Source organism: Arthrobacter koreensis (assembly GCF_035792275.1).
Lineage (GTDB): Bacteria > Actinomycetota > Actinomycetes > Actinomycetales > Micrococcaceae > Arthrobacter_B > Arthrobacter_B koreensis_A.
In genome coordinates this window covers 1-55,153 of record NZ_JAMWKK010000015.1, presented here as the reverse complement: position 1 = coordinate 55,153, position 55,153 = coordinate 1, and the positions used below count along the sequence as shown (strand labels likewise).

Sequence of the window (55,153 nt, the reverse complement as noted above, 5' to 3'; positions counted from 1 at the left end):
AAAGTGGACCAGCCCGGCACGGACCAGCGCTGCGAGCTGCTCGATCCGCTCGGGCGGCGGCCCGGAGGCCAAGCCCTCCACCAGGGGTTCAAACCAGCCGCGCAGTTCGGTAAGCCAGGATTCCTCGGCCAGTCCGCCGTCGGCCACTACCGCCTTCAGCACGGAACGCCCTGCGTTCAGCGCGCCGATCGCCATCTTCAGCGGATCGTCCTCGCCCTTCGCCGAGCCGGCAGCGTCGTCCTCCAGATAGCGCAGGATCTCCGCGTCCAGGTCCTCGGGTCCGGCAAAAGGACGCCGTCCCAGCGGCTGGGCCAGGGCTTCCAGGCTGGTCCGGTGGGCAGCCGGAACACAGCGCGCCAGCACGGCTTCCTTCGCGGCGTCCCAGTCCGGGCCCTCCACGCTGAGCGCGGCCTCCAGGTCCGCCAGGAAGTCAGCGGCCGGAACGGTGAGGCATGCCGGGTTGGTGCGGGCCAGCGTTGAGTAATACGCCCACACCGCATCACGGTGCAGCAGCGGCCAGAGGTCGTGGTCGAAACCGGGCTGGATGCCCTCCGCGGCAAACCTGCCCGCCGTTTCCTCGGTGAACCAGCGCAGTTTCACGCTGCGCGGCACATAGCTGTCCAGCTTCGCCTTGGCACGGTACGGAGTTCCGCGGCGCGACGCGGCAACCAGCACCGGCTCGCGGCCGGACGGTTCGTAGCGCAGGGAACGCCCCGCGGGTTTCCCGGTGGGCACAAACGCACCGCCGCGGCCCAGCGTCACGTGCGCCATGATGTCGAAGAAGTTCAGTCCCAGGCCGCGGACCAGCACCGGTTCCCCGGCTGGCAGCACGGAAAAATCCGCGTCCGACGGTACAGCTGGCGGAAGGTAGCGCAGTCCCAGCCGGGAGGCGGCGTCGCTGAGGCGGTTCTGCTCGGGCGTGAGGGCGGCCGGCAGATGGCCCATGGCCAGGACGACGGCGTCCGCGGCCAGCGGTTCCTCGCCGGCAAGTTCAATGCTGAATCCGGTGCCGCCGCGGTGCAGGGCGAGCGCTTCGGCCCGGTAATGGACGACGGCGGCCCCGGCCTGGCGGGCTGCCTCCACAAGGCGGGCGTAGGTCCACTCCAAATACCGGCCGTACAGGGCGCGGCTGGGGAAGTCGGCAGCACCGAGCCGGGCGATTTCCTCCCGGTCCCCGGCGTTCAGTGAGGGGGCGGGATCCCGTGCCATGAGCCGGATCCACTGTCCCAGGGAGAGACCGGCCGGGGAGGGCAGCAGTTCCTCCGCAGTTTCCCCGGCAGGCACCACGGTGGGGAAGAGGCAGGGTGTGTTCATGAGGAACTGGCGGGACTGTGCCGTGCGCCAGACATGCCCGGGGCCGGGGTTGAACGGATCAACCATGCACACTTCCAGCGCCGGACGGTCTTCGGCGGGCAGATCCAGATAGCGGCTGAGCAGCCGGTCAAGGACGGAAACGCCGCGTGGACCGGCACCAATCACGGCAACGCGGAGATCCTGGCCTTTGTCCATGCTTCTAGGGTATCCGCCAACCCGCCCTGACCTGCGCGGTCCCGTTCCTGCCCCGGGCCAGGCCGGCCTAGGTGAACGAGAGGTAGAAGAACACCGCCGCCACAAAGATCCCCAGGATCCAGAACCAGCGGTTCACCCGCTTCCGGCGCACAACGTCCTCCACCGGAATCCGGGACCCGCGGAAAATCAGCACGATCAGAATCACTGAGGCGATGATGCCGGCCAGTGAAAGCACCGGAGCCAGGAGCGACACGGCAGGGTTCCTCTCGCGGGGGGCTGCGTGCCCAAAACACTACGCGCAGGGCCGGGGACGGCGGAACGGTGCAGGCTTCGGAGGCACCGGGAATGGCCCAACTGCAGGGTTTCCGTTATGGTCCGCCCGTCCCGCGTTAGGAATCCGTGAGGATTCCCGAATTGTCCCCGCGGCAGGTTTTTACTCGACACGGCACCTGCTGATGCCCTCCTGCCGGACCGGCGGGAGAAGAGACGAGTTTCCTGGGGGATCCCCTTGCTGGATGTAGTAGTTCTCGCGGGCACGGCGGCGTTCTTCGCCGGGCTTGCCCTGCTGGCCCGGGCGGTGGAGAAGCTGTGACCTTCTTCGATTACGCTGCCCTGATCCTGGCGGCCGCTTCAGCGGTCTATGTCCTGGCTGCCCTGCTGCGGCCGGAGAAATTCTGATGGCGGGCTGGCTGGCGCTGGGCCAGTTCCTCGCCGTCGCACTCGTGCTGGCCCTGGTGCACCGCCCCCTCGGCGACTACATGGCACGCACCTACACGTCTGATAAGGATCTGGCCGTGGAACGCGGGGCTTACCGGCTGCTTGGTGTGGCTCCCCGCTCCGGACAGACCTGGCAGAGCTACTTCCGGGCTGTCCTGGCGTTCTCCGCCCTGGGCGTGCTCCTCCTGTACCTGCTGCAGCGCCTGCAGCCCCTGCTTCCGGCAGCACTCGGCCTGCCGGCAGTCCCCGAAGCCCTGTCCTTCAATACGGCCGTGTCCTTCGTGACCAACACCAACTGGCAGTCCTATTCCCCCGAGGCCACGCTCGGCTACGCGGTGCAGGCCGCCGGACTGGCGGTGCAGAACTTCCTGTCCGCCGCCGTCGGGCTCTGCGTTGCCGTTGCCCTGGTGCGTGGATTCGCTGCCCGCGGCGCGGCGGCCATCGGGAACTTCTGGGTGGACCTCACCCGTTCCCTGACCCGCATCCTGCTGCCAGGAGCGGCGCTGGCGGCGCTGGTGCTGCTGCTGGGCGGAGTGATCCAGAACTTCAGCGGATTCACCGAAGTCTCCACGCTGGCCGGCGGAACCCAGTCCATTCCCGGCGGGCCGGTGGCCACGCAGGAAGCCATCAAGCTGCTCGGCACCAACGGCGGCGGGTTCTTCAATGCGAACTCCTCACATCCGTTCGAAAACCCGACGGCGTTTACCAACCTGTTCTCGGTGCTGCTGATGCTCATTCTTCCGTTTTCGCTGCCGCGGACCTTCGGCACCATGATCGGCGACCGCCGGCAGGGCTACGCCATCCTGGCTGCCATGGCCGGAATCTTCGTGCTCTCTCTGGCTGCCATGACGGCGCTGGAGTTCGCTGCGGCGGACGGACCGGCCGGCTCGATGGAGGGCAAGGAAACCCGCTTCGGCATTGCCGGGTCCACCCTGTTCGGCAGCACCAGCACCCTCACCTCTACCGGAGCCGTGAATTCAATGCATGACAGCTTCTCGCCGCTGGGCGGAATGATGACCATGCTGAACATGATGCTGGGCGAAATCGCCCCGGGCGGCGTGGGATCCGGCCTGTACGGCATGCTGGTCCTGGCCGTCGTCGCAGCCTTCATCTCCGGGCTGCTGGTGGGCCGTACCCCGGAATTCCTCGGCAAGAAGATCGGGCCGCGGGAGATCAAGCTCGCCAGCCTGTACGTGCTCACCATGCCTGCCCTGGTCCTGGCCGGAACCTCGCTGAGCTTCGCGCTGCCCGGCATCAGCGCCGAAATCCAGGACACCTCCATGCTGAACTCCGGCCCGCACGGATTCAGTGAAGTGCTGTACGCGTTCACCTCGGCGGCCAACAACAACGGGTCGGCGTTCGCGGGGCTGACCGCGAACACACCCTGGCTGAACACAGCCCTGGGCCTGGCCATGCTGGCCGGCCGCTTCCCGCCGATCCTCTTTGTCCTTGCCCTGGCCGGGACCCTCGCGGCGCAGGGCAAGGTGCCGGTCACGGCAGGAACCCTGCCCACGCACCGGCCGCAGTCCGTGGCCGTCCTGGGCGGCGTCACCGTGCTCGTCACAGCTCTTACGTTCTTTCCCGTACTCGCGCTGGGTCCCCTGGCAGAAGGACTGATCTGACATGTCCACCCTCACCGAACACCGCCCCGAACCGGGCAGCGTCCCGGCACCGTCCGCGCCCCGCCCGGCAGCTGCAGCCGGCTTCGGCTGGCAGCAGGCGGCCAAGGCCTTCCCTGTTGCTGTAGCCAAACTCGATCCGCGCCGGATGTGGCACACGCCGGTCATGTTCGTGGTCGAGGCCGGCGCCGTGCTCATCACCGCCGTCGCCGTCGCCGAGTCCTTCAGCGGCGGTTCCCAGTCCTCCGGCGGCAGCCCGGTGCCGGCCGGGTTTACCTGGCTGATCGCCGGATGGCTCTGGCTGACCGTGCTCTTCGCCAACCTGGCCGAAGCGGTCGCGGAAGGCCGCGGCAAGGCGCAGGCCGCCACCCTGCGCGCCACCCGCACCACCACCGCCGCCCGGCGGATCCGCGGCTACGACGCGGCGTCGGATCCGGCGGCCCTGCAGGCGCCCGTCGAGTCCGTAGCCTCCGCGGACCTGTTGCTGGACGACGTCGTGGTGGTCACCGCCGGAGAAGTCATCCCAGGTGACGGGGAGATCATTGACGGCATCGCCTCAGTGGACGAATCTGCCATCACCGGCGAATCCGCTCCGGTGGTGCGTGAATCCGGCGGCGACCGGTCAGCCGTCACGGGCGGCACCCGCGTCCTCTCGGACCGGATCGTGGTGCGCATTACCAGCCGGCCGGGAGAGACGTTCGTGGACCGGATGATCGGCCTGGTGGAAGGCGCATCGCGCCGCAAGACCCCGAACGAGGTGGCACTGGACATCCTGTTGTCCACCCTGACCCTGGTCTTCCTGCTGGTGGTCCTCACCCTGAACCCGATGGCGGGGTACGCCGGTGCCACCATCAGCGTGCCCGTCCTCACCGCCCTGCTGGTCTGCCTGATTCCGACGACGATCGGCGCCCTGCTCTCCGCTATCGGCATCGCCGGGATGGACCGGCTGGTGCAGCACAATGTGCTGGCCATGTCCGGCCGTGCCGTGGAGGCAGCCGGGGACGTCACCACCCTGCTGCTGGATAAGACCGGCACCATTACCTACGGCAACCGGCAGGCCGCGGAGTTCCATCCCGTGGCCGGCGCGGAGAAGGAGGAGCTGGTCCCGGCCGCGGTCCTGGCGTCGTTGCTGGACCCCACGCCGGAGGGCCGGTCCATTGTTGACCTGGCCGCTTCCCGGGGCATAGTTCCGGCTCCGGCTCCGGAGGCCGGGGACGTTCCCTTTACCGCGCAGACCCGGATGAGCGGCCTGGATTACCCGGATGGTTCGAGCATCCGCAAGGGCGCCGGATCCGCTGTCCTGGACTGGGCCTCGGAAAGCGGGGGCATCGACGTTTCGGTGCTCGCGGACCTGACCTACCGGGTGGACACCATCTCTTCCTCCGGCGGCACCCCGCTGGTGGTGGCGGTCCGGGATGCGGGCGGCACCGCCCGGATCCTCGGCGTCGTCCATCTCAAGGACGTGGTCAAGGAGGGCTTGAAGGAGCGGTTCGCCGAGCTGCGCCGGATGGGAATCCGCACCGTCATGGTCACCGGGGACAATCCCCGCACCGCCAAGGCCATCGCCGCGGAAGCCGGCGTTGATCACTACCTCGCCGAGGCCACCCCGGAAGACAAGATCGCACTGATCCGCAGGGAGCAGGAGGGCGGCCGGCTGGTCGCCATGACCGGGGACGGCACGAACGACGCCCCGGCGCTGGCGCAGGCGGACGTCGGCGTCGCCATGAACACCGGCACCTCCGCGGCCAAGGAGGCCGGGAACATGGTGGACCTGGACTCCGATCCGACCAAACTGATCGACATTGTCCGGATCGGCAAACAGCTTCTGATCCCCCGCGGTGCACTGACCACGTTCTCCATCGCGAACGACGTCGCCAAGTACTTCGCGATCATCCCGGCCATGTTCACGGGCCTCTTCCCCGGCCTGGCAGTCCTGAACGTCATGGGCCTGCACTCCCCCGCCTCGGCCATCCTCTCGGCGGTCATTTTCAACGCCGTCGTCATCCTGGCGCTGATCCCGCTGGCCCTGCGCGGGGTGAAGTACCGTGCCGCCGGTGCCTCCGGGATCCTCAGCCGGAACCTGCTCGTATTCGGGGCCGGCGGTGTGGCCGCGCCCTTCATCGGCATCAAGCTCATCGATCTGGCCGTTTCCCTGCTCCCTGGTTTCTAGACCCTCAAGGACCCCTCATGACTGCGTTTCGCTCCACCGCCCGGCAGCTCACCGTTGCTGCCCGGGCACTGGCCCTCTTTACCCTCGTGCTGGGCATCGCGTATCCGCTGCTGGCCACCGCGGTGGCACAGGCACTGCCCCGCCAGGCCGGCGGCTCCCCCGCCGTCGTGAACGGCACCGTCACCGGTTCCACGCTGATCGGCCAGTCCTTCACGGACAGTTCCGGGGCCGCGCTGCCGGAATTCTTCCAGTCCCGTCCGGGGGCGTACGACGGCGCTGCCTCCGGAGGCAGCAACCTCGGCCCTGCGAGCACTGAGCTGGCGGACATCGTGGCCGAACGCCGCCGGAACGTTGCCGCGCTCGAGTCAGTGCCCGCTGACCAGGTCCCGGCCGATGCCGTGACCGCCTCCGCCTCCGGGCTGGATCCGCACATCAGCCCGAACTACGCCTACCTGCAGGTTCCGCGCGTGGCACAGGCCCGGGAGCTGCCCGAGGACGCGGTCCGTGCCCTGGTGGATGCCGCCGTCGCAGGGCGCACCGCCGGATTCCTGGGTGAACCAACCGTAAACGTGTTGGAACTGAACATGGCGCTGGCGGAGCTGGACACTTAACGGATGACGCGAGGAGAGCTCAGGGTGTTCCTGGGCGCAGCACCGGGGGTCGGGAAGACCTACAGCATGCTGGAAGAAGGCCACCGGCTGCACGATGAGGGGCAGGACGTGGTGGTGGCCGTGGTCCAGACCCACGGCCGGGCCGCCACGGCAGCTGCCGCCGAGGGACTGGAACAGGTGCCGCAGCTGCGGCTGGAGCACCGGGGCATGCCGCTGGAGGAGCTGGACCTGGATACCGTGCTGGCCCGCCGCCCGGGCTACGCCCTGGTGGACGAACTGGCGCACACCAACGCGCCCGGGATGCGGCATGCGAAGCGCTGGCAGGATGTCGAGGCGCTGCTCGAGGCCGGGATCAATGTGCTCTCCACCGTGAACATCCAGCACATCGACTCGCTGAACGATGTAGTGGAGGGCATCACCGGCACCGTGCAGCGCGAAACCGTGCCGGATGATGTGCTCCGGTCCGCGAACCAGATCGAGCTGGTGGATCTGGCCCCGGAACTGCTGCGCCGCCGGCTCGCCGAAGGGCTGGTCTATCCGGCAGCGAGGGTGGACGCCGCGCTCTCCAACTACTTCCGGGTGGGCAACCTGACCGCGCTGCGGGAACTGGCACTGCTCTGGCTGGCCGATGAGGTGGACAGCGCCCTGAACCGGTACCGCACCGAGAAGGGAATCCGCAGCAAATGGGAAGCCCGCGAGCGCGTGGTCGTGGCGCTGACCGGCGGGCCGGAAGGGCAGACGCTGCTGCGCCGCGGTGCCCGGATAGCCGCCCGCACTGCGGGCGGTGAGCTGCTGGCCGTGCACGTCACCAACCCCGATGGGCTGCGCGAAAGCCATCCCGGGGAGCTGGCCGTGCAGCGGGCCCTGGTGGAAAAGCTGGGCGGAACCTTCCACCAGGTGGTCGGAGCGGACATTCCGGGCTCGCTCGTGGACTTCGCCCGCTCCGCGAACGCCACCCAGCTGGTGATCGGCGTCAGCCGCCGCCCGCGCCTTCGGGCCCTGCTTGGCGGTCCGGGGATCGGTGCCACCGTCATCCGGCTCTCCGGGGACATTGACGTGCACATCGTGAACCACGGTGCCGCCGGCGGCCAGCGGAGCCTGCCGCGGCTGGGCGGCGCACTCAGTGCCCGACGGCGGCTGGCCGGCTTCGCGCTGGCGCTGGCCGGCGGTCCGCTGCTCACCTGGCTGCTGGTGGGCGTCAGCACCCCGGAGTCAATAACCAGCGACGTCCTGGCCTACCAGCTGCTGGTCATCCTCGTAGCACTCGCCGGCGGCATCTGGCCGGCTCTTTTCGCCGCCCTGCTCTCCGGGGTGACCCTGGACTACTTCTTCATCCAGCCCCTGCACACGGTGACAGTATCAGAGCCGCTGCACCTGTTCGCGCTGGTGCTCTACTCGGCGAATGCCATGCTGGTCAGCTTTGTGGTGGACCGCGCCGCCCGGCGCTCGCGGGCAGCCCGGCGGGCGGCGTCGGAATCCGATCTGCTGGCCGCCGTGGCCGGCAACGTCCTGCGCGGGGAAGACGCGGTTCAGGCCCTGGTCGGCCGGGTGCGGGAAGCCTTCAATCTCGACGCCGCCCGGCTGCGGTCCGGAGACACAGACCTGGCAGTGGCAGGCAGCGTTTCCGGCCAGCCGAGCCACCGGGTACCCGTCGGAGCTGCTTCCCTGGAGCTGTACGGCAGCGTTCCGGCTGCAGCGGACCGGCGGCTGCTCGAAGTCATCGCGGCCCAGCTCGGCGCGGCACTGGACTACCGTGACCTCTCCGCCCGGGCCGAAGGCCTGGTCCCGCTCGCAGCCGCCGACCGCGTCCGCACGGCGCTGCTTGCCGCCGTCGGGCACGACCTGCGCCGTCCCCTGACCGCTGCAACCGCCGCCGTCACCAGCCTGCGGGCCGACGACGTGGACTGGAGCGAACGGGACACCGAGGAACTGCTGGCCACCGCCGAGGAATCGCTGGAGACCCTCTCCGCCCTGGTGACCAGCCTGCTGGACGTCAGCAGGCTCCAGGCCGGCGCCCTCGCCGTTTCGCTTGCTCCGCTGGAAGCAGCGGATGCCGTGCTGCCCGCCCTGGAGGAACTGCGGCTGGGCCCGGCGCAGGTTCAGCTGGATCTGCCGCCCGGCCTTCCTCCGGTCCTGGGTGATTCCGTGCTGCTGCAGCGGGTGCTGGTGAACGTGCTCGCCAACGCGGTGCGGTTCTCCCCTCCGCAGGAGAAAGTCGTGCTGGCCGCCAGCGAGTTCGGCGGAAAGGTCGAAATCCGCGTCATAGACTGCGGACCGGGGATTTCCCCGGAGCGCGGCGAGGAAATGTTCGTTCCCTTCCAGCGGCTCGGGGACACCGACAACCAGACCGGACTGGGGCTGGGCCTGGCAGTTGCGAAGGGATTCATGGAAGGCATGGGCGGAACGCTGGAAACGGAGAAAACACCCGGCGGCGGACTCACCATGGTGCTGGGCCTGCCGGCTGCACCGGCGGAGCAGCCGGCAGGCGCTGCGGCGGCTGCACTGTGAAGATCCTGCTGGCCGACGACGACGTCCAGATCCTCCGTGCCCTCAAAATCACCCTGGCAGCGTACGGCTATGAAGTAGTGGCGGCGTCCGACGGCGCCGCGGCCGTGCGCCGGGCGGTGGACTGCCACCCGGACCTGATGGTCCTGGACCTGGGGATGCCCGGGCTCAGCGGCATGGAGGTCATCGAAGCCGTCCGGGGCTGGAGCACCATGCCAATCCTGGTCATCTCCGGCCGGTCCGACTCCGCGGAGAAGGTCCGCGCACTGGATCTGGGTGCCGATGACTACGTGACCAAGCCCTTCTCCGCCGAAGAGCTGCTGGCACGGATCCGTGCCCTGAAACGGCGGACGGGTTCCGCACCGGACAGCCCGGCGGTTCTCTTCGGGGACATGTCGGTGGACCTGGCTGCACGCCGGGTCTCCCGGATCAGCGACGGAAGCTCGATCCGCCTCACCCCCACGGAATGGCATCTGCTGGCGGCGCTGCTCAGGAGCCCGGGCCATCTGCTGACCCAGGCCCAGCTCCTGAACGACGTGTGGGGACCGGGCACCACGGATTCCGGATACCTGCGCCTGTACATGGCGCAGCTGCGGCGGAAGCTGGAGCCGGATCCCTCGCATCCGGTCCACTTCCTCACCGAGCACGGCATGGGCTACCGGTTCCAGCCCTAGGCCCGGCTCTGTGCCTGGGCCGCTGCCTCCGTCTGGGCCGCGGATCCGCGGCGGGGTGCGCTGAGGCAGCTAGGCACCGGTCCCGCGGCTGGTCCGCCGCCGGTACACCGCGGCGGAAACGGCGCAGGCAGCAACCAGGATGCCCAGGCACCAGGCGAGCGCGGCCCAGATCTCCGGTCCAGCCGGCTGCCCGGCAAAGATGTTCCGGATGGTGTTGACGATCGCGGTCACCGGCTGGTTTTCTGCGAACCAGCGCACCGGTCCGGGCATCGTGTCCGTTGGAACGAATGCGGAGCTGACAAAAGGCAGGAAGACCAGCGGATAGGAGAATGCGCTGGCTCCCTCCACTGACTTGGCGCTCAGGCCGGCGACCACTGCCACCCAGGTGAGTGCCAGCGTCACCAGGATCATCATGCCCGCCACAGCCAGCCAGCCGCCCACGCCCGCCCCGGTACGGAACCCCATCGCCAGGGCCACACCGGTCACCAGCGCCAGTGACAACAGGTTGGCCGCCAGCGAAGTCAGCACGTGCGCCCACAGTGCGCTTGACCGGGCGATCGGCATCGACTGGAAGCGCTCAAAGACACCGCTCTGCAGGTCGGTGAACAGCCGGAACGCCGTGTAGGCGACCCCGGAAGCCACGGTGATCAGCAGGATCCCGGGCAGCATGTAGTCGATGTACGCAGTGGAGCCGGTGTTGATGGCCCCGCCAAAAACGTAGACGAACAGCACCATAATGGCCACGGGCATGACGGCTGTGGTGATGATGGTGTCCGGGCTGCGCAGGATGTGGCGCAGCGAGCGCCCAGTCAGCACGGTTGTATTGCCGGAGAAGTGGGTTGCCGCTGTCATCTTGCTGTCCCTTCAGGTGTTCCCCCGCCTGTGATTGCCAGGAAAATGTCCTCCAGGGTTGGCTGTTTCTCCACGTATTCGATCCGCGGCGCGGGAATCAGCTGCCGGAGTTCGGCCAGGGTGCCGCTGACAATGATCTGCCCGCCGTGCAGGACGGCGATGCGGTCCGCCAGCTGCTCGGCTTCTTCGAGGTACTGCGTGGTGAGCAGTACGGTGGTTCCCTCCCGTGCCAGCTGCCGCACCGTTTCCCACACCTCCAGGCGGCCCTCCGGATCCAGTCCGGTTGTCGGTTCGTCAAGAAACACCACCTCCGGACTGCCAATCAGGCTCATGGCGATGTCCAGCCGCCGGCGCATGCCGCCCGAATAGGTGGAGACTCTCCGCTTCCCGGCCTCAGTTAGCGAGAACCGGCCCAGAAGGCCGTCCGCCACGAGTCCCGGTTCCGGCACCTGCCGCAGCCTGGCGACCAGAACCAGGTTCTCCCTGCCCGTGAGCACGTCGTCTACCGCGGCGAACTGGCCGGCGAGGCTGATTGCTCCGCGGACCTCTGCCGCCTCGGCAACGACGTCGGATCCGGCTACAACCGCGGTGCCCGAATCCGGCCGGAGCAGCGTGGACAGGATCCGGATCAGCGTCGTTTTGCCTGCGCCGTTCGAGCCGAGCAGGGCGAAGACGCTCCCGGGCTCTACTTCGAACTCCACCCCTCGCAGGACCTGCAGGTCCTTGAAGCTCTTATAGAGATCCCGAACCTCCACAGCCCGCTCCGCAGGCTGCGCGGTCATGGCCGCCCTCCCCCGTTGCTGCCCCCGCCCTCCCGTTCAGCTTCCTCGATGGCTGCGTTGAGCCGCTGCCGTTCCTTGTTGATCCACTGGGCATCGGAGTAATTGCGCAGGAAGTCCTCCGCGAACTCCACGGGGTCCCCGCCCACAATGGCGCGAACGGGTGTTCCGTCTGCCGCGCCGCGCTCGAATAGGTCGGCCAGGTCCTCGTACATGGAAACCAGGGCGTCTCCCCTGGTCAGGGCTCCGGCATACATCAGGTAGCGTTCAACGGCCTCGGCTGCCGCACGATAACCGGGTGGCAGTGCCTTAACCCGGTTTTTGTATTCCCGCCAGCGGCGCTTGTCGCCGAAGTCCCCAAGAATCTTCTCAACCCACATGGTTGTTTCCCTCCTCGCGGAGCTGTTCCAGCCGGTCCGAGAGGAAGCTCCAGGTCCTCCAGAACTCATTGAGGTAGTCCTGTCCCGCCCGGGTGAGCGAGTACATTTTGCGCGGCGGTCCCTTTTCGGACGGGACCTTCACCACGTCCACCAGCCCGCGCTGTTCCACTCGAATGAGAAGCGCATAGACGGTTCCCTCGGCAATGTCCGAAAACCCCTCTTCCCGCAGCCAGGCAGTGATTTCATACCCGTAGGCGGAGCGGCCGGAGAGGAAAGCGAGCACGATGCCCTCCAGCACTCCCTTCAGCATCTCGGTCGCTTGCCTGCCCATCGCACTCCTCGCTACCTAGCGTCATTGACTACCAGTACCTAGTAAAGATGAGTAGCTGTGGGGATGCAAGCGGTGTGGGAAGGTTTTCCAAACCGCGTCATTGCAGCACGGGACGCGCGGGCCCGGACGAAACGCCGCTCGAGCACCGGACGGTGCCACCGAACAAGCCGGACACAACGAAACCGATGCCACCCTCAACCCCAGTAGGCGGACTCACAGAACATTTACCGTGTAGAACATCTAGGCGGCCGCATGGCAGGACTAGGATGATCGACATGACCAAAGGCAGCACCACCGCAGAGAGGCCTGCAGTCAGGCCGGGGAGCCTCGGCTGGGACCTGGGTGTGGTAGCAGGGAGCTACCACGCACGCATGGAAGCAGCCCTGGACGGAACGGCCGGGGGACTGCGCGGATTCCTTGTTCTTTCCACCGTCGTCCACTGCGATCCTCCCAACCAGCAGGCGCTGGGTGCGCATCTCGGAATCGACCGGACGGTCCTGACCTACCTGATCGATGCCCTGGCAGAGGCCGGGGAAGCGGAACGCATTCCGGACCCCGGGGACCGCCGGGCACGCAAGGTAGTGGCCACAGATGCCGGCCGCGCCCGGCTGGCTTCCTGCGAGGAGCGCATAGCCGCCGAAGAAGCAGCACTCCTCTCCGGACTAGGGTCCGCAGACGCGGACCAGCTGCGCTCCCTGCTGCACCGGCTGGCCGCCCAGGCCCACCAGCCGGCGTCGGGCAGCAATCCCTGCGTCTCCATGGACGTTCCGTAGCCGGAACACACCGACTGGCCATTTGCCCGCCGACTTCGTAGAGTCGGCTGTAGTGACACGGGGTGCCGCAAGGCTGAGATGAGACCCGTCGAACCTGATCTAGTTAGAACTAGCGAAGGGATGTCGCCGATGACTATTGGCCTGACACCGTTAACCGTTTCAACCCTCCTCTCCCGTGTGCGCAGCGAACCGCCGCTGGTGCAGTGCCTGACCAACACCGTGGTCACCAACTTCACCGCCAACGTCCTGCTTGCACTGGGCGCCGCCCCGGCCATGACGGACATTCCCGGTGAAGCCGGCCCCTTTGCCCGCATCGCCTCCGGGGTGCTGATCAACCTGGGCACCCCGCACGCGGAGCAGCGCACCGCCATGCTGGAGGCAGCCGCCGCGGCGAACGACGCCGGCACCCCCTGGGTCCTGGATCCCGTGGCAGTGGGCAGCCTCCCCGTCCGCACTGCACTGGCTGCCGAGCTGCTGGCCCTGCGTCCCACCGCGGTGCGGGCCAACGCGTCCGAAATCATGGCGCTGGCCGGACTCGGCGCGGGCGGCCGCGGCGTCGATGCCACGGATAACCCCGAAGACGCCCTGCCCGCGGCTGAACTGCTCGCCGCAAAGTACGGCTGCGTCGTGGCGGTTTCCGGAGCGACGGACGTCATCACCGACGGGGAATCCACCGTGCGGATCAGCAATGGCGATGTCCTGCTGACCAAGGTGACCGGAGGCGGCTGCGCCCTCGGTGCGGTGACGGCGGCGTTCCTTGCCGCTGCGGACGACGGCGGCAGCCTCGCCGCCGCTGCGGCAGCCACAGCTGCCTACACTGTTGCCGCCCAGCAGGCCTCCGCCGCGGCGGCCGGGCCGGGTTCCTTCGCCCCGGCGTTCCTGGATGCCCTGGCGGCCCTCTCTGCTGAAGATATCAACACCCTGCTGGTGGCAGCATGAGCGCCGGCCTGCAGTCCGAACTGTTCCGCCGGCCCCGCGCCCTGGCCCGGAACTCCGGAATCTACCTGGTCACGGATACCGTTCAGTGCGGGGACCGGGGCGTTGCCGCCGTGGCGGCGGCTGCCGTGGCCGGCGGAGTGCGCACGGTCCAGGTCCGGGAGAAGCATGCCTCCGCGTCCGAGTTCCATGCGCTGGTGCTGGCCGTCGCTGACGCAGTTGGCGACCGTGCCCTCGTGCTGGTGGATGACCGGGTGGACATTTACCTCGCCGCCCGTGCAGCCGGCGCCCGGGTGCACGGCGTCCATGTGGGCCAGAGCGACCTTCCGGTTACGTCCGTGCGCTCGCTCGTGGGCCCGGACGCCGTCGTCGGCCTGACCGCCAATACACCCGCGCACCTCGAGGCGGTGCGGAAGCTGGCGCCCGGGACGGTGGATTACCTTGGCGCCGGAGTCATTCATCCCACCAGCACCAAACCGGACCATCCTGCCCCGCTGGGCGTGGACGGGTTCCGGGCTTTCGCATCCGCTGCTCCTCTCCCGTGCGTGGCCATCGGCGGGATCGGACTGCCTGACATCCGGGACCTGCGTTCCGCCGGCGCGTCCGGAGCGGCCGTCGTCTCCGCCATCTGCACCGCTGCCGACCCGCAGCGCAGCGCCGAGGAACTGGTGGCGGCGTGGGAGAGCTGAGCAGCAGGGAAATCCCGCGGATCCTGAGCATCGCCGGAACAGACCCCACCGGCGGTGCCGGTATCCAGGCCGACTTGAAGTCCATCGCGGCTAACGGCGGGTACGGCATGGCCGTCACCACGGCGCTGGTTGCACAGAACACGCACGGCGTCCGCTCGGTGCACACCCCGCCGGTTGAGTTCCTGCGCGAACAGCTGGACGCGGTGAGCGACGACGTCGTTATCGACGCAGTGAAGATCGGCATGCTGGGCAGCACTGCCGTCGCCCGGACGGTGGGCGCCTGGCTGGCGGACGTCCGGCCTCCGGCCGTGGTGCTGGACCCGGTCATGGTGGCCAGCAGCGGGGACCGCCTGCTCAGCGCCGATGCGGAAGACGCACTGCGCGGGCTCCTGCACCGGGTGGATCTGGTGACCCCGAATCTTCCCGAGCTGGGTGCGCTGCTGCAGGAAGAAGCTGCCCGGACCTGGGAGCAGGCGCTGGATCAGGGACGCCGGCTTGCCGCCGGTTATGACACGGCGGTGCTGGTCAAGGGCGGGCATCTGGCCGGAGCGGCGGCACCCGATGCGCTGGTAATGCCCGACGGCGCCGGCGGATTCACGGTTTCCGAGTTCAGTTCCGTGCGGGTCGGCACGAAGAACACCCACGGGACAGGCTGCTCACTCTCCTCCGCGGTGGCCACCCTCTTTGCGCGGACCGGGAACTGGGTGCTCGCACTGGAGGGCGCAAAGGCCTGGCTGCAGGAAGCGCTGGAGACTGCGGATGACCTGGAGGTGGGAACCGGACATGGGCCGGTGAACCACTTTGCCGGGATCTGGCAGCGCGGGCTTGCTCCGCTGCCCGCTTCGGCCGGGTCCGGTGTTCCTCCCGCCGGGGAACGCACGGCTGAGCTCTGGTCCCGGACTGCAGGCGTGCGCTCGCGGATAGATGCCCTGGACTTCGTCCGCGGGCTCGGAGACGGCACCCTGGACCGGGCAGTCTTTGCCGGCTATCTCCTCCAGGACGCGATCTACCTCCGTGGCTACGCCCGTGCCCTTGCCCGGGCCAGCGAACTGGCACCCACGCTCCAGGAGCAGATTTTCTGGGCAGAAAGTGCCAGCGGCGCCCTGGAAGCCGAACTGGACCTGCACCGGAACTGGCTCGCCGGCGGTTCAGCGGCGGGCGGCAGCACCGGCGTCGGACAGCTTCCCGCGGATCCCGCAGCGGGCCTGCCCGCCGGGCCGGTGACCCGGGGCTATCTGGAGCATCTGCTGGAGCGGCATGCCGATGACCGGGTGGAGTACGCCCGGCTGGTAGGGGCGGTGCTTCCGTGCTTCTGGGTCTACGCCGACGCGGGCGCCGTGCTGGCCGCCGGAAACCACTCGCTGCACCCTTACCGGGAGTGGCTGGATACCTACGCTGACCCTGGTTTTGCGGCGGCCACCGTCCGAGCAGTCGGAATCCTGGAAGGCGTGCTTGCCGGGGACGATCTCCAGCGGAGGGCGGCCGAGGAAGCGTTCACCGCTTCGGTGCAGTGGGAGCACGACTTCTTCGCGGCCGACAGTGTGCCTGCTCAGTCACCCGCGGATGCAACCGTGCGGCCGGCCAGTGGAATCCGCCAGCCGTAGCGCAGGGACAGGATGCGGAGGGCGAAGACCAGGACCGCCACCCCGATGCCCACGGCCGGGTTGAACAGACCGGTTACCGAGAGCCCGGAGGCCAGGCCGGCTCCGAGCATCGCCGGAACTGCGTAGACGCCGCGCGGGTTGAACAGCTGCGGCACCTCATTGGCGACGACGTCGCGCAGCAGACCGCCGCCGACCGCCGTCGTCACGCCGAGCAGGGCTGCGGGCACCGGGTGCAGGCCCGCCTGCAGCGCGGTGAGGGTTCCGGTGACACAGAACAGGGCAAGGCCGGCGGCGTCGAACACCAGCAGGGTCCGCCGGTAGCGCTGCACGCCCAGGGCATGCGTGAACACCAGTCCTGCCGCCAGCAGCGGAGGGAGCAGGTAGACCGGATCGGCGAACGCCTTGGGCACACCCTGGTCGATGATCAGGTCCCGTGCCACGCCTCCCCCAAGCCCTGCCAGGGAACCGAGCAGCAGGGACCCGACAATGTCGAAGTTCCGCCGGGCAGCGAGCAGCGAACCGGAGACGGCGAAGAAGAAGATGCCGATGAGGTCGAGGATCATCAGTGTCATGGCAGGTCTCCGGCGGTTAGTGGTTACAGCGTCCTATCCTGCCAGTCCCGCGGCCCTGCCCTGGTGCGCGCCGGCCACATCCGTGTCCCGGCACATCATGTCCATCTCCTGTGGCCCGCTTCACAAGCCAATGTCACCGGGCACCCCTAGGATTGGCTCATGACTTCCGCGAGCGCAGAAACCCCGCAGGACACCGAGGACGAGTTCCTCTGGCTCGAAGATATCTATGGGGACAGGCAGCTGAACTGGGTCCGGACGCAGAACGCCGAGACCGAGGCGCTGCTCTCCGCCACGGACTTTGAGCAGACCGAAGAGCGGCTGCTCGAAGTCCTGGACTCCACGGACAGAATCCCCATGGTGGCCAAGCGCGGAGACTGGTATTACAACTTCTGGCGGGATGCCGAGCACCCCAAGGGACTCTGGCGGCGCACTACGTGGGAGAGCTACGCCGGTGACGGCACCGAATGGGAAATCCTGCTGGACGTGGACGCCCTGGGCGCTGCCGAAGGCACCGAATGGGTCTGGGGCGGGGCCCGGTTCCTGCGCCCGGAAGACGGCACTTCCTACCGGCGCGCCCTGGTGATCCTCTCTCCCGACGGCGGCGATGCCTCCCGGTACCGGGAGTACGACGTCGTCGACCGCGCCTTTGTGCCCGGCGGCTTCGACCTTCCGGTTGCCAAGACCCAGGTCTCCTGGGCCGGACCGGACACCCTGTACGTGGCCACGGATTTTGGCCCGGGCAGCATGACTGCGTCCTCTTATCCCCGCACCGTCCGCACGCTGCACCGCGGAGCGGAACCGGCTTCTGCCCCGCTGTACTTCGAGGTGCCCGAGGACCACATGATGGGCTATGTCCATCATGACCAGACGCCCGGCTTCGAGCGGGACCTGGCCGTGGACATCATCGACTTCTACGACAGCATCACCTACCTGCGGCAGGACGGGGACTGGACCCGGATCGACGTGCCGCTGGACGTGAACGTGGACCTGCACCGGCAGTGGCTGGTCATGCGGCCGCGCACCGACTGGCTGGTCGGTGACACGCTGCACAAGGCCGGTTCGCTCCTGGCCGCGGATCTGGCGGATTTCCTGGCCGGCGGCCGCAACCTGCGCACCCTGTTCACGCCCGAACCCACAGTCTCACTCCAGTCCTGGAGCTGGACCCGCGACTACCTGCTGCTGAACCTGCTGCGGGATGTCTCCTCCGAGATCCAGGTGCTTGATCCTGCTGCGGACTGGTCCGCGGCAGAACTCGATGCCTGCCCGCCCCTGCACTCCGTGGACGCCTATGCGGTGGACGACGAGGACGAAGCAGCCGGGAACGATTACTGGCTGGTCAGCACCGGTTTCACCACTCCGTCCACGCTGTCCCGCGGAACCCTGGGCAAACCGGGAGAACCGGCAGCCCCGGTCAAGGCCTCCCCTGCGTTCTTCGATGCCTCCGACTGCACGGTAGAGCAGCACTTCGCGGTGTCCGAGGACGGCACCCGCGTGCCGTACTTCCAGGTGGGACACAAGGACATGGTGCTCGACGGCGGGAATCCAACAGTCCTCTCCGGTTACGGCGGGTTCGAACAGGCCCTCACTCCTGCCTACTCCGGCGTTGTGGGGCGCGGCTGGCTGGAGCGCAGCTACACGGACGGTTCAGGGACCCTCCGGCGCGGCGTCTATGTGCTGGCCAACATCCGCGGCGGCGGCGAATACGGACCGGACTGGCACCGGGCAGCCCTGCAGCAGAACCGGCACCGCGCGTATGAAGACTTCGCCGCCGTCGCCCGGGACCTGACGGAACGCGGCGTCACATCCCGCGATCATCTGGGCTGCACCGGGCGCAGCAACGGCGGCCTGCTGGTGGGCAACATGCTCACGCTTTACCCGGAGCTCTTCGGCGCGGTCTCCTGCGGAGTTCCGCTGCTGGACATGCGCCGGTACACCAAGCTCTCCGCGGGCGCGTCCTGGATTGCCGAATACGGCGATCCGGATGACCCGGAGCAGTGGGAGTTCATCAAGACCTTCTCCCCGTACCACCTCCTGCGCGAAGACGTGCAGTACCCGCCGGCGCTGATCTGGACTGCCACCAGCGATGACCGTGTGGGTCCGGTCCAGGCCCGGAAAATGGCGGCCCGGATGAAGGCACTGGGCGTGGACCGGGTCTGGTTCCATGAAGCACTGGAAGGCGGCCACGCGGGCGCTGCGGACAACCGCCAGTCCGCGCGGATGCACGCGATGTCCTATGAGTTCCTCTGGGAAGCTCTGACCGGCCGCCTGTCCTGAACCTGTTTTGCCGAAAGCACCCCGTTGTGGGTAGTCTTGACAGGCTGGCAGCGTGAGTTTGCCAGGGCAAATGGAGACGTGCCAGAGCGGCCGAATGGGCTTCACTGCTAATGAAGTGTGGGCCTAAAGCCCACCGGGGGTTCAAATCCCCCCGTCTCCGCCAACGTGTTGACACCCCGGTCTTCCAGACCGGGGTGTCTTCATATCCGATCAATTGCAGGAAGGGCAGGTGAACCGCACACATGGACGACGGAAATAGTCGATCTACCGAACCGCGCGGGCCTCGCCTACGCCCTGGGAACCTAACCACCGCGCCTTCCCGGCCCTAAGATTCCCGCTGCAAAGCGGCAGTCTCCGGGATTGCCCCGCAGCCCTGCTGCGACTCCCCGATTCCCTCCGGCCTGAGCCCGTGCGGTTGCGGTAACGCTCCGAGCCAGCACACTCAATCCCTGCGCACTCCGCGGCCTGCCCGCGGTTCTGCTGTGCGCCCCTCAGGAGGGAACCTGACCGTGATCAAATCACCCACCCTTTCATTCGACGCAAGCGCCGAGCTGCTCGCCGAGGCGCTTAGCCAGAACAGCGTGCCCCTGGTGGCCAGGGCCCTTGAACCGCTGGACGTTGCCGGAACCCTGGAACAGCTCGAACGGCTGAATACCATCGACCGGGCACTGGCTTACCGTACGCTGCCAAAGGAACGTGCGGTCGAGGTGTTCGAGCGGCTGGATGCGCGGCTGCAGGCTGACCTCGTGTCCGGGCTGCAGGATACTCAGGTGGCTGAGGTCTTTGCCGCCCTGAGCCCTGATGACCGGGTGGCACTGCTTGACGAGCTGCCGGCGTCGGTGGCCAACCGCCTGATCCTGGGACTCAGCGAAAAGGACCGGGCCCTCACCGGCACGGTTCTCGGCTACCCCCAGGGGGCCGTGGGCCGCTACATGAGCCCGCAGTTCGTCACCGCGCATCCGGATATGACGGCTGCCCAGGCCCTGGACCGGGTGCGTGCCCGGCTCGACGACGCCGAGAGCGTCTATACACTCCCCGTCACTGACGGCAGCCGCCACCTGGTCGGCGTGGTCTCGCTGCGGGATGTGCTGCGCGCCGCCGGGTCAGACCTGGTCTCGGAGCTGATGAAGGAACCGCTGTCTGCCCCCGCTGCGATGGATGCGGAGGAAGCGGCCCGGTACTGCGCTGATGCCAAGGTCCTGGTCCTGCCGATCGTTGATGCGGAAAACCGGCTTGTAGGGATCCTGACCGTGGACGATGCATTGAGGATCCTCGAGGACGCCGAAAGCGAGGATGCCGCCCGGACCGGCGGGGCCGAGCCGCTGCGCCGGCCGTATCTTGCCACCCCGGTGCGCAGCATCGTCCGGGCCCGGGTGGTATGGCTGCTGGTCCTGGCGCTGGGCGCCACGCTGACAGTCAAGGTCATGGGCACCTTCGAAGCCACCCTCGCCGAGCAGGTGGTCCTCTCCCTCTTCATTCCGCTGCTCATCGGCACCGGAGGGAACACCGGCAACCAGGCGGCCACGACCATTACCCGCGCTTTGGCACTGGGCGATGTCCGGCCCGGGGACGTCCTCAAAGTCGTGGCCCGCGAGGTCCAGGTGGGTGCCTGGCTTGGCCTGCTCCTCGGCGGGCTGGGGTTTGCCGTCGCTGCCGCCATCTTCACAGTGCCCCTCGGACTGGTCATCGGACTGACGCTGCTGGGCGTCTGCACCATGGCGGCCACCGTCGGCGGACTCATGCCGCTGCTGGGCAAGGCCCTGCGCGTGGACCCTGCGGTGTTCTCCAATCCGTTCATTTCCACCTTCGTCGATGCCACCGGACTGATCATCTACTTCCTGATCGCATCAGCCATCCTGGGCCTCTAACAGGGGATTTACTCCCGCGGGCGGCCCCGCCGCAGCGCCGCTGCCCTCTACACTCACCTCAGGACCAGCGGAAGGACACCCGGGTGGGCGAACAGAAGATCGGCATCATCGGCGGCGGCATCGTAGGCATAGCCCTTGCCCGGGCGCTAACCCTTCGCGGGCTCGGGGAAGTCACCGTCTTCGAGAAGGAAGCCCGGCTGGCCGCCCACCAGACCGGCCACAACTCCGGAGTGGTCCACGCCGGGCTGTATTACAAACCGGGTTCGCTGAAGGCCCGGCTCTGCGCTGAGGGCAGGCAGCGGATCCGGGACTACTGCCGGAAGAAATCCCTGCCCTACCGCGAAGTGGGCAAACTCGTGGTGGCTGTGGACGAGGCGGACCTGCCTGCCCTGGCGGACATCGAGTCCCGTTCCCTTGCCAGCGGCGTTCCCGGCCTGACCCGCATCGACGACCCCGCGAAGCTGCGCGAGATTGAACCCCATGTCGCCGGCATCGCTGCCGTCCACTCGCCTCGCACCGCCGTCGTCGATTACGCCGCCATCACCGAAGCCATGGCGCAGGACGTGCGTGCCGCCGGCGGCACCATCCGGCTGGGCCAGAAGGTCACCGGGCTTCAGGCCGAAGGTGCCGGGGTCCGCATCCGGACGGCAGTCTCAGAGCAGGTCTTCGACCAGGTGATCGCCTGCGCGGGCCTGCAGTCCGACGTCGTGGCGCGGCTGGCCGGAGCGGATCCGTCACCCAAGATCCTGCCGTTCCGCGGTGAATACTGGGAACTCAGCCCCGCACGGAACCATCTGGTCAACGGGATGATCTATCCGGTACCGGATCCTGCTTTCCCCTTCCTGGGCGTGCACTTCACCCGCGGGGTCTACGACGACATCCATGTGGGACCCAATGCCGTCCCCGCGCTGGCCCGGGAAGGCTACAGCTGGGGGAAAGTCTCCGTCCGGGACACGCTTGAGTCGCTGCGCTGGCCCGGCGCCCTGCCGCTGGCAAAGAGGTACTGGAAAATGGGGCTGGATTCGGTAGGCGAATCATTGCTGAAGCCCGTCTACTACTCCCGTGCCCGCCGGTTCATTCCGGAGCTCATGCCCTCCGATCTCACGGCCAAGACCGCAGCCGGAGTCCGCGCCCAGGCATGGGACCGGGACGGCTCCCTGGTCGATGATTTCGCGGTGGACCGGCGCGGACCGGTCACGCTGCTGCGCAACGCCCCTTCGCCTGCGGCGACGTCGTCCCTCGCCATCGCCGACTACCTCATCGCGAGCTACCTGTTCCCGGAAGCCTGAACCCCGGCCGCCGCAGGCACGCCACCTGTTCCGCGCCGCGGGAGGGGGCTTAGGCTGGAGCGCACCACCACCAACCGGCTCGGAAGGAAACTACCCATGGAGATGCGCCTGCTGGGCAACAGCGGAACTGCTGTCAGCAACTACGCCCTAGGCACCATGACGTTCGGCAATGAAACCGATGAAAAGACCTCGCACCGGATGCTGGAGGATTACCTGGCAGCCGGCGGCAACTTCATCGACACTGCGGACATCTACAACGAGGGCGCCTCTGAAGAGATCGTGGGCAAGTGGCTGCACGCGAACCAGACCGCCCGCAACACCATGGTGCTGGCTACCAAGGCACGCTTCCCCACCGGCGGCGACATAAACGACGCCGGGAATTCCCGTCGGCATCTGCGCCTCGCCCTGGAGGCGTCACTGCGCCGGCTCGGCGTTGACCACATCGACCTGTACCAGCTGCATTCCTGGGATCCGCTGACCCCGCTGGAAGAGAGCCTAGGCTTCCTCCAGGACGCGGTCACCTCCGGGCAGATCAGCTACTACGGGTTCTCCAACTTCACCGGCTGGCAGCTGACTAAGGCCGTCTGGACAGCGAAACTGCACAACTGGCGGGCCCCGGTCACCCTGCAGCCGCAGTACAACCTGCTGGAGCGTGAGATCGAATCGGAGATAGTGCCGGCAGCGCTCGACGCCGGACTGGGCCTGCTCCCCTGGTCACCGCTGGCGGGCGGCTGGCTGACGGGCAAATACCACCGTGAGACTGTGCCGTCCGGCAACACCCGAGTGGGCGAGAATCCGGCCCGGCAGTTCCAGGGCTGGGATCTGCGCAGCTCCAACCCGCAGACGTGGGAAGTCCTGGACGCCGTCCATGAGATTGCCTCCGCCCACGGCGCATCTCCGGCGCAGGTGTCCCTGGCCTGGCTTGCCGGGCGTCCCGGGGTGACATCCGTGATTCTCGGAGCCCGCACACCCGACCAGCTCGAGGGCAACCTGCAGGCAGCGCAGCTCGAACTGGCGCCGGCTGAGATCCGGCGGCTCAATGATGCCAGTGCACCGGCCGTGGGCAACTATCCCTACGGCCACGACGGGCGGAACCAGCGCGCCCGGAAGCTCTAGAAGTCCTCGGGGCGCAGGTTCTGCGCCCAGCGGCTGATCTCGGCGTCGTCGGGAGCTGCCGCGTCCTTGTCCTTCGGCTTTTCCTCCGGCTTGTCCTTTCCGGCAGCCCCGGATCCGGACGCAGCGGGTGAGGCCGCAGCGCTGCGGGCAGCGGCGTCGCGGGCGGCTGTTTCCCGTCCGGCAGCGGTCTGGTCCTCTGGAGTTTCCGGCGCTTCGGGCGCTTCTGCCGGTTCCACGGGACCGGAGGCGTCAGCGGGCGGGGTCGCGGCAGCTTCCTGGACGGGAGGCTGCTCCTGCCGCGGACGGGTAAAGGGAACCGGATGTGAGGCCATGGAGGCTACCGCGGCGCTGGCGGCACGCAGCCCGCACCCTGTGTTCTGGGCATAGAGCTGAATGGCGCGGATCGGCTGGCCCTGGGCGATCGCTGCGTAGACCTGCTGGTGGCCCTTTTCGTCCAGCTGGGCCACGGCTTCCCGCGCCGCCTCCAGCGAGGTTCCGGCAGGGGTGCGGAGCGGTTTCGCGGAGCTCCCGCTCCCGGACTGCTTCGGTTTCTCAGCGGCCGGACGGCCGGCCCGCTTTCGCTGGGCGCGTCCGACCAGAAAGTTCACGAGCACGATCGCAGCGACGAACAGGACAATGACCACAAACTCCATACCTTGATCCTAGCTTTTTCCCGGCGGCCCACGGGGCGCCGCCGGTATATTGGCGCCCAGGACACACCCGCGCCTCCCGGCCTACCACGTAAGGACGCCATGAAAACCGAATCCGACCTGCGGTCCCTGCACGTCACATACGACGGTCCGGTGGCTGAGGTGCAGCTGCTCGGCCCGTCGAAGGGCAACGCCATGGGTCCTGATTTCTGGTCCGAGCTTCCCCGGGTCTTCGCCGAACTGGATGCGAACGAGGATGTTCGGGCCGTCCTGCTCTACGGGTCCGGTGAGAACTTCAGCTACGGACTGGACCTGCCGGGCATGGAGCCGGTGTTCCGCCCGCTCCTTGAATCCCGCGGAACGGACGCCCGCCTGCGTGCGGATTTCCGGCAGCAGATCAAGGCACTGCAGGATGCCGTGAGTTCCGTGGCGCGCTGCAGCAAACCCGTAGTGGCCGCTGTGCAGGGCTGGTGCATTGGCGGCGGCGTGGACGTCATCACGGCTGCGGACATCCGCATCGCAGCCCCCGGCGCCCGCTTCAGCATCCGGGAGGTCCGAGTGGGCATCGTCGCCGACCTCGGGTCGCTGCAGCGGCTCCCGGCCCTCATCGGTGCCGGTACCACCCGGCACCTCGCGCTCACCGGCGAAGACTTCGACGCCGTCCGCGCCCGTGAACTGGGCCTGGTCACCGAACTGGCGGACGACGTCGTCGGGCGCGGCCGTGAACTGGCGGCGCAGATCGCGGCGAATCCACCGCTGGTGGTCCAGGGTGTGAAACAGGTCCTGAACCAGGGCAGCGAGCCGGCTGCGCAGGCCGGACTGGACTACGTCCAGGTGTGGAACACAGCGTTCCTCCCCAGCCGAGACTTCGCCGAAGCCGGCCGGGCATTCGCCGAACGCCGCCCCGCTGTCTTTACCGGGGACTAGCGTCCACCGGCCGGCAGCGGTGCATCCGGCAAACATCCGACCATTAGGATGTAGGCATGGCTGTTACGGACGAAGCGATCACCAAGATCAAGGACATGCTCATCTCAGGTGAGCTCAAGGCAGGTGACCGGCTTCCTCCGGAGAAGGACCTCAGCGAGCGCCTGGGGCTTTCACGCAGCTCCATGCGGGAAGCCGTCAAGGCACTGGAACTGATCCGGGTGCTTGATGTCCGTCGGGGGGACGGCACCTACGTCACCAGCCTGGAGCCGCAGCTGCTGACCGAGGCCATGGCCTTTGTGGTGGACCTGCACCAGGACAAATCAGTGCTTGAGCTGTTCGAGGTCCGGCGCATCCTCGAACCCGGCTCTGCCTCGCTGGCCGCCCAGCGGATCACTGAGCCGCAGCTGGCAGAACTGAACGCGATGATCGACACCGTGCAGGAAGACACCTCGGTGGAGGACCTGGTGGCCCATGACCTCGCCTTCCACAGCCTCATCGCCAAGGCGTCCGGCAACTCCTACCTCGAGAGCCTCCTGGACGGGCTCTCCAGCAGCACCGTCCGTGCCCGGGTGTGGCGCGGACTCACCCAGGACAAGGCCGTCACAGCCACGCTGGCCGAACATAACGCCATCGCCGCCGCCCTCTCGCGCGGAGACGCCGAACTCGCCCGCGCACTCATGACCGTCCATGTCAGCGGCGTGGAAAACTGGCTCCGCCAGTCCCTCTAGCCGTTCGCCCGCCATACAGAAGATGCCCCGCCGGTCCAAAACCGGCGGGGCATCTTCCGTATGGGCCAACTGGTTTACTCGTAGAGGTTCGGCTTGATCTCGTCCGAGTCGATGTTCTTGGCGTCATACCAGTAGAAGCCGGTGTCGATGACCTTTTCCACGCTCTCACCCTTGGCTGCGGCAACGGCCGCCTTGACCGTTTCGTAGCCGATTCCCACCGGGTTCTGCGTCACGGCGCCGGCCATGGTGCCGTCCTTGATCGCGTCGATCTGTGCCTTGCCGGAGTCGAAGCCCACAATGGTGAGCTTGCCCTTCAGGTTCAGTTCCTTCACGGCGTTCACGACGCCGATGGCCGAGCCTTCATTGGTTCCGTACATTCCAGCCAGGTCAGGGTTGGCCGCAATGATCGCCTTGGCCGCGTCGGTGGACTTCAGCTGGTCGCCGTCGCCGTACTGGACGTCGACCACTTCAATGTCCGGAGCATTCTCTTCCATCCATTCCAGGAATCCGTCGCGGCGGTCCGTTCCGGACTTGGAGGTCTGGTCGTGGGCGATGACGGCGATCTTCCCCTTGCCGCCAATCAGGTCTGCCAGCTGCTTGGCAGCCTCGGCTGCGGCAGCCTTGTTATCAGTGGTGGCGGTGGCTACCGGAATGTCGCTGTCCACGCCCGAGTCAAAGGCCACCACGGGGATGTCCTTGGACTTGGCTTCTTCCAGCAGCGGGGTGGCTGCCTGGCTGTCCAGGGCCGCGAAACCGATGGCGGAAGGATTCTTGCCCAGCGCCGTCGTCAGCATCTGGATCTGCTGGTCCACGTTGGTTTCCTTGTCCGGGCCCTCGAAGGTGATTTCGACGCCGAACTCCTCCGCCGCCTGGTCAGCACCCTGCTTCACCGCCTGCCAGAACTGGTGCTGGAAACCCTTGGAAACGATGGCGATGTACGGCGTGCCGCCGTTGTCATCCGCGCTGCTTTCGGTGCTTTCGCAGGCGGTCATGCTGAGCATCAGTGCTGCGGCGGCCGTGACTGCCGCGAGCTTTTTCCGGATCATGTCTAAAACTCCTTTGTTGAAGAACCAGTGAAGTGCCAGGTGCTTGAGTGGTTGATAAACGCTGCTGAGGGGAATATGCGGGCGGAGTCCGCGGCGCCGGATCTACGTGGTGTTCTCCTTCCGGCGGAGCATGTCCAGGTACACGGCAATCAGGATCACGACGCCGATCGCCACGTTCTGCCATTCCTGCGGCACCGAGATGACGCGGAGCCCATTGGTCATCACCGACATGATCAGGGCTCCGATGACGGTGCCGATGATCGATCCCTTGCCGCCCACCAGTGAGGTTCCGCCAATAACGACGGCGGCAATTGCCTGGAGCTCGTATCCCATGCCCTGTCCGGGCTGGGCCGAGTTAAGCCGGGCCGCGATCATCACGCCGGCCAGTCCGGTGAAGGACCCGGCGAGCGTGTAGATGAGCATCTTCCATTTGCGCACGTTGATGCCGGAGAGCGCTGTGGCTTCTTCGTTGCTGCCGATGGAGAAGGTGTACCGGCCGATCAGGGTCCGGCTCAGAACAATCCCTGCGATGACGGCGGCGGCGAAGAAGATGAACACGGCGTTGGGGATAACCAGTCCGGCGATCGGTTTGCCCAGGGCGATAGAGCTGAAGCCCGGGGTGTCGTTGAAGTAGATCGGTTTGGTTCCCGAGATCACCAGCGCCAGCCCCTGAGCCACCATCATCATGGCCAGCGTGGCGATGAAGGGCGGGATCTTCAGGTAGGAGACGAAGAATCCGTTGACTGCCCCCATGAGCGCTCCGGCCAGGATGCCGCCTAGGACACCCAAGATCAGGGGCATGCCGAGGTTGGTCAGCACAACACCGGTCATGACCGAGCACAGGCTCATGCCCGTTCCGACGGAGAGGTCGATGCCTCCGGTGACGATCACGAAGGTTGCGCCCAGGGCCAGCAGCCCGATGACCACGGTGGAAAGGAGGATGTCCGAGAGGTTTGTGGGCTGCAGGAACCGCGGGTTCAGGATGCCGAAGAGAATAACCAGGACAATCAGGGAACCGAATGCCATCAGCTGCTGCAGAGAGGTCTGGAACCTGACGCGCAGTCCCGGGCTGGTCACCGCCAGGGCACTGCGGAGCCGTCCCGGACCTCCCGCGGACTGCGGGCTGCCGGTGGGAGCCTCTGGTGCTTTGTTTACCGTGCTCATGCTGCTGGGGCTCCTTTGCCTTGTGTGGCCAGTTCCATGATGTTTTCCTGCGTGGCCCCGGAATTCTCCAGGACACCGGTGATGCGGCCTTCGCTCATGACCGCTATGCGGTGGGACATGCGCAGCACTTCGGGAAGGTCGGAGGAGATCATGATGATTGATTTCCCGGCCGCGGCGAGTTCGTTCAGCAGCGCGTAAATCTCGTCCTTCGCTCCGACGTCGATTCCGCGGGTTGGTTCATCGAAGATGAGGATGTCGCAGTCGCGGAAGAGCCATTTGGCGATCACGACTTTCTGCTGGTTGCCGCCGGAGAGGTTCTTGGCGCTCTGCCGGATGCCGGGGGTCTTGATGCGCAGCTGCTGGATTGATGCAGTGGCCTGTTCGCGGATGGCCTTTGCCTTCACGAAGCCGGCGGTGCTCAACTTGGGCAGGGACGTTACCACGATGTTCTCGGCTACGCTCCGCTCCAGCATCAGGCCCAGGTGCTTGCGGTCTTCGGACAGGTAGCCGATGCCAAGCGCGGCGGCGGCTGCCGGCGTCGTGATCTTTACGTCGCGGCCGCGGAGCTGGATGGTTCCGCCGGTGATCCGGTCCGCCCCGACGATGGCCCGGGCCACTTCGGTGCGGCCGGCCCCCATAAGCCCGGCGAAGCCCAGGATTTCACCGGGGTGCAGGTCGAAGCTCACGTCGTTGAGCAGTGACTTGGTGCTGAGTCCGCGCACTCGCAGCACCGGTTCTCCGCTGACTTCGCTACGGACCGGACGCTGGTCGGTCCTGACCTGCCGTCCGACCATCAGGGAAATGACTTCGCGCATGGTGGTGGCGGCCGTATCGACTGTGTCCACATACTCGCCGTCACGGATGACGGTGACCCGGGAAGAGATGGCTTTGAGCTCATCCATTCGGTGCGAAATGTAGATGACGCCGGTTTCCGGGGTGGTGAACTGGCGGATGAGCCCGTGCAGGGACGCTACTTCGGCGTCGTTAAGGGCCGCTGTCGGTTCGTCCATAATCAGCACGCGCACCGATTCCCAGGACAGGGCCTTGGCAATCTCCACCATTTGCTGGCGTGCGACGGTCAGCTGGGCCACGGGCTGCCTGGGGTCCAGGTCGATTCCGATGCGGTCGAAGAGCTCCTGCGCCTTCTTGTTGAGCGCACGTTCATTCAAAAACGGTCCGGTACGCGGTTCGCGGCCGATGTAGATGTTCTGTGCAACGGTCAGGTCCCTCATCAGGTGGAATTCCTGGTGAATGATGCTGATGCCCAGTTCCTGCGCATGGCGGGGGCTGTCCACCGTGATCTTCCTGCCGTTCAGCGTGATGGTGCCGGCGTCCGCCGTCTCGATCCCCGAAAGCAGTTTCATCAGCGTGGACTTCCCGGCACCGTTCTCTCCCACCAGCGCCAGGACCTCGTTGTGCCGCAGGTTCAGGCGCATGTCGTCGAGCGCCTGGACACCGGGGAATGCTTTGCTGATCCCCTCTACTTCCAGAAGGTACTCACTCATAACTGCCTGCTTTCATGTCATCCGCTGTTTCCCGCCCGGTTCCCGCCGCCGTCAGTCGGTAGATCCGCTCGGCATTTCCACCCATGACTGCTGCGTGGCCTCCCGGGCCCAGGCCGGCGGCCAGCGAGTCGATGACGCTGAGCGTCTCTCCGTACTGCTTCGGTCCGCTGACGGGCCAGTCGCCGCCGTAAAGCAGCCTCCGGGGTCCGAAGGCGTCCAGGGCGATGTCCCACGTCCGGCGAAGGGCCTCAGTGGTGTAGCCGGTGCCCTCGACCCGCAGTCCGGAAACCTTGGCGGAGACGTTGGGATAATCGGCTGCCTCCCGCAGCTGCCGCTCCCAGCGGAGGAACTCCGCCTTCCCGGCGTTCCGCGGCGGTTTGCCCAAATGGTCGACGACGATCCTCAGGTCCGGGAGGGCGGCGGCCAGGCCCGCAACCTGGTCAAGGTGGCCGGGGTAGGCATCCGGAATGTCGAACGTGAGTCCGGCCTCGGCAACCAGTGAGAGAGAAGCCCGCACCTCGGGCAGGCGCAGGAAATCCGGGCGCGGGTCGTCGTGGACCAAATGGCGGACACCCACAAAGACCGGTTCCCGCAGCCAGCCGGCCAGTTGTCCGGCGGCGTCTGCCGGTGAGTCCAGCTGGACCCAGCCCACCACGCCCCGCACAAAGGCGTGCCGGGCCGCGGCCAGCATGAACGCCGTGTCCCGGGTACTGTCCTCCGCCTGAACCAGGATGGCACCGTCGATTCCGCCGATGTCCAGCAGGGCTCCGGCCTCCTCGGGCAGGAAGCTGCGGCGCAGCTCGGACGCGGCCTGCAGCAGCCAGCTGTATCCGCCGGACGTGAGGTCCCAGAGATGCAGGTGGGAGTCGATCCGCTGCGCCGGATGCCGGCCCTCCCCTGCCGGAGAGATGGACTGCCCTTCAGACGGCATCAGGGATCAGCTCCTCTGCGGCGAGCGCATCCCACAGCTCTTCGGGCACACGTGCCTGCATGCGGGCGGCGTTCTGCGCTGCCTGTGCAGCGCTGGAAGCTCCCGCGACCACGGCGGCAACGGCGGGATGCCGCAGGCTGAAGTGCAGCGCCGCTGTGGGCAGGTCGGTGCCGAACCTTTCGCAGACAGCGGCAATGCGTTCGGCCTTGGCCTGCAGCTCCCCCGAGGCGGGGGCGTAGTTGTAATGGGAGTCTGCGCTGACCCGGGGCCGGGCGAGGATCCCCGAGTTGTAGACGCCCACGTTGATGACCTGCACGCCTTTCTCCAGGCAGCGTGGAAGGAGCTGCTGCGCGGCGGGCTGGTCCAGCAGGGTGTAGCGTCCGGCGAGCATGATGTAGTCCAGGTCGGCGGCTTCGACACAGGCCAGCAGTGTCTTGGCGGAGTTGGCGCCGACACCGATCGCGCCCACAGTTTTTTCGGCACGCAGTTTCTCCAGGGCGGGCAGTCCCTGCTCGATTCCGGCGGCAAGGTCATACGCGTCGGGGTCGTGCAGGTAGAGGATGTCGGTCCGGTCCAGCCCCATCCTGTCCAGGGACTCTTCCAGCGACCGCCGGATGCCCGCTTCGCTGGGATCCCACTGGCGGCGGCAGCGGGCAGGCACGGCGAAGCCTTCATCGTCCATCATGCCCGGGGTGAAGCGGGGGTTTTCGACCAGCAGCCGCCCTGCCTTGGTGGAGACCGTGAACTCATCCCGGGGGCGTCCTGACAGGAATGCGCCCAGGCGTTTCTCGGATAGACCCAGTCCGTAGTGCGGGGCGGTGTCAAAGTACCGGCTGCCGCCGTCCCAGGCAGCCTGCAGGGTGGCGGCGGCATCGGCGTCGGACATCCCGCGGTACATATTGCCGATTCCGGCGCACCCAAACCCGAGCGGGCCCAGCCCGGCGCCGGTCATGGCAGTTCCCAGACCTGGCTGATGCCGCGGTCGGTTCCGGAGTAGTCGTCCTCGACGTCGAGAAGCTCAGCCATTTGTGCCTGCCACGGGATGTTGGCGGGATGGGCGGCCAGGAACCGGCGCATGGCCGCGTAGTCCTGGGCTTCCACTACATGGAAGAGATCCAGTCCGCTCCGCCAGATCCGCCAGCTGGCTACCCCGGCCTCCCGCATCGCTGCGTCGAGGTCGGCGGGAATAGTGGCATGAACTGCGTCGTACTCTGCTTCCCGTCCTGGCTTCAGCCGCGTATGCAGCGCGATGCGTTCCATTGTCAGTGCACCAATTCCGATTCGCTCCCGGCGGCCCAGGCCGGTCCGTCCGGAAAAGCGTACGTTTCCAGCGTTGCCGCAAGCATCTGGGAGCCGCCGCCGGGTGCAAGAGGCGCCCAGTACCTGCCCTGGCGCACATCCACAGGCGTAACAAAGTGTTCATGAAGGTGGTCCACGAACTCGATGACGCGGTCCTCCTTCGCGCCGGAGACCGCGATGAAGTCGAACATGGAGAGGTGCTGCACGGCCTCGCAGAGCCCAACCCCGCCGGCGTGAGGGCACACGGGCACCCCAAACTTCGCGGCCAGCAGCAGGATCGCAATGTTCTCGTTGACCCCGGCCACGCGGGCAGCGTCAATCTGCAGGACCTGCAGCGATCCGGCCTGGAGCATCTGCTTGAACACCACGCGGTTGGCGACGTGCTCGCCCGTGGCTACCGGAACCGGAGCGATGGCCCGGGCGATGGCCGCGTGACCCAGGACGTCGTCGGGGCTGGTGGGTTCCTCGACCCAGGCAAGGTCGAACGGGGCGAGCTGCCGGATCCATTCGACTGCGGTGTCCACGTCCCAGCGCTGGTTGGCGTCTACGGCGATGCGAACGTCGGGGCCGACGGTTTCCCGCGCGGTGCGCAGGCGGCGGATGTCGTCGTCGAGGTCCGCGCCGACCTTCAGCTTGATCTGGGTGAAGCCGTCCCGCACTGCCTCGCCGGAGAGACGGATCAGGCGTTCGTCCGAATATCCCAGCCAGCCCGGCGTGGTGGTGTACCCGGGATAACCCTCCGCAAGGAGCGCGGTTTCACGGTCCTGCCGTCCGGGCAGCGCTTCCCGGAGGATGGCCAGCGCTTCTTCCGGGGTGAGGGCGTCACTGAGGTAGCGGAAATCCACCAGGGCCACGATCTCCTCGGGACTCATCCGGGCCAGGAGCTGCCAGAGCGGCAGACCCGCACGCTTTGCCTTGAGATCCCAGAGGGCATTGACTACCGCACCGATGGCCATGTGCATGACGCCTTTTTCGGGTCCGAGCCAGCGCAGCTGTGAATCGTGGACCATCATCTTCCAGGTACTGCCCATGTCCTCCAGCAGGTCCTCGCAGTTCTTACCAAGCAGGTGGCCGGCTAGGGCCTGGATGGCAGCTGCCTCCACCTCGTTTCCCCGCCCGATGGTGAACACGAAACCGTGGCCTTCGTGGCCGTCGGTGCTGTCCGTGCGGATGACCAGGTAGGCCGCTGAGTAGTCGGGATCGGGATTCATGGCGTCCGATCCGTCCAGTTCCCTGGAAGTCGGAAAGCGTACGTCGCAGGTCTCGACGGCGGTAATGGTGCTCACGTTCGGCTCTCCCGTAATTGATGGTTTCTGGTTGACGCTTCACCGACCCTAAACATCGGATGTATGTGTTGTCAATCACAAGATTTCACGTAGACTCGGGACCCATAACCTCAGATAGCTCGGATGTTCACCGCGTCAAGGGACGGTTTTGCGGCCGCTCGAAGGTGGCTCCGCAGCGCACGATGCGGCAAGGACGGAACAATGAAGTTTGTACGGTTAGGCCCTGCCGGCAGCGAGCATCCGGCGGTCCAGGCAGCTGATGCCGGCGGCGTCGAGCGGACCTACAGCCTGGAATCCCTCACTCATGACCTCGACGGCGCTTTCCTCGCCTCCGGCGGAGTGGAAGCTGCCCGCCGGGCCCTGGCGGCAGGCACCCTTCCGCAGCTTGCGGACGCGGAACAGCTGCGGATTGGAGCACCGGTTGCCCGGCCCGGATCAATCATCTGCATCGGCATGAACTACGCGGCCCACGCCGCTGAATCCGGCGCCGCACCGCCGCGGATTCCGGTGGTGTTCCTCAAGCCCGCCAATACGATTGCCGGCCCCTACGACGCCGCTCCCATTCCACCGGGTTCAGTGAAGTACGACTGGGAGGTGGAACTCGGTGTCGTCATAGGCAAGCGGGCGTTGTACCTGTCATCCCCCGAAGAAGCTTCGGATGTGATCGCGGGATATGTGGTTGCCAACGACCTCTCCGAGCGCGCCTACCAGATACCGGGTGAAGCCGGTCAGTGGACCAAGGGAAAGTCGCTGCCCGCCTCGACACCGGTCGGCCCGTGGTTCGTCCCGGCCGACGAGCTTGATCCGGCGGTGCTGGGAATCCGCAGCCGGGTCAACGGCGAAATCCGCCAGGACTCCAAGACAGCGGACATGCTGTTTGGTCCCGCCGTCCTGGTCCACCACTTGAGCCAGTACATGCTGCTGGAGCCGGGTGACCTCGTGCTGACCGGAACACCTGAAGGCGTCGCACTCTCCGGACGGTTCCCGTATCTGGCGGCCGGGGACACCGCAGAACTTGAAATCGATGGCCTGGGAACCCAGCGGCAGGAGTTCTATTCCGCCGTTCCGGACGCAGGCCCCCAGACAGGAGATGAAGAATGAGCGGAGAAATGACCGGCCTGGCAGCAATCGTCACGGGCGGGGCCTCCGGACTTGGAGCCGCAATCGCTGACCGGCTGGCCGGGCTGGGCGCCCGGGTGGCGGTGTTGGATCTCAACCCTCCGGCGGAGGGCAGCAGTCCGCATCTGGGGCTGGCCTGCGACGTAGGTGATGACGCATCCGTTCGTGCGGCCGTTGCGCACGCAGCGGAGGCATTCGGGGGCCTGGACGTGGTGGTCAACAATGCGGGGATCGGCGCCCAGGGGACGGTTGAAGCCAACAGCGACGATGAGTGGAACCGGGTCTGGAACGTAAACGTCATGGGAATCGTCCGGGTGAGCCGTGCGGCATTGCCCTGGCTGCGGAGGTCTTCTGCGGCAGCCATCGTCAACACCGCATCGATAGCTGCGACGGCGGGCCTTCCTGAACGCGCGCTGTACAGCGCCACAAAGGGAGCAGTCCTGTCCCTGTCGCTGGCCATGGCCGCAGACCACCTGCGGGAAGGCATTCGGGTGAACGCGGTCAACCCGGGTACGGCGGACACGCCCTGGGTTGGCAGGCTGCTGGACTCCGCGGAAGATCCAGCCGCCGAGCGCGCCGCACTCAACGCACGCCAGCCGCACGGCCGGCTCGTCTCGGCAGATGAGGTGGCCGGCGCCGTCGCTTACCTTGCCAGCCCGCTCTCCGGTTCGACGGCGGGGACGTCCCTGGCCGTCGACGGCGGCATGCAGGGACTGCGGCTTCGTCCCCTGCCCGCGCCGGAGTCAGCTCCCGCGTAGGCCAGCGGAGGAAGAAGGACGGGGCCGGCGGGAAACTGCCGGCCCCGCTTCGTTTATGCCTTCAGCGCCAGCACAAACGGCAGCACGGATTCCGCTCCGGCCAGCCGCAGCGTGCGGCCGGCTTCGGTGAGAGTCCAGCGGCTGTCGGCGAAGTCGTCTACCAGCAGCACCGGGCCGGGGTTTGCCGCGAACCAGGCCGCGCCTTCGGCAGGCACCGCGAACTGTTCCCATACCGAGGCCAGCCGGAACGCGCTGTTGCCGCCCGGGCCGCCGGTCGGCCCGCCGTGGGGCAGCTGCAGTGCCCCCAGGTAGGGGATCCTCCCAAGCTCGGAGAGTCCCTGCGCGAGGGAACCCACCAGCTGCGGCCGGGACCGGCTGGGCACGGAGACGATTGCCACCGGCCGCTGCGTCCAGCCCCACTGGGCGAGCACCTGGACGCAGCCGTTCAGCAGTGCCTGGTCCACCGGGGCGTCCTCGGCCCCGGGCCCAAAGATCTCCCGCAGCCGGCCGCCCCAGCCGAGGTCGGTCAGGCGGGCGAGTGCCCGTCCGGTGGAGACTGCGGCCTCGGGCTTGATCTTTCCCTTCACGGGCACGCCGAGGCGGTCCATTCCAGTGGGATACATTCCCCGGGGATCGATGTCCACGCCTACCCGGGACAGTGCCTGGCCGGCACTGTCTGCGGCATCGGTGGCAACCTCGTCGGAATACCAGCGCCCGGCGCAGTTGTCGCAGCGGCCGCACGGCGCCGCCGCCGGGTCGTCCAGCTGCCGGGAGAGGAACTCCATCCGGCAGCCGTCCGTGTTTTCGTAGTCCAGCATCGCCTGCTGTTCCTTGACCCGGGCGGCGGCGATGCGTTCGTAGCGTTCCCGGTCGTAGGTCCAGGGCCGGCCTGTCCCGCGCCACCCTCCGGTCACGCGCTCCACGGCGCCGTCCACGGCGAGAACCTTCAGGAGCAGTTCCAGCGGTGAGCGTTTGAGGTTTACGAGTGTTTCAAGTGCGCCGGTGGAGAGCACCGACCCGTCGGCCAGCTCGCGCAGCACCGCGTTGGCCGGCCCCTCGGAGGGCATGGAGGATGTGGCGAAGTATTCCCAGATATCCCGGTCCTCGGACCCGGGCAGCAGCAGCACATCGGCGTTGGGAGTACCGCGGCCGGCGCGGCCCACCTGCTGGTAGTACGCCACGGGAGAGGACGGGGCACCCAGGTGGACCACAAAACCGAGATCGGGTTTGTCGAAGCCCATGCCCAGTGCGCTGGTGGCGACCAGCGCCTTGACCTCGTTGTTCTTCAGCGCAGCTTCGGCTGCTTCACGGTCGGCCGGATCGGTGCGGCCGGTGTAGGCCAGGACCTGATGCCCCGCTTTCTGCAGCAGCCGGGCGGTGTCTTCCGCGGCGGAGACCGTGAGCGCGTAGATGATTCCGCTGCCGGGCAGGTCGCTGATGTGGGTCAGCAGCCAGGCGAGGCGGCTGCGCGGGCTGGGCAGGCGCAGCACACCCAGCCGGAGTGAGTCCCGGGCCAGTGCGCCGCGGATGGTGAAGACCTCTTCTCCTCCGGCCGCAAGCTGCTCCTCCACGTCCTTCACCACGCGGGAGTTCGCGGTGGCGGTGGTCGCCAGCACGGGCACGGAGTGCGGCAGCTGTTCGATGAGGTGCCGGATGCGGCGGTAGTCCGGCCGGAAGTCATGGCCCCAGTCGGAAATGCAGTGGGCTTCGTCGATCACCAGCAGACCGGACCGGCGCACGAGTTCGGGCAGGTGGTTCTCCCGAAACCCCGGGTTGTTCAGCCGTTCCGGGGAGACAAGGAGCACATCTATGTCGTCCGCCTCCAGCCGGGCGGAGATGTCCTGCCACTCAAGCTGGTTGGCGGAGTTGATGGCCGCGGCCCGGACACCGGCCCGGGCAGCTGCGGCAACCTGGTCCCGCATCAGGGCAAGCAGCGGAGAGACGATCAGCGTGGGCCCGGCTCCCCGGGCGCGCAGCAGCAGACTCGCCACGAAGTACACAGCGGACTTGCCCCAGCCGGTGCGCTGGACCACCAGCGCGCGCCTTCCGCCGCTGACCAGGGCCTCAATCGCCTCGTACTGTCCTTCGTGGAACTCGGCGTCGTCCCTCCCCACCAGCGCGCGCAGGAGGGATGTTGCCTCCGCGCGCAGGGCGGCGGCGTCGCCTGTGTCCTGTGCAGTCAGAGGGGCAGGGATGATCTGGGCGGATACCGGTTCCATACCTTCCACTATTCCAGCCGCCACGGACAGGATTGGACGTCCCGGAAAGAGATTGTGGAAAAGTCCGCTCCGGGCCGGGCATGCCCCGGCCCGGTGTGCGCCCCCTATAGACTGCAAGGCGTGACTACTGCATTCGATCTTTCTGCGTCCTTCAAGGCCTACGATGTGCGCGGCGTTGTTGGCGAGACCATCACCCCGGAAATCGTGAAGGCTGTTGGCGCCGCCTTCGTGGACGTCCTCGGCCTGGCCGGGGAGACCGTCCTGGTAGGCGGAGACATGCGCCAGTCCTCCCCCGAGTTCATTAAGGACTTCGCCTCGGGTGCCACTGCGCGCGGTGCGTACGTGCTGCTGCTGGACCTCATCTCCACCGATGAGCTGTACTACGCCTGCGGCTCCCTCAACGCGGCGGGCGTGACGTTCACGGCCAGCCACAACCCGGCACAGTACAACGGCATCAAGATGGCCAAGGCCGGAGCAATTCCGATTTCATCGGAGACCGGCCTGAAGGAAATCCAGGAAGCCGCAGAGCGCTACCTGAACGACGGCGTCATCAACTCGGTGGAAAAGCCGGGCCAGATCGCGGTCCGCGATGTCCTTGGCGACTACGCCGGATACCTGCGCGGCCTCGTGGACCTGCGCAGCATCCGCCCGCTGAAGGTAGTGGTGGACGCCGGCAACGGAATGGCCGGTCTCACCACCCCCGCGGTACTGGGCGACTCGATCCTTCCGGGCCTGCCCCTGGACATCGTGCCGCTGTACTTCGAACTGGACGGCTCCTTCCCGAACCACCCGGCCAACCCGCTGGAACCGGAGAACCTCCGGGACCTGCAGGCCGCCGTCGTCGAGCACGGAGCAGATCTTGGCCTGGCGTTCGACGGCGACGCGGACCGCTGCTTCGTCATCGACGAACTCGGTGCCCCGGTAAGCCCTTCCGCGATTACCGCCCTGGTGGCGCGTCGGGAGATCCTCCGTGCGCAGGCTTCCGGCGAGGAACGCCCCGTCATCATCCACAACCTGATCACTTCCCGGGCCGTGCCCGAACTGGTGGAAGCCTCCGGCGGCCGCGCAGTGCGCACCCGGGTGGGCCACTCCTTCATCAAGGCCCTGATGGCGTCCGAGGGCGCTGTCTTCGGCGGCGAGCACTCGGCGCACTACTACTTCCGCGACTTCTACAACGCGGACACCGGCATGCTGGCCGCCATGCATGTCCTCGCCGCGCTGGGCGAGCAGGAGCTTCCGCTCTCGGACCTGGCCCGCGAATACGAGCCCTACTTCTCTTCCGGTGAGATCAACTCCAGGCTCGACGACGTCCAGGCCGCCGTGGACCGTGTCCGCAACGAGTACGACCGTGCCGGCGTCACCGTCGATGAGCTGGACGGATTGACTTTCACCTCAGATGACGGACAGTGGTGGTTCAACCTCCGCGCGTCCAATACCGAACCCTTCCTCCGGCTGAATGCCGAGGCAGAGGACCTTTCCACTATGGAAATGGTCCGCGACCGTGTTCTTGAACTAGTAAGGAAATGAGCTCATGGCTGATGTTGAACTGACCGGCGGGGAACCTTCCGCCCAGGTACAGGATGACCTGAACTCGCTGCTGGGCACCGCCCTCGGTGTCACGCAGGAACAGCTGGAGGCGCAGGGCGCCTTCCTGCCCGCTGCCCTGGTGGTACAGGCCGACGGCGAGCTGCGGATGGTTGCCGTTTCTCCCGAGGACAGCGACGAGGACCTGGATGCCGAGGCCATGATCGATGACCTCTACACCGTGCTGCGCGACCAGAAGGACCAGAACCGCGCGGTAGCCGTCTTCTCCGACATCACCCTCCCGGACGAGGGCACCGACGCCATCCATGTGGTGGCGGAACACTCCGAGGGCGTCTGCATCTCGGCAATCCAGACGTACTCCCAGGAGAACGGGGCCTGGACGTTCAGCGACCCCATCTGGGAGTCCGGCGAGCCGATCGTCTGGGCTGAAGACACCGAAGCGCCGGCTGAGTCCTAGACCCGCCGGAACTTAAAAGACCAGGCCCCGCGCTCAGCTGCTGAGTGCGGGGCCTGGTCTTTGTGGTTTTACTTCGCGGCGAAGCGCTCCTTGAGTTCAGCCAGCTTGGCCGAGAGCTCCTCCGGCAGTGACTCGCCGAAGCGGGCGTACCACTCGTCGATGCCGGCCAGTTCGGTCTCCCATTCCGCTGGATCCACGCGCACGGCGGCTTCGACGTCGGCCGGGGTCATGTCCAGGCCCTGGAGATCGATCGAATCGCCGGTGGGCACAAAGCCAATCGGGGTTTCGACGGCGTCTGCCTTGCCTTCGAGGCGCTCGATGACCCACTTAAGCACACGGGAGTTCTCGCCGAAACCGGGCCATGCGAAACCGCCGTCGGCGGTGCGGCGGAACCAGTTGACCAGGAAGATGGCCGGGAGCTTCTCCTGGTTGGCCTTGGCGCTGAGGGTGATCCAGTGCTTGAGGTAGTCACCGGCGTCGTAGCCGATGAAGGGCAGCATGGCCATCGGATCGCGGCGGACCACACCCACGGCGCCGGCGGCAGCGGCCGTGGTTTCCGAAGAAAGCGTGGAGCCCATGAAGATGCCGCTGGTCCAGTCCCGGGCCTGGGTCACCAGGGGAACGGTGGTCTTGCGGCGTCCGCCGAAGAGAATCGCGGAGACGGGAACGCCGTTCGGGGAATGGTATTCCTCGGCCAGCATGTCGATCTGGTCGATCGGGGTGCAGAAACGGGAGTTCGGGTGCGCAGCCGGAGTGCCTGCTTCCGGAGTCCAGTCGTTTCCGCGCCAGTCGGTCAGGTGCGCCGGAGTCTCATCGGTCATGCCTTCCCACCAGACGCCGCCGTCGTCGGTCAGCGCCACGTTGGTGAAGATCGAGTTGCCCTTGGCAATGGCACGCATCGCGTTGGGGTTGGTGCTCCAGCCGGTGCCCGGGGCGACGCCGAAGAGGCCTGCCTCCGGGTTGGTGGCACGGAGTTCACCGTCGTGGCCAAAGCGCAGCCAGGTGATGTCGTCGCCGAGCGTCTCGACCTTCCAGCCTTCCACCGTGGGATCCAGCAGTGCCAGGTTGGTCTTGCCGCAGGCCGAGGGGAACGCCGCCGAAACGTAGTAGTCCTTCTTTTCCGGACTGGTGAGCTTCAGGATGAGCATGTGCTCGGCCAGCCAGCCCTCGTCGCGGGCCATGACCGATGCGATGCGCAGGGCGTAGCACTTCTTGCCCAGCAGGGCGTTGCCGCCGTAGCCGGAGCCGTAGGAGTAAATGGAGCGGTCTTCGGGGAAGTGCACAATCCACTTCTCCTCGTTGCACGGCCAGGAAACGTCTTCCTGGCCCTCTTCCAGCGGTGCACCCACGGAGTGCAGGGCCGGCACGAAGAAGGCGTCCAGCTCTTCCATCTTGCGCAGCACATCGGTGCCGATGCGCGCCATGATGCGCATGGAGGCGACCACGTAGGCGCTGTCGGTGATTTCGACGCCGAACTTCGGGTCTTCCGCGTCAAGGTGGCCCATAACGAACGGGATCACGTACATGGTGCGTCCGCGCATTGAACCGGCGAAGAGCCCGTCCAGCTTGGTGCGCATCGCGGCCGGGTCCATCCAGTTGTTGGTGAAGCCGGCGTCTTCTTCCTTCTCGGAGCAGATGAACGTCTGCTCCTCCACACGGGCCACGTCCTTGGGGTCGGAAAACGCCGCAAAGGAGTTCGGGAAGGTTTCCGGGTTCAGACGGACCAGAGTTCCGGCCTCAACCAGTTCATCGGTGAGTGCCTTGTTCTCTGCTTCGGAGCCGTCGACCCAATACACTTCGGCGGGCTGCGTCAGCTCGGCCACTTTCTGGACCCAGGCAAGCAGGGCACTGTGGGTGGTGGGCGCCTCATTGGAGGCCCCCGGGTTCTTGCTGTCCTGCAACTCGCTAGGAGCAGCGTTGCCGCTCTCATCGAGAACTAGCTGACGCGCGTCATCGCCCATGACTCTTCCCTTCGTTGGGTCACTGGTGTTTTTTGATGCTATTTCCCAGCTCAGGCGCTCCAGGGGCGAAAAGATGTTACCTATGTGGCGTGCGCCTCCAAGTTTGCCTAGATTTCAAGGGAAATTCAGCCCCAGGTATGCAGTTGTGTGACGAAGGTCATATAGACCGGTCTAGTTTTTCGCCGTAACGGAACTCGATTGGCGTTCTCCCGGGAACCCCGCTATAGTTATCTACGGCCAAACAGCCACGGAAGAACTTGAAGGAAGCAGGGGAAACCCCGCAACTTCCAGAATATTCCTAAATGCGTGCGTAGCTCAACGGATAGAGCATCTGACTACGGATCAGAAGGTTGGGGGTTCGAATCCCTTCGCGCGCACCACTGAAGAACCCCGCTTGACCAGGTGAAATCCCGGCCAGGCGGGGTTTTTTGCTGTCCGGGTCATCAATCGGCCCGGACAGCACACTTGTCCGCTGCCGCCGGGGCTGAAAGGCTCGGCGGCATGACTGAATTCCTGGAAACAGATGTAGTAGTCCTTGGCGCCGGAGCCGCGGGCGAGAACGCTGCCGGCCGGGTGGTCGGCGCAGGGCTGGAAGCGATCCTCGTGGAATCGGCGCTGGTGGGCGGAGAGTGCTCCTATTGGGCCTGCATGCCGTCCAAGGCGCTGCTTCGTCCCGGCACAGCCCTGGCCGAGGCCCGTGCGGTGGACGGCTCCCGCGAGGCAGTTTCCGGCAGCCTGGACGTTGCGGCCGTCCTGCGGCGCCGCGACTCATTTACCTCTGACTGGGACGACGCGTCGCAGGTGCAGTGGGTCAAGGACACCGGCATCGGGCTGGTCCGCGGCTGGGCGCGCCTAACGGGCGAACGCACCGTGGAAATAACGGACGACGCCGGCACAAGGGTGAACATCGCGGCCCGGCAGGCCGTAGTGCTGGCCACCGGTTCCGTTCCGGTTGAACCGCCCGTGGACGGGCTGGCGGACGTGGACTACTGGGGAACCCGCGAGGCAACCTCCTCCAGCGAGGTTCCCGGCCGCCTGCTGGTCCTGGGAGCAGGAGTGGCCGGCACCGAGCTGGCCCAGGCCTATGCCCGCCTGGGCTCGAAAGTATCAATGGTGGCCCGGCACGGCGTTCTGGACGCAGTGCCGGAGCCGGCAGCACAGCTGGTGGTGGAGGCGCTGGAGGCCGACGGCGTCGAAATCCACACCAACACCACTCCGCAGCGGATCTTCACCGACCCAACTGGTGCGGTCGTCATGGAACTTCCGGACGGCCGGATGCTCAGCGGGGACCGGCTGCTGGTGTCCACCGGCCGCCGGCCCGCCCTGGCCGGCCTCGGCCTGGAGGAACTCGGCCTGGATCCCGACTCGCTGACGACGGATGACTCAGGCCTTGTTGCCGGCTCCGGCACCTGGCTGTACGCCGTTGGCGACGCCGCTGGAAAGGTGCTGCTGACCCATCAGGGCAAGTATGAGGCTCGCGCCGCAGGTTCCGCCATCGCCTCCCGGGCGCGCGGCGAGATCGGCTTCGGCGAGCCGCCGGCGTACAGCCGGTTCGCGGCGACGGCGGACCACACCGCTGTTCCGCAGGTGGTCTTTACCGATCCGGAAGTGGCCATGGTGGGCCTCAGCGCCAAGGACGCTGCAGAGCGGGGTATCCGCGTCAGCGAGACGTCCCTGCCCCTGAGCGTTGCAGGGTCGTCCCTGTTCGCCGACGGATACAGCGGCTGGGCCCAGATGGTGGTGGACGAGGACCGCGGCATCCCTGTGGGCTTCACGTTCGCCGGGCCGGGCGTCGCCGAACTGCTGCATGCCGCCACGATTGCCGTCACGGGCGAAGTTCCGCTCGACCGGCTCTGGCACGCCGTTCCGGCCTACCCCACGATCAGCGAGGTGTGGCTGCGCCTGCTGGAGAAGTACGGCCTGTAGGAGACCTACCCGCGGGGAACCACGAAGTCCGTGATGCGCGCGTCCCGGCCGTCGAGTTCAGCCCACGGCACCTCGACCTCCATCACGGTCAGCCCGGAGGTGGGATAGTGCGTCGCCATTTCCATAACGGCGTCCTCGTCCGAGGTTACGGAAGCCAGGCGCATGGCTACTTCCTGCACACCGGGCATATGGGCGATCACCAGCAGGCTGGTGACGGTCTCCGGCACGTGGTTGATGACGCTGAGGATGCCGGGCGCAGAGGCGTCATACAGCCGGTCTTCCAGTTTGGCCGTCGGGGCCTTCTCCCCCAGTTCATCGCAGACCCAGGTGCAGGTCTGCCGGGTGCGCAGGGCGGAGGAGCAAAGGATGAAGTCCGGAACGGCGTCGTTTTCCCGCATCCAGATCCCGGCCTGCGGGGCATCACGGTGCCCGCGTCCGGAGAGCGGACGCTCATGGTCCGAGGTGACCTCGCGCGGCCAGTCTGCTTTGGCATGCCGCAGCAGCATTAGTTTTTTCCGGTGGTGGCCGCTCATGGGCCAAGTCTATCGGCGCGGAGGTTTCGATCCTGCCGGTCCCGCCGGGCTGCAGGGGCCGCAGCCGGCGAGATAACAGAAAGTGCTGGTCCGGAGTCCCAAACCAGCACTTTCTGCAATCTCGATGCGTGTGGCGGATTCAGCTAGATGCTGTACTCCGGCGCGGCCCAGACAACAACCTCGGGGTGTTCGTAGAACCGGTAGCCCTGGCCCCGGACGGTACGGACCGTGTTGGCCAGGCGCCCCAGCTTGGAGCGCAGGCGGCGGATGTGGACGTCGATGGTCCGCTCGTTCGGCACTTCTTCGGCGTTGCGCCACAGCCCGGAGAGCAGCTCTTCGCGGCCCACCGTCCGTGAAGCGTTCTCCACCAGGTAGTTGAGCAGCTCGAATTCCTTGAACGTGAGGTTCAGGGTCTCTCCGTCGAGGTGCACTTCACGGCGCGAGAGGTCGATCAGCACGCCGGACGGGCGCGGGGCGCTCTGCTGCGCCGGCGAGGGAGAGGAGACTTCCTGCCGCGCGGGCCGGTTGACCGTGGGGTCGCCCAGGGCCTGGCGTACGACGTCGATGTCCGAACCGGCGGCGCCGGCCGGTGCCAGCGCAACGGCAGCGTGGCTCTGGGCCCCGGGCACAAGTGTCTGGACATGCGCGCGGATTTCCTGCGCGAGTTTGGTCAGTGTGGTGCCGCTTGCGGCCGCTGTGTCTTCATCGAGGCCGACGTAGATCACGAACCCGCGGGCAACCGTGTCGCTGCCAACCGACTGCGGCCCGGGAATTCCGGACGGGGCCACCACGGGAGTGGGAGCGGTAATGGGCATTCCTTCATTGAGCGGGGAACGCGGGGATCGGATCCCGGTGGGAACAACCTGGCCGGGGAACTGCTGTCCCGTGACGGGCGTCCCGAACTGGCGGGGGAACCCGGCCGGACGTGCAGGCATTCCTGCTGCCCGGCTCTGGGCATTGCGAAGGGAGATGTGGACGTACCCGGATGCTACTGACATTTTGGGACCTCAGTGGTGAATTGCCGTCTGCACGGCACTATGCAGGGAGTGTGTCCAGGCGAGTGGCGCGGGTTTGCGCCCATCACATGGACTGGTGTGTTGCCTGGGATGGGGGGTGGTTTTCCTAGGCCTGCATTCGACGACAGCAGTTCTTCCCGCCGGCATTCCTGCCGAAAAGAAGATCTGCGACACATGCTGTCGTGTGGATGTTCACGTTACGGATTATTGCATGTAACAAACCCATACGCACAAGTAACAATGGTGCTGATGTCTCACATCGTGGACGCAGCACCCTAGTTTGTGAGTGAAATCACGCGCAGGTCCGGCTGCGCCGAGAATTGCTTGGGGTTTGTCAATCAATATAAATGCCGGTTTTACAAGCATTTTTGTTGAGTAAACCAGTTAACGACGACGGCGGCTCGTAAGCATGCTTACGAACCGCCGGAAGTCAAGCGACTGCTCAAGCGTCCAGATAGTGAGACACTCAGGCGCTGCTGGAGCGCTTTTTGGGCTAGTGGACGATGCCGTAGAGGCGATCTCCAGCATCTCCCAAGCCGGGCACGATATAGGCCTTCTCGTCCAGGCGCTCATCGATGGAGGCCAGCACGATCGTGACGTTGGCGTCAGCCAGTTCCTCTTCAAGGACGCTCAGGCCTTCGGGGGCACCCAGCAGGCAGATGCAGACAATCTCAGCTGCGCCCCGGTTGAACAGGAACTTGATGGCTTCGCGCAGCGTGCCGCCGGTGGCGAGCATCGGATCCAGGACAAACACCTGGCGCCCGGTGAGGTCATCCGGCAGCCGCTCTGCGTAGGTGATGGCCTCGAGGGTCTCCTCGTTGCGGGCCATGCCCAGGAACCCGACTTCTGCGGTGGGCACCAGCCGGGTCATGCCTTCGAGCATGCCCAGTCCGGCACGCAGGATGGGAACCACCAGCGGGGTGGGCTTCACAAGCCCGGTGCCGACCGTAGAGGTGACAGGAGTTTCGATATTGACGGGCTCAACCCGGACATTGCGGGTCGCTTCGTACGCCAGCAGGGTCACGAGTTCTTCGGTGAGGAGCCGGAAGACGGGGGAAGGGGTGTCCTTATCCCGGAGTACCGTCAATTTGTGGGCTACGAGGGGATGATCCACTACTAGTACGCGCATGACTCCAAACTACCACCGAGGCCTGCGCCGAACCGGGCGGAATTACGGCCGCAGGGCCTATTTGGGGGACCATATCCCTATGGAATCCCCCACAGCCGCCCGGGAGGCCTGGATGGGGCTTGCCCTGGAGCAGGCGCACGCCGCCCTGGACACTGCTGACGTCCCCATTGGCGCCGTCGTCGTGGGCCCTGACGGAACCATTCTTGGGACCGGCCGGAACGAACGGGAAGCGACCGGGGATCCCACGGCCCATGCCGAGGTAGTGGCGATCCGCGAAGCCGCAGCCGCCCTGGGTGAATGGCGGCTGGAGGACTGCACCCTGGTGGTGACTTTGGAGCCCTGTGCCATGTGTGCCGGAGCCATTGTGCTGGCGCGGATCCCCCGGGTGGTCTTCGGGGCGTGGGATGAGAAGGCCGGCGCCTCCGGGTCGGTTTTCGAGATCCTGCGCGAGCCGCGGCTGAACCACTGGGTGGAAGTGTTCCCCGGCGTCCGCGAGGAAGAGTGCGCCCGGCTGCTGCGGGAGTTTTTCGGCTCACGGCGTACGTCCCGCGGTTCACACGGCACATAACCATAAGTAGGCTTGCTTTTATTCGTGGAATCCCGAACCCCACCAGCTAGGAGCAGGCATGACTTCAGAGCACCAAGAAGGCGTAGACCGCGTGGTCAAGATTCTTGAACACGCCAAAATCGGCAACCTGACCACCGTGGACCTGCAGGGCAATCTGGTGAGCCGTCCGCTGGAACTCCAGGAGACGGATTCGGACGGCAACCTCTGGTTCTTCACCCAGGACCCCTCCCCCAAGGCCGACGAGATCCGCGCCAACCCGAACGTCAATGTGGCCGTGGAGGACAAAGAGGGTTACCTCTCGGTCAGCGGGCGTGCAGAGATCAGCCATGACCAGGAGAAGATCCAGGAGCTCTGGAAGGCTTCAGCTGCCGCGTGGTTCGAGCAGGGCCGGGAAGATCCGTCCATCGCCCTGATCAAGGTCAACAGCGAGACGGCCGAGTACTGGGTTTCAGATGAGCCCAAGATCGCCAGCATCTTCAAGATCGGCAAGAGCGCGGTAACGGGCCAGACCCCGGATATCGGCAAGAACGACGTCGTCGACCTCTAGCCGGCGCAGACGCCCCGGACCCCGGCAGCCCCGGGTCCGGGGCGTTTTGGGGCTGGAGCCAAACACCCGGTAAGGTTGTTCCGTTGGTGACGTGTCCGAGCGGCCGAAGGTGCAACACTCGAAATGTTGTTTGGTGTAAAAGCCAACGTGGGTTCAAATCCCACCGTCACCGCCAACTGAGAAGGTCCGGATTCCCGTATGGGAACCCGGACCTTTTTGTTTCCCCGAAGCCAGCCGCCCGGCGTTAGCCCAGGGCCTCCCTCAGCGCCTCACCGATAATCCGTGCAGCATCGGGAAAGCGTCCGGGAGCAGGTCCGGAGTAATTGAGGCGCAGGAAACGCCCCGCCGGCTCCGCGGGGAACCAGTCATCCCCGGCCGCAACCACCACTCCCCTTGCCTCGCATTCGCGCGCCAGCGCAGACAGGTTTGTTTCGGCCGGCAGCTGCAGCCACAGGTTCAGCCCGCCGCGGGGAAGCGCCTCGAGGTGTGCTTCCGGTACGTGTTCGCGCAGCGACTCAGCGAGCAGGTCCCTCCGTCCCGTCAGCTGCTGGCGCAGGTTCCGGAGGTGGGTCTTCCATCCGGGGTCGGTGACGACGTCGAGTGCCACAGCCTGGAGGACTCCGCTGACGTACATGGCCTGGGCCTGGCTGTCCGCCCGAATGCGGTCCAGGGCCGGGCCGCGCGCGATGAGCCCGGCCACCCGGACCGCAGGTGAAACGCTTTTTGTCAGGGACCGGATGTACACCACGTGGCCGCTGTCGTCGTGTGCTGCCAGCGGCAGCGACGACGCAGTGATTCCGAAATCATGCGCCCAGTCATCCTCGATCAGGAAGGCTCCGTGCCTGCGCACGATGTCGAGGACGGCCTCCCCCAGGCCAGGGGACCACTGGGCCCCGTTTGGGTTGGCGAAGTTCGGCTGGGCATAGAACGCCCGTGCGCCCGTCTGCTCGAAGGCTCGTTCAAGGTCCTCGGGATGGGGGCCCGACGGGCCGCTGGGCACCGGCACGAGCTGGACGCCAACCTGCGCGGCGGCGACTATCGCTCCCCAGTAGGTCGGCGATTCGATCAGCAGTGGTTTGCCCGCGCCGACAAGCGTGCGGAAAAGGGTACTCAGCCCGTTTTGGCTGCCGGGGATGATGACCACGTCGCCGGAGTTCGGCGCAGTGAGTCCCGGCGGTGTAACGGCCGCGAGTTCCGCGGCGAACCAGGACTGGAGGGCCGGCATACCGGCTGCCGGCGGGCGGCTGAGGGCGGCGTCACTTCTTCCGGCCCGGGTGAACGCCGCCCGCACCAGCCGGTCCGGCACCAGGTCCTTGTCCGGATAGCCGGAGTGCAGGGCCACGACGTCGTTCGACGCCGCCCGCAGCGCCGACGAGGGCAGGGCCATGCCGTGCTGGAGAGGACCAAGCGCGGCCGTCTGCCAGCTGTAATCACCGGGACGGGCGGGCCGGACCGTGCGGACGAACGTACCGACGCCGGGCCGCGCCTCTATCGCTCCCTCACCGATGAGGGTGCGCAGTGCTTTCTGCACGGTGACCGGACTTGCTTCGAACTGGCTGACGAGACTTCGGGTGGAGGGCAGCCGGGCCCCGGGAGGCGCCGTCGCAATCCATTTCCGCACTGCCGAAACGATGCGGTCACTGCTACTGTTGGACATGAAACTAGACGATACCGCTACTCTAAATTCGGCGAAACCGTTATCGGGGATTTCGCCGGGTCTCCTTTGGGGCCTGCTCGGAGTAGCCGCCTTTTCGTTCACCGTGCCGTTCACCCGTATCGCCGTGGCGGACGGGCAGATGTCAGCCCTGTTCATTGGCTCCGGACGGGCAGTGATAGCGGCCTTCCTCGCGGCCGTCGTGCTTCTGCTTACCCGGCAGCGGATTCCCCGCGGATGGCAGTGGATACAGGTGGCTGTGGTCGCCGGAGGGGCGGTGGCGGGCTTCCCCCTTCTCACCTCGTTTGCCCTGACCACGGTTCCTGCGGGCCACGGTGCCGTGGTCATCGCTGCCCTGCCTGCTGCCACGGCCGTGATGGCCGTCCTCAGGACGGGTGAGCGGCCGGCCCGGTGGTTCTGGATTGCTGCGGGGTCCGGGGCAGTCGCGGCACTCGGTTTCGCGCTGCTGCAGGGCGGCGGGTTCGGGTCCCTGCACTGGTCCGACCTGCTGCTCTTTGCCGCCGTTATTGTGTGCGCCGTCGGGTATGCCGAAGGCGGCATCCTGTCCCGGAGCCTTGGCTCATGGCAGACGATTTCCTGGGCGCTGGTTCTCGCCTCACCCGTGATGATCCTGCTGACCGGGCTGGCGGTAGCCCAGCAGCCTCCCGCGGGAACGGCGGCGCAATGGGGAGCCTTTGCCTACCTCTCAGTTGTCAGCATGTTCCTCGGTTTCATTGCCTGGTACCGGGGTTTGGCCATCGGCCCCATGGCGCAGGTGAGCCAGATCCAGCTCACCCAGCCGGTGATGAGCATTTGCTGGGCAGCCCTCTTCCTCCACGAATCGATCGGCTGGCCTACAGTCCTGGGCGGAACGGCCGTGGTTGGCTGCGCCCTGCTGGCCGTCCGGGCGCGGAACCGCGGATCCTCCCGCCCGGAGGGTCATATAAGCGGTGGCGCGCAGCCCGGCGCCAGGCTGGCAGCGTCTCCCTAGCCGGCGTCGTTATCCGGTTTCCCGGGACGGTGCCCCGCAATGGCGGCGCGGGTGTCTCCGGGCTCCGAGCCCTCCTTCTTCCCGAAGGGCAGGACCTTCTTCACCAGGAACAGGATTCCCATGACCACCAGGCCCCAGGCCAGGCCCGCAACCGCGGAGCAGAGGGTGTTCACGAGCCAGCCGAGGAAGCCGCCCACAACCGCTATCCCGGTGAAGGGATGCTCCAGTACGTGCACCAGGTCGTACGGGGCATGCCAGCCAAGGTCCGATGCGCCGACCAGCATGATGTGGCCGCCTACCCAGAGCATGGCGATGGTTCCCACGAAGGTGATGGCAGCCAGCACGGACGGCATGCCCTTGACCAGCAGTCCTCCCACGCGCTTGGAGGCCGGGGAGTCCTTGGATGCCAGATGCAGGCCAATGTCGTCCATCTTCACGATCAGCCCGACGGCACCGTAGACGAGCACGGTGATCGCGATCGCCACGACCACCAGGATCACGGCGCGGACCCAGATGGATGCGTCGCCTACCTCATTCATGGCGATGACCATGATCTCGCAGGAGAGGATGAAGTCGGTGGTGATGGCCCCCTTAACCACCTTGGACTCGGCGTCCGGCCCCCGTTCCACGGCAGGTTGCTTCTTCGCCTCGTGGTGGCCGAAGAACTTGTGCCATACCTTTTCGGCGCCCTCGTAGCAGAGGTAGGTGCCGCCGAGCATCAGGATGAACGGAATGATCCACGGGATGAAGGCACTGACCAGCAGGAGTGCCGGAAGGATGATGAGCAGCTTGTTGCGCAGCGAGCCCCAGAAGATCTTCTTGATCATCGGCAGTTCGCGGGACGGGTCAGCGCCGGAGACGTACTGCGGCGTCACCGCGGCGTCGTCAATAACGACGCCGGCGGCCTTGGCTCCCGCTTTCGCGGCACCTGCTGCGATGTCATCCACCGAGGCGGCCGCGATGCGGGCCAGGGCAGCGACGTCGTCCAGCAGGGCGACGAGCCCGCCGCTCACTGTCCGCCGCCGGTGAGGAAGAGGGGATGCTGGGTAGCGCCGTTCAGGCGCGGAATTGCCATACCGGGATTATAGGTCCGCGGCGCTCCGTGGCCATGGTCATTCCCGTTGCCGCCACGGGGCCGGGAAGCTACCTTTCGAGGCGTGGACACATCATTCAGCGCGGAGGTGTTTCAGTGGCGCGGCCCGCCGCCGTTCTACTGGGTCCTGCTGTCCGAAGACGCGGCTGACTATGTTCGTGCCTGCGCCTCCGAAGCCACATACGGATGGGGTGCAATACCCGTCAGTGTCCGGATCGGGGAGTCCGGTTGGGAGACGTCCCTGCTTCCCCCCAGCGGAGGTTACGCCCTGCCCCTGAGGAAGGACGTCAGGGTTCAGGAAGACATAGCGGACGGCGATACGGTGGCGGTTGAGCTGAGCGTGGCCCCGCGCGGTGGCCGGGGCGCCTACGGACTTGGACGCCGGGGCCCCTAACTGTCCCGGCTCGGCCAGGCCCGGTTCTCCGCACAGCACCGCCGCCGCCCTGTCCGCCGCCCTCCCGGCCTGCTAGTGTCCTGCCCTCAGCCAACCGGCTCTGCAACGGCCACAGAACGGGAGAATTCCGTGAGCGTAAGGATCCTGCGGGCGGACGGCCCGGTGGAGGAACTCGACGACGAAGAGAACGGCACCCGCTACGCCTACCAGGTGGCACCCGGCGGAGTCCTGCTGGTGATGGAATGCCCCGACGACGGCAAGTGGCTGGTGCGCAAGGAAGTCTCTGCCAACCGCTGGAACGAGGTGTCCGGACGCCGCTACATCGGCGATGTGACCGGCGTCGGCGGGATTGAGGGCGGCAAGGCAGACGGACGGCCCAAGTCCACGAAGCTGCCCCCGCCCTAGCGGGAATCAGCCGGCCCAGAAGTCCCGCATCGCCGCAGCCGCCTCCGCGCCCTGGCGCCGTCCGGCCGCCGACGCCGGAATCCGGGTGGAGCGCAGCAGCGGATTAGCCCCGAAGTCCCGCAGTGCCGCGTCGTCTGCCTCGATGACAAACGTACTGCTGTGCTGCTGCAGCTTCGCCAGTGCCTGCGGCAGGCTGGGGCCGAACGGACTCACGGGTGCTTCCGGTCCGCAGGCCAGCACCAGCACCTTTCCGTACCCCTCGGCGACGTCGGCGTTGGTAGCCGAGCGCATGCCGCCGTCCATGTAGGGCCGGCCCAGGATGGTCACCGGCGGCCAGACCGTGGGCACCGCGCAGCTGGCGGCAACCGCACGGGCAAGCTCGACGTCGGAGGTCGCGTCCATGACCGTGAAGGATCCGTCCTCCGCATCCACCACCGCAATCCCAAACGGTTTGTCCGGCCACTCGGGCTGCGGCAGGAGGGAACGGATGCTGGAGACCCACTCGCCTTCGGTCATCACCGCCGGAGTGGTGCGCGCCAGCTGGCCTACCCGCGCCCGGGCCGCCTTCTCATCGCCGTCGCCCCGCCCCGCCGTCGCGGTGAGCTCAATGAAGGCTTCGCTGCTGAAGCCGCTGGGGTCCTGGTACGGAACATCGGTTCCCTGCGCTGCCAGCGCCTCCCCGGCGTCGTCGAGCTGCGCCTTCAGGACCTGGAGCAGCAGGCCGGAGCGCAGTGCCGCGCCCACCATGGACCCCGCGGAGGTTCCGACCACCAGGTCCGCCGCGTTGAGGTCAATTCCCTCGTCCAGCAGTGCCGCCAGCACACCCATCTCCCATGCGATCCCCGCTACTCCCCCGCCTCCGAGGACAACCGCCCGTGTCTGGCTCATGCTCTGCACTCCGTTCGTTTACGGCCCAATGCCCGGGAGTCTAGACCTGCGGGCCGCCCGGCGGCAGCCGCGCCGTGCGTTTCTGCCCCGGCCGCGGCCGGTATTGAATAGAGGCATGGCATTACGCGTTCTGATGGTCGGCCGCAAGCACGAGGACTGGGTTGTCGACGGGATCCGCCGCTACGAAAAGCGGTTGAAGAAGCCCTTCGACCTGTCCTGGGTCTCGATTCCGCACTCCGCCCGGGAAAACGACGCCGCCCGCAAGGAGGAATCCGAGCGGCTCCTGGCCAAGCTCGGCAGCGATTATGTGATCCTGCTTGATGAGCGAGGCAAGGCCATCACCTCCCCGCAGCTGGCCCGGACGCTGCAGAAGCCGCTGGACAGCTCGCGCAACGTCACGCTGATCATCGGCGGCGCCTACGGCGTGGACCAAAGCGTGCACGACCGCGCGGATTTCGTCTGGTCCCTCTCCCCGCTGGTGTTTCCCCACCAGCTGGTCCGCCTGATCCTCGCGGAGCAGGTCTACCGGGCCCAGGAGATCGCGGCCGGCCGCCCGTACCACCACGAATAGGCTGCCGGTCCGTAACAATTCGGTGTGCTTTGGGACGGCCCCGCGGTGCGGTTTGACCACGTCACGCCGCAGGTTCAGGGTGAACCCATGAGAACCAAGGTTTCCGCTTCCCCGTCCCTCCTCATTGCCGGGCTGCTCGCAGCCGGCCTGGTCCTGACGGGCTGCGGCGGAAGCAACAATGCGGAAGAATCACCGTCCCCTTCGGCCAGCCCGACGGCGAGCGCTACGCCCAGTGCCTCCGCATCCGGTTCTGCTTCCGCCAGCGCGACGGCGGGGCCGCAGGCTTCGGGACCCGCAGACGGCGCCGCGCTGTGCACGGCGGACAAACTCTCCGCCACGATCGAAGACACCCCCGGCGGCGGTGCTGCCGGCAGCGTCTACCGGGACCTGGTCCTGACGAATACCTCATCCGAAGCATGCACGACCTTCGGCTACCCGGGTGTCTCCTACCTCGGACAGTCAGGAACCCAGGTCGGCGCCCCTGCCATCCGGTCCGAGGGAGCTGAAGCGCTCACCGTGACACTTGAACCGGGGCAGTCCGCGGCTGCTTCGCTGCAGGAAACCCGCCCGGAGAACTACGGTGACGAATGTTCCAGGGTGCCGGTCTCCGGACTCCGCATCTTCCCTCCGGATGACACTGCCTACCTCAACATCTCGCGGGCCGGGTACGGCTGCAGCAGCGAAAACGCCCAGCTTCTGCAGGTCGGCCCGCTGGCCGGGCCGCGTTAACACAGGGTCCTTCGAGGAGCCAAAACCGCCAGCTGGCAAATTAGCCGTCCAGTTCCCCACTTGGCATACTGATGGGCACTTGTGGCCTGCGCCACCGTTTTCTCCGTGCGCACAGGCCGCTCTGACCCTGACCAACGTGATACGGAACTGAACCGGAACGGCTACATGACTGACGAAACGTACAAGCTGATTGCCCTGATTATCTACCTGGCCGCCATGCTGGGCATCGGGTGGTGGGCCTACCGCCGCACCTCGAACCTGGATGACTACATGCTCGCCGGACGGGGACTCAAGCCAGGCGTCGCAGCGCTCAGTGCCGGTGCCTCGGATATGTCCGGCTGGCTGCTGATGGGACTGCCGGGCGCCATCTACCTCGCCGGGCTCACGGAGGCCTGGATCGCCGTCGGACTCACCGTCGGTGCGTGGCTGAACTGGAAGTTTGTGGCGCCCAGGCTGCGCTCCTACACGCTGGTGGCCAACAACTCGATCACGGTGCCGAGCTTCCTGGAGAACCGGCTCAAGGACCGCAGCCGGCTGCTGCGCGTGGTTTCCGGCGTCATCATCCTGGTCTTCTTCACCTTCTACGTTTCCTCCGGCATGGTGGCCGGCGGAGTCTTCTTCGAGAGCTCCTTCGGCTCCAGCTACACCACCGGCATGCTGATCGTGGGCGGCGTGACCATTGCGTACACCCTCTTCGGCGGGTTCCTGGGGGCCAGCTACACCGATGTGGTGCAGGGCCTGATGATGCTGCTCGCGCTTATCGCCGTTCCGGTTGTGGGCATCTTCCTGGTGGGCGGGCCGTCCGGCATGGCCGAGTCGCTGCGCGAAATCGATCCGGACATGCTTAACCCGATTGCGGGCACGACGGCGCTGGCCGTAATCTCGGCCCTCGCCTGGGGCCTGGGCTACTTTGGGCAGCCGCACATCATCGTCCGCTTTATGGCCCTGCGCTCCCCCGCCGACGCGGTCGCCGGCCGCCGCATCGGCGTGGGCTGGATGCTGCTGAGCGTCATCGGTGCCGTGTTCACGGCCCTGGTTGGTGCTGCCTACTTCCAGCAGAACGACCTGACCCTCAGCGATCCCGAAGCCGTGTTCCTGAGCATGGCGCAGGCCCTGTTCCACCCGCTGGTGGCCGGGTTTGTGCTGGCCGCCGTCCTGGCCGCGATCATGAGCACCATTTCCTCCCAGCTGATCGTCACCTCCTCCGCGCTCGTGGAGGACCTGTACAAGATCGTGGTCAAGAAGGACGCGTCCCAGCGGATGCTTGTGATGCTTGGCCGCGCTGCGGTCCTGGTGGTCTCCGTGGTATCCATCGTCCTGGCACTGGACCGCAGCAACTCGATCCTGGACCTGGTTGGCTTTGCCTGGGCCGGCTTCGGCGCTGCCTTCGGCCCCACCATCCTGCTGTGCCTGTTCTGGCGCCGCCTCACCACCGCTGGCGCCCTGGCCGGCATGGCTGCCGGCGCGGTCACCGCGTTCGTGTGGGGCAGCTCGGAGCTCTCCGCCACCCTGTACGAGATCATCCCCGGGTTCGCCGTGAACCTGGTCCTCGCCGTCGTCGTCAGCCTGCTCACCCGTGCCCCGGACGGCATGGACAGCGACTTCGACGAGGCACGGGACCTCGCCCGGCGCGGTGCCGGCGAGCCGGAGACCGTTCCTGCCGGCTAACTCCGAGCCGTCCCCTCCAAGCGAGATGACAGTTAGGGCTCTTTAGAGCTCGGCGGGTTCTAGCGGTCGTTGCAACACCTGAGAATTTCGGGAGTTGCAACGACCGTGTCTGTTTCATCAGGAAAGCAGTCCCGTCCGCGGCATAGCGCGGAGCAGAGAGCAGCGTTCTTCGTGGTCT

Annotated in this window: 52 protein-coding genes, 3 tRNA genes and 1 riboswitch (1 of these 56 cut by a window edge); of the genes, 32 read left to right on the top strand and 23 right to left on the bottom strand. The window is 66.7% G+C overall.

From position 1 onward, the window contains the following. Positions 1-1,509 carry the 5' portion of an FAD/NAD(P)-binding protein gene (locus NGB94_RS14330; protein WP_325791358.1) on the bottom strand. 492 nt of this gene lie to the left of the window's left edge, so 1,509 of the gene's 2,001 nt are visible here — the first part of the coding sequence; the start codon lies at positions 1,507-1,509; its stop codon lies beyond the left edge, outside the window. A gap of 67 nt (positions 1,510-1,576) precedes the next feature. Further along, positions 1,577-1,762 carry a hypothetical protein gene (locus tag NGB94_RS14325; protein WP_325791357.1) on the bottom strand — a complete coding sequence of 62 codons (186 nt, stop codon included), beginning with the start codon at positions 1,760-1,762 and terminating at the stop codon, positions 1,577-1,579. 335 nt (positions 1,763-2,097) lie between these two features. Here NGB94_RS14325 and NGB94_RS14320 point away from each other — a divergent pair, with 335 nt between their 5' ends. Genes NGB94_RS14320 through NGB94_RS14295 form a run of 6 tightly spaced genes read left to right on the top strand, consistent with a single transcriptional unit; the run spans position 2,098 to position 9,805 of the window. Continuing rightward, positions 2,098-2,187 (top strand): potassium-transporting ATPase subunit F, encoded by a 90-nt coding sequence (locus NGB94_RS14320; protein WP_194781534.1) that lies wholly within the window; start codon positions 2,098-2,100, stop codon positions 2,185-2,187. Then, entirely contained in the window at positions 2,187-3,848 is a 1,662-nt protein-coding gene (kdpA, locus tag NGB94_RS14315) for a potassium-transporting ATPase subunit KdpA (RefSeq protein ID WP_325791356.1), read from the top strand. Before NGB94_RS14320 ends, kdpA begins: the two co-directional genes overlap by 1 nt. A gap of 1 nt (position 3,849) precedes the next feature. Further along, the gene (kdpB, locus tag NGB94_RS14310; protein WP_325791355.1) at positions 3,850-6,015 is read left to right on the top strand and encodes a potassium-transporting ATPase subunit KdpB; all 2,166 of its coding nucleotides are present in this window, start codon (positions 3,850-3,852) and stop codon (positions 6,013-6,015) included. 17 nt (positions 6,016-6,032) lie between these two features. Continuing rightward, positions 6,033-6,626 carry a potassium-transporting ATPase subunit KdpC gene (gene kdpC / locus NGB94_RS14305; RefSeq protein ID WP_325791354.1) on the top strand — a complete coding sequence of 198 codons (594 nt, stop codon included), beginning with the start codon at positions 6,033-6,035 and terminating at the stop codon, positions 6,624-6,626. A 3-nt stretch (positions 6,627-6,629) separates the two neighbouring features. After that, positions 6,630-9,134, top strand: a complete 2,505-nt coding sequence (locus NGB94_RS14300; protein ID WP_325791353.1) for an ATP-binding protein — start codon at positions 6,630-6,632, stop codon at positions 9,132-9,134. Further along, entirely contained in the window at positions 9,131-9,805 is a 675-nt protein-coding gene (locus NGB94_RS14295; RefSeq protein ID WP_325791352.1) for a response regulator, read from the top strand. Before NGB94_RS14300 ends, NGB94_RS14295 begins: the two co-directional genes overlap by 4 nt. A 69-nt stretch (positions 9,806-9,874) precedes the next feature. On the opposite strand, the gene NGB94_RS14290 is transcribed toward NGB94_RS14295, so the two are convergent. The 4 genes from NGB94_RS14290 to NGB94_RS14275 are packed head-to-tail and all read right to left on the bottom strand — an operon-like array spanning position 9,875 to position 12,147. Then, positions 9,875-10,657 carry an ABC transporter permease gene (locus tag NGB94_RS14290; protein WP_325791351.1) on the bottom strand — a complete coding sequence of 261 codons (783 nt, stop codon included), beginning with the start codon at positions 10,655-10,657 and terminating at the stop codon, positions 9,875-9,877. Then, the gene (locus NGB94_RS14285) at positions 10,654-11,439 is read right to left on the bottom strand and encodes an ABC transporter ATP-binding protein (protein WP_325791350.1); all 786 of its coding nucleotides are present in this window, start codon (positions 11,437-11,439) and stop codon (positions 10,654-10,656) included. The genes NGB94_RS14290 and NGB94_RS14285 overlap by 4 nt, the downstream gene beginning before the upstream one ends. After that, entirely contained in the window at positions 11,436-11,816 is a 381-nt protein-coding gene (locus NGB94_RS14280) for a DUF1048 domain-containing protein (RefSeq protein WP_325791349.1), read from the bottom strand. The genes NGB94_RS14285 and NGB94_RS14280 overlap by 4 nt, the downstream gene beginning before the upstream one ends. Next, a complete protein-coding gene (locus tag NGB94_RS14275) occupies positions 11,806-12,147 on the bottom strand; it encodes a PadR family transcriptional regulator (protein WP_325791348.1) in 342 nt (113 codons plus the stop codon). The genes NGB94_RS14280 and NGB94_RS14275 overlap by 11 nt, the downstream gene beginning before the upstream one ends. 275 nt (positions 12,148-12,422) lie before the next feature. Here NGB94_RS14275 and NGB94_RS14270 point away from each other — a divergent pair, with 275 nt between their 5' ends. The 4 genes from NGB94_RS14270 (at position 12,423) to NGB94_RS14255 (ending at position 16,149) form a co-directional block, all read left to right on the top strand. Further along, positions 12,423-12,920: a MarR family winged helix-turn-helix transcriptional regulator gene (locus NGB94_RS14270; protein WP_325791347.1), complete on the top strand. Its 498-nt coding sequence runs from the start codon at positions 12,423-12,425 to the stop codon at positions 12,918-12,920. A gap of 48 nt (positions 12,921-12,968) precedes the next feature. Beyond that, positions 12,969-13,058, top strand: a riboswitch (TPP riboswitch). Continuing rightward, positions 13,050-13,859 (top strand): hydroxyethylthiazole kinase, encoded by an 810-nt coding sequence (gene thiM, locus NGB94_RS14265; protein WP_325791346.1) that lies wholly within the window; start codon positions 13,050-13,052, stop codon positions 13,857-13,859. (Overlaps the previous riboswitch by 9 nt.) Next, positions 13,856-14,545 (top strand): thiamine phosphate synthase, encoded by a 690-nt coding sequence (thiE, locus tag NGB94_RS14260; protein ID WP_325791345.1) that lies wholly within the window; start codon positions 13,856-13,858, stop codon positions 14,543-14,545. The genes thiM and thiE overlap by 4 nt, the downstream gene beginning before the upstream one ends. Further along, positions 14,533-16,149, top strand: coding sequence for a bifunctional hydroxymethylpyrimidine kinase/phosphomethylpyrimidine kinase (locus tag NGB94_RS14255; RefSeq protein ID WP_325791344.1), 1,617 nt, complete (start codon positions 14,533-14,535; stop codon positions 16,147-16,149). Before thiE ends, NGB94_RS14255 begins: the two co-directional genes overlap by 13 nt. On the opposite strand, the gene NGB94_RS14250 is transcribed toward NGB94_RS14255, so the two are convergent. After that, positions 16,095-16,721, bottom strand: a complete 627-nt coding sequence (locus NGB94_RS14250; protein WP_325791343.1) for a trimeric intracellular cation channel family protein — start codon at positions 16,719-16,721, stop codon at positions 16,095-16,097. The two genes, NGB94_RS14255 and NGB94_RS14250, sit on opposite strands and share 55 nt — an antisense overlap. Before the next feature lie 159 nt (positions 16,722-16,880). On the opposite strand from NGB94_RS14250, the gene NGB94_RS14245 reads away from it, so the two are divergent. The 5 genes from NGB94_RS14245 (at position 16,881) to NGB94_RS14225 (ending at position 23,268) form a co-directional block, all read left to right on the top strand. Next, positions 16,881-18,995: a prolyl oligopeptidase family serine peptidase gene (locus NGB94_RS14245; protein ID WP_325791342.1), complete on the top strand. Its 2,115-nt coding sequence runs from the start codon at positions 16,881-16,883 to the stop codon at positions 18,993-18,995. A gap of 72 nt (positions 18,996-19,067) precedes the next feature. Further along, positions 19,068-19,158: transfer RNA gene (locus tag NGB94_RS14240), tRNA-Ser, on the top strand. 346 nt (positions 19,159-19,504) lie between these two features. Beyond that, entirely contained in the window at positions 19,505-20,863 is a 1,359-nt protein-coding gene (mgtE, locus tag NGB94_RS14235; RefSeq protein WP_325791341.1) for a magnesium transporter, read from the top strand. Between the two features lie 83 nt (positions 20,864-20,946). After that, positions 20,947-22,152 carry an L-2-hydroxyglutarate oxidase gene (gene lhgO, locus NGB94_RS14230; protein ID WP_325791340.1) on the top strand — a complete coding sequence of 402 codons (1,206 nt, stop codon included), beginning with the start codon at positions 20,947-20,949 and terminating at the stop codon, positions 22,150-22,152. Between the two features lie 96 nt (positions 22,153-22,248). After that, on the top strand, positions 22,249-23,268 hold the full coding sequence (locus NGB94_RS14225; protein WP_325791338.1) for an aldo/keto reductase: 1,020 nt from the start codon (positions 22,249-22,251) through the stop codon (positions 23,266-23,268). Here NGB94_RS14225 and NGB94_RS14220 read toward each other — a convergent pair. Beyond that, complete coding sequence (locus NGB94_RS14220; protein ID WP_325791337.1) at positions 23,265-23,921, bottom strand: hypothetical protein; 657 nt, start codon at positions 23,919-23,921, stop codon at positions 23,265-23,267. The two genes, NGB94_RS14225 and NGB94_RS14220, sit on opposite strands and share 4 nt — an antisense overlap. Positions 23,922-24,020: 99 nt before the next feature. Here NGB94_RS14220 and NGB94_RS14215 point away from each other — a divergent pair, with 99 nt between their 5' ends. Beyond that, positions 24,021-24,845 (top strand): crotonase/enoyl-CoA hydratase family protein, encoded by an 825-nt coding sequence (locus tag NGB94_RS14215; protein WP_325791336.1) that lies wholly within the window; start codon positions 24,021-24,023, stop codon positions 24,843-24,845. A 56-nt stretch (positions 24,846-24,901) separates the two neighbouring features. Further along, the gene (locus NGB94_RS14210; RefSeq protein ID WP_325791335.1) at positions 24,902-25,573 is read left to right on the top strand and encodes a FadR/GntR family transcriptional regulator; all 672 of its coding nucleotides are present in this window, start codon (positions 24,902-24,904) and stop codon (positions 25,571-25,573) included. Between the two features lie 74 nt (positions 25,574-25,647). Here NGB94_RS14210 and NGB94_RS14205 read toward each other — a convergent pair whose 3' ends face one another. The 7 genes from NGB94_RS14205 to NGB94_RS14175 all read right to left on the bottom strand — a co-directional run bounded on the left by NGB94_RS14205 (position 25,648) and on the right by NGB94_RS14175 (position 32,804). After that, a complete protein-coding gene (locus NGB94_RS14205) occupies positions 25,648-26,619 on the bottom strand; it encodes an ABC transporter substrate-binding protein (protein WP_325791334.1) in 972 nt (323 codons plus the stop codon). A 102-nt stretch (positions 26,620-26,721) separates the two neighbouring features. Next, a complete protein-coding gene (locus tag NGB94_RS14200) occupies positions 26,722-27,783 on the bottom strand; it encodes an ABC transporter permease (protein WP_325791333.1) in 1,062 nt (353 codons plus the stop codon). After that, the gene (locus tag NGB94_RS14195) at positions 27,780-29,288 is read right to left on the bottom strand and encodes a sugar ABC transporter ATP-binding protein (RefSeq protein ID WP_325791332.1); all 1,509 of its coding nucleotides are present in this window, start codon (positions 29,286-29,288) and stop codon (positions 27,780-27,782) included. The genes NGB94_RS14200 and NGB94_RS14195 overlap by 4 nt, the downstream gene beginning before the upstream one ends. Continuing rightward, positions 29,281-30,219, bottom strand: a complete 939-nt coding sequence (locus tag NGB94_RS14190) for an amidohydrolase family protein (RefSeq protein WP_325791331.1) — start codon at positions 30,217-30,219, stop codon at positions 29,281-29,283. Before NGB94_RS14190 ends, NGB94_RS14195 begins: the two co-directional genes overlap by 8 nt. Continuing rightward, positions 30,209-31,171, bottom strand: coding sequence for an aldo/keto reductase (locus tag NGB94_RS14185; RefSeq protein ID WP_325791330.1), 963 nt, complete (start codon positions 31,169-31,171; stop codon positions 30,209-30,211). Before NGB94_RS14185 ends, NGB94_RS14190 begins: the two co-directional genes overlap by 11 nt. Next, positions 31,168-31,479, bottom strand: coding sequence for an L-rhamnose mutarotase (locus NGB94_RS14180; RefSeq protein WP_325791329.1), 312 nt, complete (start codon positions 31,477-31,479; stop codon positions 31,168-31,170). Before NGB94_RS14180 ends, NGB94_RS14185 begins: the two co-directional genes overlap by 4 nt. Positions 31,480-31,481: 2 nt before the next feature. Then, complete coding sequence (locus NGB94_RS14175) at positions 31,482-32,804, bottom strand: L-fuconate dehydratase (RefSeq protein ID WP_325791328.1); 1,323 nt, start codon at positions 32,802-32,804, stop codon at positions 31,482-31,484. Between the two features lie 201 nt (positions 32,805-33,005). On the opposite strand from NGB94_RS14175, the gene NGB94_RS14170 reads away from it, so the two are divergent. Then, on the top strand, positions 33,006-33,905 hold the full coding sequence (locus NGB94_RS14170) for a fumarylacetoacetate hydrolase family protein (protein WP_325791326.1): 900 nt from the start codon (positions 33,006-33,008) through the stop codon (positions 33,903-33,905). Continuing rightward, positions 33,902-34,681 carry an SDR family oxidoreductase gene (locus tag NGB94_RS14165; protein ID WP_325791325.1) on the top strand — a complete coding sequence of 260 codons (780 nt, stop codon included), beginning with the start codon at positions 33,902-33,904 and terminating at the stop codon, positions 34,679-34,681. Before NGB94_RS14170 ends, NGB94_RS14165 begins: the two co-directional genes overlap by 4 nt. Before the next feature lie 53 nt (positions 34,682-34,734). On the opposite strand, the gene NGB94_RS14160 is transcribed toward NGB94_RS14165, so the two are convergent. Next, positions 34,735-36,900 (bottom strand): RecQ family ATP-dependent DNA helicase, encoded by a 2,166-nt coding sequence (locus NGB94_RS14160; protein WP_325791324.1) that lies wholly within the window; start codon positions 36,898-36,900, stop codon positions 34,735-34,737. A gap of 120 nt (positions 36,901-37,020) precedes the next feature. On the opposite strand from NGB94_RS14160, the gene NGB94_RS14155 reads away from it, so the two are divergent. Both NGB94_RS14155 and NGB94_RS14150 read left to right on the top strand, forming a co-directional pair. Next, positions 37,021-38,427 (top strand): phosphomannomutase/phosphoglucomutase, encoded by a 1,407-nt coding sequence (locus NGB94_RS14155; protein ID WP_325791323.1) that lies wholly within the window; start codon positions 37,021-37,023, stop codon positions 38,425-38,427. Positions 38,428-38,431: 4 nt separating this feature from the next. Then, positions 38,432-38,902, top strand: coding sequence for a hypothetical protein (locus NGB94_RS14150; RefSeq protein ID WP_325791322.1), 471 nt, complete (start codon positions 38,432-38,434; stop codon positions 38,900-38,902). A gap of 68 nt (positions 38,903-38,970) precedes the next feature. On the opposite strand, the gene NGB94_RS14145 is transcribed toward NGB94_RS14150, so the two are convergent. Then, a complete protein-coding gene (locus tag NGB94_RS14145; RefSeq protein ID WP_325791321.1) occupies positions 38,971-40,863 on the bottom strand; it encodes a phosphoenolpyruvate carboxykinase (GTP) in 1,893 nt (630 codons plus the stop codon). A gap of 304 nt (positions 40,864-41,167) precedes the next feature. On the opposite strand from NGB94_RS14145, the gene NGB94_RS14140 reads away from it, so the two are divergent. Both NGB94_RS14140 and NGB94_RS14135 read left to right on the top strand, forming a co-directional pair. After that, positions 41,168-41,243: transfer RNA gene (locus NGB94_RS14140), tRNA-Arg, on the top strand. A gap of 121 nt (positions 41,244-41,364) precedes the next feature. Beyond that, on the top strand, positions 41,365-42,789 hold the full coding sequence (locus tag NGB94_RS14135; protein WP_325791320.1) for an NAD(P)/FAD-dependent oxidoreductase: 1,425 nt from the start codon (positions 41,365-41,367) through the stop codon (positions 42,787-42,789). Between the two features lie 5 nt (positions 42,790-42,794). Here the strand turns inward: NGB94_RS14135 and NGB94_RS14130 are convergent, their stop codons facing one another. The 3 genes from NGB94_RS14130 to upp all read right to left on the bottom strand — a co-directional run bounded on the left by NGB94_RS14130 (position 42,795) and on the right by upp (position 45,467). Further along, on the bottom strand, positions 42,795-43,322 hold the full coding sequence (locus tag NGB94_RS14130; RefSeq protein WP_325791319.1) for a histidine phosphatase family protein: 528 nt from the start codon (positions 43,320-43,322) through the stop codon (positions 42,795-42,797). A 143-nt stretch (positions 43,323-43,465) separates the two neighbouring features. Beyond that, positions 43,466-44,320, bottom strand: a complete 855-nt coding sequence (locus NGB94_RS14125; protein WP_325791318.1) for a winged helix-turn-helix domain-containing protein — start codon at positions 44,318-44,320, stop codon at positions 43,466-43,468. Positions 44,321-44,831: 511 nt separating this feature from the next. Next, a complete protein-coding gene (upp, locus tag NGB94_RS14120) occupies positions 44,832-45,467 on the bottom strand; it encodes a uracil phosphoribosyltransferase (protein ID WP_325791317.1) in 636 nt (211 codons plus the stop codon). 79 nt (positions 45,468-45,546) lie between these two features. Here upp and tadA point away from each other — a divergent pair, with 79 nt between their 5' ends. The 3 genes from tadA (at position 45,547) to NGB94_RS14105 (ending at position 46,757) form a co-directional block, all read left to right on the top strand. Continuing rightward, positions 45,547-46,035 (top strand): tRNA adenosine(34) deaminase TadA, encoded by a 489-nt coding sequence (gene tadA, locus NGB94_RS14115; RefSeq protein WP_325791316.1) that lies wholly within the window; start codon positions 45,547-45,549, stop codon positions 46,033-46,035. Positions 46,036-46,093: 58 nt separating this feature from the next. Continuing rightward, positions 46,094-46,582 carry a pyridoxamine 5'-phosphate oxidase family protein gene (locus NGB94_RS14110; protein ID WP_325791315.1) on the top strand — a complete coding sequence of 163 codons (489 nt, stop codon included), beginning with the start codon at positions 46,094-46,096 and terminating at the stop codon, positions 46,580-46,582. An 85-nt stretch (positions 46,583-46,667) separates the two neighbouring features. Continuing rightward, positions 46,668-46,757, top strand: a tRNA-Ser gene (locus NGB94_RS14105). Positions 46,758-46,826: 69 nt separating this feature from the next. Here the strand turns inward: NGB94_RS14105 and NGB94_RS14100 are convergent. Then, a complete protein-coding gene (locus NGB94_RS14100) occupies positions 46,827-48,239 on the bottom strand; it encodes a PLP-dependent aminotransferase family protein (protein ID WP_325791313.1) in 1,413 nt (470 codons plus the stop codon). Here NGB94_RS14100 and NGB94_RS14095 point away from each other — a divergent pair. Next, entirely contained in the window at positions 48,238-49,227 is a 990-nt protein-coding gene (locus NGB94_RS14095) for a DMT family transporter (RefSeq protein WP_325791312.1), read from the top strand. The genes NGB94_RS14100 and NGB94_RS14095 overlap by 2 nt on opposite strands. Here NGB94_RS14095 and NGB94_RS14090 read toward each other — a convergent pair. After that, the gene (locus NGB94_RS14090) at positions 49,224-50,240 is read right to left on the bottom strand and encodes a DUF808 domain-containing protein (RefSeq protein WP_325791311.1); all 1,017 of its coding nucleotides are present in this window, start codon (positions 50,238-50,240) and stop codon (positions 49,224-49,226) included. The two genes, NGB94_RS14095 and NGB94_RS14090, sit on opposite strands and share 4 nt — an antisense overlap. Before the next feature lie 144 nt (positions 50,241-50,384). On the opposite strand from NGB94_RS14090, the gene NGB94_RS14085 reads away from it, so the two are divergent. Further along, positions 50,385-50,714, top strand: a complete 330-nt coding sequence (locus NGB94_RS14085; RefSeq protein ID WP_325791310.1) for a DUF1905 domain-containing protein — start codon at positions 50,385-50,387, stop codon at positions 50,712-50,714. A gap of 129 nt (positions 50,715-50,843) precedes the next feature. Next, the gene (locus NGB94_RS14080; protein ID WP_325791309.1) at positions 50,844-51,119 is read left to right on the top strand and encodes a hypothetical protein; all 276 of its coding nucleotides are present in this window, start codon (positions 50,844-50,846) and stop codon (positions 51,117-51,119) included. A gap of 6 nt (positions 51,120-51,125) precedes the next feature. Here NGB94_RS14080 and NGB94_RS14075 read toward each other — a convergent pair whose 3' ends face one another. Then, positions 51,126-52,007 carry a patatin-like phospholipase family protein gene (locus NGB94_RS14075; RefSeq protein ID WP_325791307.1) on the bottom strand — a complete coding sequence of 294 codons (882 nt, stop codon included), beginning with the start codon at positions 52,005-52,007 and terminating at the stop codon, positions 51,126-51,128. A gap of 115 nt (positions 52,008-52,122) precedes the next feature. On the opposite strand from NGB94_RS14075, the gene rlmH reads away from it, so the two are divergent. The 3 genes from rlmH (at position 52,123) to putP (ending at position 54,975) form a co-directional block, all read left to right on the top strand. Next, complete coding sequence (gene rlmH, locus NGB94_RS14070; protein WP_325791306.1) at positions 52,123-52,578, top strand: 23S rRNA (pseudouridine(1915)-N(3))-methyltransferase RlmH; 456 nt, start codon at positions 52,123-52,125, stop codon at positions 52,576-52,578. Between the two features lie 87 nt (positions 52,579-52,665). Beyond that, entirely contained in the window at positions 52,666-53,307 is a 642-nt protein-coding gene (locus NGB94_RS14065) for a DUF4232 domain-containing protein (protein WP_325791305.1), read from the top strand. Positions 53,308-53,472: 165 nt separating this feature from the next. Beyond that, positions 53,473-54,975, top strand: a complete 1,503-nt coding sequence (gene putP / locus NGB94_RS14060; RefSeq protein ID WP_325791304.1) for a sodium/proline symporter PutP — start codon at positions 53,473-53,475, stop codon at positions 54,973-54,975. The last annotated feature ends 178 nt before the right edge of the window (positions 54,976-55,153 follow it).

Bases quoted from the DNA above. Each gene is read 5' to 3' on its own strand.
- kdpA (WP_325791356.1), top strand. From the start codon at position 2,187: ATGGCGGGCTGGCTGGCGCTGGGCCAGTTCCTCGCCGTCGCACTCGTG.
- kdpB (WP_325791355.1), top strand. From the start codon at position 3,850: ATGTCCACCCTCACCGAACACCGCCCCGAACCGGGCAGCGTCCCGGCA.
- kdpC (WP_325791354.1), top strand. From the start codon at position 6,033: ATGACTGCGTTTCGCTCCACCGCCCGGCAGCTCACCGTTGCTGCCCGG.
- NGB94_RS14300 (WP_325791353.1), top strand. From the start codon at position 6,630: ATGACGCGAGGAGAGCTCAGGGTGTTCCTGGGCGCAGCACCGGGGGTC.
- NGB94_RS14290 (WP_325791351.1), bottom strand. From the start codon at position 10,657: ATGACAGCGGCAACCCACTTCTCCGGCAATACAACCGTGCTGACTGGG.
- NGB94_RS14285 (WP_325791350.1), bottom strand. From the start codon at position 11,439: ATGACCGCGCAGCCTGCGGAGCGGGCTGTGGAGGTTCGGGATCTCTAT.
- NGB94_RS14280 (WP_325791349.1), bottom strand. From the start codon at position 11,816: ATGTGGGTTGAGAAGATTCTTGGGGACTTCGGCGACAAGCGCCGCTGG.
- NGB94_RS14275 (WP_325791348.1), bottom strand. From the start codon at position 12,147: ATGGGCAGGCAAGCGACCGAGATGCTGAAGGGAGTGCTGGAGGGCATC.
- NGB94_RS14270 (WP_325791347.1), top strand. From the start codon at position 12,423: ATGACCAAAGGCAGCACCACCGCAGAGAGGCCTGCAGTCAGGCCGGGG.
- thiM (WP_325791346.1), top strand. From the start codon at position 13,050: ATGACTATTGGCCTGACACCGTTAACCGTTTCAACCCTCCTCTCCCGT.
- thiE (WP_325791345.1), top strand. From the start codon at position 13,856: ATGAGCGCCGGCCTGCAGTCCGAACTGTTCCGCCGGCCCCGCGCCCTG.
- NGB94_RS14250 (WP_325791343.1), bottom strand. From the start codon at position 16,721: ATGACACTGATGATCCTCGACCTCATCGGCATCTTCTTCTTCGCCGTC.
- NGB94_RS14245 (WP_325791342.1), top strand. From the start codon at position 16,881: ATGACTTCCGCGAGCGCAGAAACCCCGCAGGACACCGAGGACGAGTTC.
- NGB94_RS14225 (WP_325791338.1), top strand. From the start codon at position 22,249: ATGGAGATGCGCCTGCTGGGCAACAGCGGAACTGCTGTCAGCAACTAC.
- NGB94_RS14220 (WP_325791337.1), bottom strand. From the start codon at position 23,921: ATGGAGTTTGTGGTCATTGTCCTGTTCGTCGCTGCGATCGTGCTCGTG.
- NGB94_RS14215 (WP_325791336.1), top strand. From the start codon at position 24,021: ATGAAAACCGAATCCGACCTGCGGTCCCTGCACGTCACATACGACGGT.
- NGB94_RS14210 (WP_325791335.1), top strand. From the start codon at position 24,902: ATGGCTGTTACGGACGAAGCGATCACCAAGATCAAGGACATGCTCATC.
- NGB94_RS14205 (WP_325791334.1), bottom strand. From the start codon at position 26,619: ATGATCCGGAAAAAGCTCGCGGCAGTCACGGCCGCCGCAGCACTGATG.
- NGB94_RS14200 (WP_325791333.1), bottom strand. From the start codon at position 27,783: ATGAGCACGGTAAACAAAGCACCAGAGGCTCCCACCGGCAGCCCGCAG.
- NGB94_RS14195 (WP_325791332.1), bottom strand. From the start codon at position 29,288: ATGAGTGAGTACCTTCTGGAAGTAGAGGGGATCAGCAAAGCATTCCCC.
- NGB94_RS14190 (WP_325791331.1), bottom strand. From the start codon at position 30,219: ATGCCGTCTGAAGGGCAGTCCATCTCTCCGGCAGGGGAGGGCCGGCAT.
- NGB94_RS14185 (WP_325791330.1), bottom strand. From the start codon at position 31,171: ATGACCGGCGCCGGGCTGGGCCCGCTCGGGTTTGGGTGCGCCGGAATC.
- NGB94_RS14180 (WP_325791329.1), bottom strand. From the start codon at position 31,479: ATGGAACGCATCGCGCTGCATACGCGGCTGAAGCCAGGACGGGAAGCA.
- NGB94_RS14170 (WP_325791326.1), top strand. From the start codon at position 33,006: ATGAAGTTTGTACGGTTAGGCCCTGCCGGCAGCGAGCATCCGGCGGTC.
- NGB94_RS14165 (WP_325791325.1), top strand. From the start codon at position 33,902: ATGAGCGGAGAAATGACCGGCCTGGCAGCAATCGTCACGGGCGGGGCC.
- NGB94_RS14160 (WP_325791324.1), bottom strand. From the start codon at position 36,900: ATGGAACCGGTATCCGCCCAGATCATCCCTGCCCCTCTGACTGCACAG.
- NGB94_RS14150 (WP_325791322.1), top strand. From the start codon at position 38,432: ATGGCTGATGTTGAACTGACCGGCGGGGAACCTTCCGCCCAGGTACAG.
- NGB94_RS14145 (WP_325791321.1), bottom strand. From the start codon at position 40,863: ATGGGCGATGACGCGCGTCAGCTAGTTCTCGATGAGAGCGGCAACGCT.
- NGB94_RS14135 (WP_325791320.1), top strand. From the start codon at position 41,365: ATGACTGAATTCCTGGAAACAGATGTAGTAGTCCTTGGCGCCGGAGCC.
- NGB94_RS14130 (WP_325791319.1), bottom strand. From the start codon at position 43,322: ATGAGCGGCCACCACCGGAAAAAACTAATGCTGCTGCGGCATGCCAAA.
- NGB94_RS14125 (WP_325791318.1), bottom strand. From the start codon at position 44,320: ATGTCAGTAGCATCCGGGTACGTCCACATCTCCCTTCGCAATGCCCAG.
- upp (WP_325791317.1), bottom strand. From the start codon at position 45,467: ATGCGCGTACTAGTAGTGGATCATCCCCTCGTAGCCCACAAATTGACG.
- tadA (WP_325791316.1), top strand. From the start codon at position 45,547: ATGGAATCCCCCACAGCCGCCCGGGAGGCCTGGATGGGGCTTGCCCTG.
- NGB94_RS14110 (WP_325791315.1), top strand. From the start codon at position 46,094: ATGACTTCAGAGCACCAAGAAGGCGTAGACCGCGTGGTCAAGATTCTT.
- NGB94_RS14095 (WP_325791312.1), top strand. From the start codon at position 48,238: ATGAAACTAGACGATACCGCTACTCTAAATTCGGCGAAACCGTTATCG.
- NGB94_RS14100 (WP_325791313.1), bottom strand. From the start codon at position 48,239: ATGTCCAACAGTAGCAGTGACCGCATCGTTTCGGCAGTGCGGAAATGG.
- NGB94_RS14075 (WP_325791307.1), bottom strand. From the start codon at position 52,007: ATGAGCCAGACACGGGCGGTTGTCCTCGGAGGCGGGGGAGTAGCGGGG.
- rlmH (WP_325791306.1), top strand. From the start codon at position 52,123: ATGGCATTACGCGTTCTGATGGTCGGCCGCAAGCACGAGGACTGGGTT.
- NGB94_RS14065 (WP_325791305.1), top strand. From the start codon at position 52,666: ATGAGAACCAAGGTTTCCGCTTCCCCGTCCCTCCTCATTGCCGGGCTG.
- putP (WP_325791304.1), top strand. From the start codon at position 53,473: ATGACTGACGAAACGTACAAGCTGATTGCCCTGATTATCTACCTGGCC.